The organism is Streptomyces sp. NPDC007157 (assembly GCF_040634235.1).
Lineage (GTDB): Bacteria > Actinomycetota > Actinomycetes > Streptomycetales > Streptomycetaceae > Streptomyces.
This window is the reverse complement of sequence record NZ_JBEYFE010000023.1, coordinates 115,195-165,897: the sequence shown is the minus strand read 5'-3', so window position 1 is coordinate 165,897 and position 50,703 is coordinate 115,195. Positions and strand designations below refer to the sequence as shown.

Annotated in this window: 44 protein-coding genes and 6 pseudogenes (1 of these 50 only partly in view); 27 read left to right on the top strand and 23 right to left on the bottom strand. The window is 68.1% G+C overall.

Annotation, left to right across the window (positions count from 1 at the left end):
- Positions 1-560: 560 nt before the first annotated feature.
- Entirely contained in the window at positions 561-812 is a 252-nt protein-coding gene (locus tag ABZ642_RS34250) for a hypothetical protein (protein WP_360491221.1), read from the top strand.
- Between the two features lie 133 nt (positions 813-945).
- Here ABZ642_RS34250 and ABZ642_RS34245 read toward each other — a convergent pair whose 3' ends face one another.
- The 4 genes from ABZ642_RS34245 to ABZ642_RS34230 form a co-directional block, all read right to left on the bottom strand.
- Positions 946-1,962, bottom strand: coding sequence for an Lrp/AsnC family transcriptional regulator (locus ABZ642_RS34245; protein ID WP_360491218.1), 1,017 nt, complete (start codon positions 1,960-1,962; stop codon positions 946-948).
- 23 nt (positions 1,963-1,985) lie between these two features.
- The gene (locus ABZ642_RS34240) at positions 1,986-2,870 is read right to left on the bottom strand and encodes a PHB depolymerase family esterase (RefSeq protein WP_360491215.1); all 885 of its coding nucleotides are present in this window, start codon (positions 2,868-2,870) and stop codon (positions 1,986-1,988) included.
- A gap of 5 nt (positions 2,871-2,875) precedes the next feature.
- Positions 2,876-4,267: a CoA transferase gene (locus ABZ642_RS34235; RefSeq protein ID WP_360491212.1), complete on the bottom strand. Its 1,392-nt coding sequence runs from the start codon at positions 4,265-4,267 to the stop codon at positions 2,876-2,878.
- A gap of 710 nt (positions 4,268-4,977) precedes the next feature.
- On the bottom strand, positions 4,978-5,880 hold the full coding sequence (locus tag ABZ642_RS34230) for a helix-turn-helix transcriptional regulator (protein WP_360491209.1): 903 nt from the start codon (positions 5,878-5,880) through the stop codon (positions 4,978-4,980).
- A 267-nt stretch (positions 5,881-6,147) separates the two neighbouring features.
- Between ABZ642_RS34230 and ABZ642_RS34225 the strand changes: the two genes are divergently transcribed.
- The 7 genes and pseudogenes from ABZ642_RS34225 to ABZ642_RS34195 all read left to right on the top strand — a co-directional run bounded on the left by ABZ642_RS34225 (position 6,148) and on the right by ABZ642_RS34195 (position 11,364).
- Positions 6,148-6,492 (top strand): carboxymuconolactone decarboxylase family protein, encoded by a 345-nt coding sequence (locus ABZ642_RS34225; protein WP_360491206.1) that lies wholly within the window; start codon positions 6,148-6,150, stop codon positions 6,490-6,492.
- 74 nt (positions 6,493-6,566) lie between these two features.
- Complete coding sequence (locus tag ABZ642_RS34220) at positions 6,567-6,974, top strand: cupin domain-containing protein (protein WP_360491203.1); 408 nt, start codon at positions 6,567-6,569, stop codon at positions 6,972-6,974.
- Positions 6,975-7,025: 51 nt separating this feature from the next.
- The gene (locus tag ABZ642_RS34215; RefSeq protein WP_360491200.1) at positions 7,026-8,042 is read left to right on the top strand and encodes a zinc-dependent alcohol dehydrogenase family protein; all 1,017 of its coding nucleotides are present in this window, start codon (positions 7,026-7,028) and stop codon (positions 8,040-8,042) included.
- Between the two features lie 38 nt (positions 8,043-8,080).
- Positions 8,081-8,639, top strand: a pseudogene (locus tag ABZ642_RS34210) (SDR family oxidoreductase).
- A gap of 99 nt (positions 8,640-8,738) precedes the next feature.
- Entirely contained in the window at positions 8,739-10,130 is a 1,392-nt protein-coding gene (locus tag ABZ642_RS34205) for an MFS transporter (RefSeq protein WP_360491197.1), read from the top strand.
- 54 nt (positions 10,131-10,184) lie between these two features.
- Complete coding sequence (locus ABZ642_RS34200) at positions 10,185-10,562, top strand: DUF2255 family protein (protein ID WP_360491194.1); 378 nt, start codon at positions 10,185-10,187, stop codon at positions 10,560-10,562.
- A 289-nt stretch (positions 10,563-10,851) separates the two neighbouring features.
- On the top strand, positions 10,852-11,364 hold the full coding sequence (locus ABZ642_RS34195; RefSeq protein WP_360491191.1) for a transposase: 513 nt from the start codon (positions 10,852-10,854) through the stop codon (positions 11,362-11,364).
- Between the two features lie 25 nt (positions 11,365-11,389).
- Here the strand turns inward: ABZ642_RS34195 and ABZ642_RS34190 are convergent, their stop codons facing one another.
- Positions 11,390-11,731, bottom strand: a complete 342-nt coding sequence (locus ABZ642_RS34190; protein ID WP_360491188.1) for a DUF5713 family protein — start codon at positions 11,729-11,731, stop codon at positions 11,390-11,392.
- Positions 11,732-11,803: 72 nt separating this feature from the next.
- Between ABZ642_RS34190 and ABZ642_RS34185 the strand changes: the two are divergent.
- From ABZ642_RS34185 to ABZ642_RS34175, 3 genes and pseudogenes are all read left to right on the top strand, one after another.
- Positions 11,804-12,682, top strand: a pseudogene (locus ABZ642_RS34185) (IS5 family transposase).
- A gap of 72 nt (positions 12,683-12,754) precedes the next feature.
- Positions 12,755-13,546 carry a hypothetical protein gene (locus ABZ642_RS34180; protein WP_360491185.1) on the top strand — a complete coding sequence of 264 codons (792 nt, stop codon included), beginning with the start codon at positions 12,755-12,757 and terminating at the stop codon, positions 13,544-13,546.
- Positions 13,547-13,629: 83 nt separating this feature from the next.
- Positions 13,630-14,346: pseudogene (locus ABZ642_RS34175) on the top strand (IS5 family transposase).
- A 15-nt stretch (positions 14,347-14,361) separates the two neighbouring features.
- Here ABZ642_RS34175 and ABZ642_RS34170 read toward each other — a convergent pair.
- A complete protein-coding gene (locus ABZ642_RS34170; RefSeq protein ID WP_360491182.1) occupies positions 14,362-14,739 on the bottom strand; it encodes a VOC family protein in 378 nt (125 codons plus the stop codon).
- 114 nt (positions 14,740-14,853) lie between these two features.
- Between ABZ642_RS34170 and ABZ642_RS34165 the strand changes: the two genes are divergently transcribed.
- The 4 genes from ABZ642_RS34165 to ABZ642_RS34150 all read left to right on the top strand — a co-directional run bounded on the left by ABZ642_RS34165 (position 14,854) and on the right by ABZ642_RS34150 (position 18,962).
- Positions 14,854-15,243: a hypothetical protein gene (locus tag ABZ642_RS34165; RefSeq protein WP_360491179.1), complete on the top strand. Its 390-nt coding sequence runs from the start codon at positions 14,854-14,856 to the stop codon at positions 15,241-15,243.
- A gap of 1,106 nt (positions 15,244-16,349) precedes the next feature.
- Positions 16,350-16,898, top strand: coding sequence for an N-acetyltransferase (locus ABZ642_RS34160; RefSeq protein ID WP_360491176.1), 549 nt, complete (start codon positions 16,350-16,352; stop codon positions 16,896-16,898).
- A gap of 634 nt (positions 16,899-17,532) precedes the next feature.
- On the top strand, positions 17,533-18,273 hold the full coding sequence (locus ABZ642_RS34155) for a hypothetical protein (protein WP_360491173.1): 741 nt from the start codon (positions 17,533-17,535) through the stop codon (positions 18,271-18,273).
- 98 nt (positions 18,274-18,371) lie between these two features.
- Positions 18,372-18,962 (top strand): transposase, encoded by a 591-nt coding sequence (locus ABZ642_RS34150; protein WP_360491170.1) that lies wholly within the window; start codon positions 18,372-18,374, stop codon positions 18,960-18,962.
- Positions 18,963-19,035: 73 nt separating this feature from the next.
- On the opposite strand, the gene ABZ642_RS34145 is transcribed toward ABZ642_RS34150, so the two are convergent.
- Positions 19,036-19,362 (bottom strand): hypothetical protein, encoded by a 327-nt coding sequence (locus ABZ642_RS34145; RefSeq protein WP_360491167.1) that lies wholly within the window; start codon positions 19,360-19,362, stop codon positions 19,036-19,038.
- Positions 19,363-19,552: 190 nt separating this feature from the next.
- Between ABZ642_RS34145 and ABZ642_RS34140 the strand changes: the two genes are divergently transcribed.
- Positions 19,553-20,491: a MerR family transcriptional regulator gene (locus ABZ642_RS34140; RefSeq protein ID WP_360491164.1), complete on the top strand. Its 939-nt coding sequence runs from the start codon at positions 19,553-19,555 to the stop codon at positions 20,489-20,491.
- 125 nt (positions 20,492-20,616) lie between these two features.
- A complete protein-coding gene (locus ABZ642_RS34135) occupies positions 20,617-21,111 on the top strand; it encodes a GNAT family N-acetyltransferase (RefSeq protein WP_360491161.1) in 495 nt (164 codons plus the stop codon).
- 136 nt (positions 21,112-21,247) lie between these two features.
- Here ABZ642_RS34135 and ABZ642_RS34130 read toward each other — a convergent pair.
- Positions 21,248-21,879, bottom strand: a pseudogene (locus tag ABZ642_RS34130) (transposase); the annotation flags it as partial.
- A 169-nt stretch (positions 21,880-22,048) separates the two neighbouring features.
- On the opposite strand from ABZ642_RS34130, the gene ABZ642_RS34125 reads away from it, so the two are divergent.
- The 3 genes from ABZ642_RS34125 (at position 22,049) to ABZ642_RS34115 (ending at position 23,268) form a co-directional block, all read left to right on the top strand.
- Positions 22,049-22,456, top strand: coding sequence for a hypothetical protein (locus tag ABZ642_RS34125; protein ID WP_360491158.1), 408 nt, complete (start codon positions 22,049-22,051; stop codon positions 22,454-22,456).
- Positions 22,457-22,480: 24 nt separating this feature from the next.
- Positions 22,481-22,699 (top strand): GNAT family N-acetyltransferase, encoded by a 219-nt coding sequence (locus ABZ642_RS34120; RefSeq protein WP_360491155.1) that lies wholly within the window; start codon positions 22,481-22,483, stop codon positions 22,697-22,699.
- 164 nt (positions 22,700-22,863) lie between these two features.
- Positions 22,864-23,268 carry a hypothetical protein gene (locus ABZ642_RS34115; protein WP_360491152.1) on the top strand — a complete coding sequence of 135 codons (405 nt, stop codon included), beginning with the start codon at positions 22,864-22,866 and terminating at the stop codon, positions 23,266-23,268.
- 167 nt (positions 23,269-23,435) lie between these two features.
- Here ABZ642_RS34115 and pepN read toward each other — a convergent pair whose 3' ends face one another.
- The 10 genes from pepN to ABZ642_RS34065 all read right to left on the bottom strand — a co-directional run bounded on the left by pepN (position 23,436) and on the right by ABZ642_RS34065 (position 37,557).
- Positions 23,436-25,868, bottom strand: coding sequence for an aminopeptidase N (gene pepN / locus ABZ642_RS34110; protein WP_360491149.1), 2,433 nt, complete (start codon positions 25,866-25,868; stop codon positions 23,436-23,438).
- 375 nt (positions 25,869-26,243) lie between these two features.
- Positions 26,244-26,606 carry a hypothetical protein gene (locus ABZ642_RS34105; RefSeq protein WP_360491146.1) on the bottom strand — a complete coding sequence of 121 codons (363 nt, stop codon included), beginning with the start codon at positions 26,604-26,606 and terminating at the stop codon, positions 26,244-26,246.
- A 181-nt stretch (positions 26,607-26,787) separates the two neighbouring features.
- Positions 26,788-27,543, bottom strand: coding sequence for an IclR family transcriptional regulator (locus tag ABZ642_RS34100; RefSeq protein WP_360491143.1), 756 nt, complete (start codon positions 27,541-27,543; stop codon positions 26,788-26,790).
- Between the two features lie 40 nt (positions 27,544-27,583).
- Entirely contained in the window at positions 27,584-28,333 is a 750-nt protein-coding gene (locus ABZ642_RS34095) for an SDR family oxidoreductase (RefSeq protein ID WP_360491140.1), read from the bottom strand.
- 46 nt (positions 28,334-28,379) lie between these two features.
- Positions 28,380-29,144 (bottom strand): SDR family oxidoreductase, encoded by a 765-nt coding sequence (locus tag ABZ642_RS34090; RefSeq protein ID WP_360491137.1) that lies wholly within the window; start codon positions 29,142-29,144, stop codon positions 28,380-28,382.
- Complete coding sequence (locus ABZ642_RS34085) at positions 29,141-30,007, bottom strand: alpha/beta hydrolase (RefSeq protein WP_360491134.1); 867 nt, start codon at positions 30,005-30,007, stop codon at positions 29,141-29,143. Before ABZ642_RS34085 ends, ABZ642_RS34090 begins: the two co-directional genes overlap by 4 nt.
- A 53-nt stretch (positions 30,008-30,060) precedes the next feature.
- The gene (locus ABZ642_RS34080; protein ID WP_360491131.1) at positions 30,061-31,398 is read right to left on the bottom strand and encodes an MFS transporter; all 1,338 of its coding nucleotides are present in this window, start codon (positions 31,396-31,398) and stop codon (positions 30,061-30,063) included.
- Between the two features lie 349 nt (positions 31,399-31,747).
- Positions 31,748-32,806, bottom strand: a complete 1,059-nt coding sequence (locus ABZ642_RS34075; RefSeq protein ID WP_360491128.1) for a zinc-dependent alcohol dehydrogenase family protein — start codon at positions 32,804-32,806, stop codon at positions 31,748-31,750.
- A gap of 1,305 nt (positions 32,807-34,111) precedes the next feature.
- Positions 34,112-34,981 carry an NmrA family NAD(P)-binding protein gene (locus ABZ642_RS34070; RefSeq protein WP_360491125.1) on the bottom strand — a complete coding sequence of 290 codons (870 nt, stop codon included), beginning with the start codon at positions 34,979-34,981 and terminating at the stop codon, positions 34,112-34,114.
- A gap of 161 nt (positions 34,982-35,142) precedes the next feature.
- Complete coding sequence (locus ABZ642_RS34065; RefSeq protein ID WP_360491122.1) at positions 35,143-37,557, bottom strand: SpoIIE family protein phosphatase; 2,415 nt, start codon at positions 37,555-37,557, stop codon at positions 35,143-35,145.
- 700 nt (positions 37,558-38,257) lie between these two features.
- Here ABZ642_RS34065 and ABZ642_RS34060 point away from each other — a divergent pair.
- On the top strand, positions 38,258-38,818 hold the full coding sequence (locus ABZ642_RS34060) for a hemerythrin domain-containing protein (protein WP_360491119.1): 561 nt from the start codon (positions 38,258-38,260) through the stop codon (positions 38,816-38,818).
- Between the two features lie 172 nt (positions 38,819-38,990).
- A complete protein-coding gene (locus ABZ642_RS34055) occupies positions 38,991-39,503 on the top strand; it encodes a hypothetical protein (RefSeq protein WP_360491116.1) in 513 nt (170 codons plus the stop codon).
- 427 nt (positions 39,504-39,930) lie between these two features.
- Here the strand turns inward: ABZ642_RS34055 and ABZ642_RS34050 are convergent, their stop codons facing one another.
- Positions 39,931-41,460 (bottom strand): FAD-dependent oxidoreductase, encoded by a 1,530-nt coding sequence (locus tag ABZ642_RS34050; protein ID WP_360491113.1) that lies wholly within the window; start codon positions 41,458-41,460, stop codon positions 39,931-39,933.
- Positions 41,461-41,888: 428 nt separating this feature from the next.
- Here ABZ642_RS34050 and ABZ642_RS34045 point away from each other — a divergent pair, with 428 nt between their 5' ends.
- Entirely contained in the window at positions 41,889-42,122 is a 234-nt protein-coding gene (locus ABZ642_RS34045; protein WP_360491239.1) for a hypothetical protein, read from the top strand.
- A gap of 1,287 nt (positions 42,123-43,409) precedes the next feature.
- Here ABZ642_RS34045 and ABZ642_RS34040 read toward each other — a convergent pair.
- Positions 43,410-45,902: a SpoIIE family protein phosphatase gene (locus ABZ642_RS34040; RefSeq protein ID WP_360491110.1), complete on the bottom strand. Its 2,493-nt coding sequence runs from the start codon at positions 45,900-45,902 to the stop codon at positions 43,410-43,412.
- A 342-nt stretch (positions 45,903-46,244) separates the two neighbouring features.
- On the bottom strand, positions 46,245-46,946 hold the full coding sequence (locus ABZ642_RS34035) for an SDR family oxidoreductase (protein ID WP_360491107.1): 702 nt from the start codon (positions 46,944-46,946) through the stop codon (positions 46,245-46,247).
- A gap of 555 nt (positions 46,947-47,501) precedes the next feature.
- Here ABZ642_RS34035 and ABZ642_RS34030 point away from each other — a divergent pair.
- On the top strand, positions 47,502-47,942 hold the full coding sequence (locus ABZ642_RS34030) for a helix-turn-helix domain-containing protein (RefSeq protein ID WP_360491104.1): 441 nt from the start codon (positions 47,502-47,504) through the stop codon (positions 47,940-47,942).
- A 21-nt stretch (positions 47,943-47,963) separates the two neighbouring features.
- A pseudogene (locus tag ABZ642_RS34025) lies at positions 47,964-48,227 on the top strand (TetR/AcrR family transcriptional regulator); the annotation flags it as partial.
- A 43-nt stretch (positions 48,228-48,270) separates the two neighbouring features.
- On the opposite strand, the gene ABZ642_RS34020 reads toward ABZ642_RS34025, so the two are convergent.
- Both ABZ642_RS34020 and ABZ642_RS34015 read right to left on the bottom strand, forming a co-directional pair.
- Positions 48,271-48,564, bottom strand: a complete 294-nt coding sequence (locus ABZ642_RS34020; protein WP_360491101.1) for a hypothetical protein — start codon at positions 48,562-48,564, stop codon at positions 48,271-48,273.
- A 71-nt stretch (positions 48,565-48,635) separates the two neighbouring features.
- A protein-coding gene (locus ABZ642_RS34015) for an IS5 family transposase (RefSeq protein WP_360491098.1) occupies positions 48,636-49,516 on the bottom strand; the annotation gives its coding sequence in 2 pieces (ribosomal slippage) (positions 48,636-49,156 and positions 49,156-49,516; 882 coding nt in all).
- A gap of 54 nt (positions 49,517-49,570) precedes the next feature.
- Between ABZ642_RS34015 and ABZ642_RS34010 the strand changes: the two are divergent.
- Positions 49,571-49,876, top strand: a pseudogene (locus tag ABZ642_RS34010) (DUF6251 family protein); the annotation flags it as partial.
- Between the two features lie 720 nt (positions 49,877-50,596).
- Positions 50,597-50,703 carry the 5' portion of a hypothetical protein gene (locus ABZ642_RS34005; RefSeq protein ID WP_360491095.1) on the top strand. 124 nt of this gene lie beyond the right edge of the window, so 107 of the gene's 231 nt are visible here — the first part of the coding sequence; the start codon lies at positions 50,597-50,599; its stop codon lies off the right edge, out of view.

Sequence of the window (50,703 nt, the reverse complement as noted above, 5' to 3'; positions counted from 1 at the left end):
ACGCCCCGGCCGCTGGCGAAATCCGGGCAACTTCCCGACGCCGACAGCACCGCCGCATCGTCACTCACCGTGCTCAGACCACGGAAGTTGAGCCAGAGCCCGTTCTCGCGTACATAGCCAATCCGCCAACCGCCCCGTCCTGCGGTAGGCCAGAGTGGATCGGAAGTAGTGAGAAGGGCTCAGGAGTGCAGCCAGGGGCGGATCGCGGTGCGGCGTTTCAAGCTGAGCGGTGCCAGGAGTCCGGGGAAGCGAACCAGGTCCGCGAGTTCGATCATCGAGCTCTTGTTCGATCGCGGCGGTCTCGGCGCTGCCGAGACCGCCGAACTGGTTGCTCGGCCTCTCGAATGTGAAAGGCGAGAGTTCCTTTGCCCACCCCTCCAAGAGGAAGTGCGGACATTGTGGTCGGGGCGGCGAGGTAGGGTGCCCAGCTGTTCCCGGCGAGCTGGGACCAGCTGGGCGGTCGCGTGGCTGATGCCGAAGAGGTCGGCGACGACGATGGGTGGCAGATCGGTGATGGCCTCCAACGGCGCGGTGTTGCGTGCAGCGCGTACGGGAAGCCCGTGGTGCCACATCGGGTCTGCCAGACCGGCGGGGTTGCGGGGACGGCCGGGCACGGCGCCCGGCAGGAGGAGGTGCCCGCGGCCCGCCGGGGGCAGAGGATCGTGGAGTTGAGGGATCTGCTCGTCGAGCAGGGAGGCCAGCGTCGGCGGGAGCAGCACCGGGTGGCGGTCGAGGGTGAGGTTGGCGGCCTCGGCGTCCCGCTGGACCTGGTCAGGGTGAGTTCGACGATCCGCGTCAGCGGAGGGGCGTAGAGGCGGACCAAGGCGCCGATGATGCGCATGGGCACGTCGGTGATCTACGAACGCGAAGCCGAGCACTTCCTGGCCTTCACCGGCATCGCCCGCACTCTCATCCGTTGTCGCAGACTCACCAGAGGAGATGAAGTCAAGTCCACGGGATGACGGGGACCACGTCGACGGCACGGCCGTCAGGGGCGAGGAGTCGTCCCCAGGATTTGATGGACCGCAGAACGGTCTGCCGGTCGTCGATCTCGATGCCGGGTCTCGTGGTGCGGATGCGCCGCAGCAGTGGCTCCAGTGCCTGCAGGTCGTGCAGTTGCGCGGTGACAAAAAGGTTCGCTGCCCCGGCCACGGCAGCGCATACCCGGGTTTCCGGCCATCGGCCGATGTCCCGGCCCATCTCGTAGAGCAGTTCGTCGGGCACCCGCAGGGAGAGAGCGACGTACAGGTGCCAGCCGCCGGCGAACCGGACGAAGTCGGTGCGGAAGGTGAGCATTCCGCAGCGGGTGAGATGGTCGAGCCGGCGCTTGACCGCGGACTCGGAGCGGCCCAGACGATTCGCGAGGTCACGCAGGCTCATCCGGCCGTCGACCTGCAGCGCCTGGTAGAGGGCTTTGTCGAAGGCGTCCGGTTCCCGGACGGCCTGCGGGCCGTGGTGTTCGGGATTGCCGACGGACAGTTCGTGCGCCGCGCTTGGGCCGATTGCGCCGAGCCGCCAGTGGGCGCCGCTGAACAGCTCCATGATCGGCCGTACACGGGTGCTGTGGACGCCCGGGGTGAGAGCGAGATCGTCGACGAGAAGCGCGGACATACTCGCGATGTCCTGGGCGACGATGAGCGCGAACAGGTCCCATGTGCCCGAGGTCAGGTGGACGCTGGCCACCCGCGGGTTTTCCGCCAGTGCCCGGGCTACCTCGGTGACCTGCCCGGCCGCGCACGTCACGTCGACCACGGCACCGGCGAGCGGCATGGCCGGTCCGGGGGCGGAGGAGATCCAGGCGGCTCCGCTGCGGGTCAGCTTGCGCCAACGGCGCCCGACGGTGACCGCGGACAGGTCCAGGGTGGCGCCGAGTTGTTCGAAGCTCGCGCGGGGGTTGACGTGCAGGGCATCGATGAGGGCGACGTCGTCCTCATCGATGCCCTGTCGTTCTGCGGCCGTCACGGGGACATTGTGGTGGATGGCCGTCACCTTGTCGCAGGCAGCAGGTGCCGGCCGATGAGGTCTGCGCAGACCAGGTCGGGGCAGGAACGGCCCCAGAACCAGGGCATCGGGGTGTGCGCGGGGTTGGGTATCTGATGGCCGCCGCCATGGACGGTGAACAGTGTCACCGGTGTGGTGCTGTCACCGCCGTAGGTGGTGGTCGTCACCGTGGTGACCTCACTGCCGTCAGCATGGTGAAGCGGTTCGGTGACCGGCGGAGCGGTGATGCCGTTGCGTGCCGCGTAATACGCGGCCGTCTCCTCAGCCGAGCGATGCAGGCCGCGAGGAAACAGCCCTCTGACGCTGACCACGCCGCCGTCATAGGGGGCCAGGGGGTCGGCAGTGCCGTGGAAGAGGAGCACAGGCACTGCCGTGTCGGCCGACGGCGGGGTCTGGGACCAGTACGCGGCGGGCAGGGTGCTGCTGATGATCGCCGCACCCGCCAGCCGTTTCGGGACCTCATGCAGCAGCCGCATCACCATCTGACCGCCGAGGGAGAACCCGATCACATACACACGCTCCTGCACGGTTGCGTGCGTGGTGGCCATCGCCTCGACCAGGTCGGTGAAGAACCCGACATCGTCGATGCCACGGCGCCGTGCTGGGGTGCCGATGTCGCGGGCACCATTCCAGTCCCTGCGATACCCGTCCGGATACACAACGACCGCGTCGGTACCGGCCGCGAAGGTGTCGAACGAGCGGCCGCTGAACCGACGCACGGACCGGCCGGTCTGACCGGTGCCGTGGAAGACGACCACCAGAGGCCGGCCCGAGCGCGCGGACCGGTCCCGCCGGTCGGCGCTGACCTGCACGTAGGTGCGAGTGAGCCCGCCGGCCTCCAGTGCGCCCGGCAGCGCGCGTACGATCACGGCCGTCACCGCCATTCAGGGCGGCATGCCCCGCGGGGGACCAGAGCGGGCTCCGGCCACGCGGGCGGGGTGAGGCCGAACTCGACCTGCGGCCCGGGGAAGTGCAGGGCCCCCAGCGGCGTCTGGGCATCGAACGCTTCCGGCTCGCGCAGGCTGTGCTGTTCGTCGCTGCCGGCCAGCGCCGGGTCGACCAGACCGAGCGTGAGGTACCACATCGCGTTGCGGGTCAGGTTGACCGTCACATGCCAGCTACCGCCGACCCTGGCTCGCTTGACCAGCGCCGCCGTCGCGCCGGCGGCCCCCATGTAGCCGGTGATGAAGTCGTTGATCATCCCGGTGACGGGCAGTTTCGGCTCCATCGGTGAGCCGATGGCGGCCATCAGACCAGAGGCTGCGGAACCGTTCATGTCGAAACCGCCGCGGTCGGCCCACGGTCCCTGTGATCCGTAACAGGTCACCGAGACCTGGACCAGACCGGGATACCGCTCGGCCAGCTGATCCGGAGCCAGCCCCAGTTTCTCCAGCTTGTCGCCGCGATGGTTGTTGACCACGATGTCGGCATCGGTCACCAGCTCGTCCAGTAGCCTCTGCCCCCGGTCGGTGTTCAGATCCAGCAGTGTGCTGCGCGATCCGATGTTGGCCTGGGAGTAGATGAACGCGTGTTCGTAGTCGTTGGCCCGGGTCGCGCACAACACATCCGCACCTTGCTCGGCCAACGTCCGCCCCACCGTCGGACCGGCGATCGCATGCGTGAAGGACAACACCTTCACCCCCTCCAGCGGGCGTGAGGCGGACCCGAAGTTCTTGACCGGCGCCTCACCGATCTGCTGCAGCCCGATCACCGGCTGCGCGGCCAGCAGACGACCCTGGGGGTGCGCCGCCCACTCCTCGGCCGTCCGGGCCACGCACAGCGGCAGCCCGACACCATTGGCCGCCTCCTCCAGTTCGAACGCATCCCACCGTGCGAAGGCGGCAGTGACCTTGTCCTTGTCCGGAGGGACGTCCAGAAACCGGCACCACTTGGCCGCCAGATGCGGATACACCCCGGAAGCCATGACCGTGCGGCCGTCCCGGGTCCGGTAGCTGTCCAGCAGGAAAGGATTGTCGAAGACCAACGCATGCTCCGGGAGCTCACCGTTGAGCGTCGGATGCCAGAACGCGTGCGGAGTGATGTGGTGCACCGCCTGGCGGAGATCCAGGTGCAGGTCCTGCCCTGCACCGGTCCGAATCCGATGCAAAGTCGCCGCACCCACAGCGCCGGCCATCATCGGAATTCCGACCGCCGCTGCCAGACGGATCCGGTCCGCCACGATCGGATCCTCACCGGCGAATGACACCTGGCCCCCCGCATCGGCTATCGACAGCCCTGCCGGCGCCAGCAACTCCTCCAGCGCCACCCGCGGGTCGAACCCTCCCGACGCCGAAGTTCCCTCGTGTACTGCCTCGCCACCCTGATCCACCATGGTGAATTGCCTCCAATGCTCACCCGCCAGACTCGTCCAACAGGCCCGGAAGAGCTGTGATCGACGGAAAACACACACAGCCAGGCCGTAACGACGGGAATCACCGATCCATGGGCAATTCGAGCAGCAAACCATCCATTCTCAGGTGAGCGATGGGCAGCAGAGGTACGACCGCCGCGGAGCTTCGACAGCGGACTACAGCCCACCCCCTCTGGTCATCGGTCCCCACGCGCACAGGGCGCATCACCACGACGACCTGCCAGGTGCCCGGCGTCTCGGAGGCCGGCTGGCTGAGGACCGCGCCCTGCGCATAGAAGCCGCCTCCAGGGGATGGGAAGCCGGGGCCATCAGCTTTCGCGCGTGCCCGCGCGAGTCGTGTCCTGGAACACGCGCAACGCCAAGGAGACGGCACCGTTGCCGTGACGCAGGCGGCTCGCCTGCGACTTACGTGCACCCCGTCCGCCGGCGGTGCGCGTCCGTGCAGAATGAGGTACGAGGTCGATCTGATCCGGAGGGCTCCGGCTTTCGGCCGGCAGGCGCGGACGAACGGCCGTCGGCTGATCTTCGAGGTCTCTACGGCACGAGTGGTATGCGCGTAGGGTCGCGCGTGACCTGGTGGATCGCTTCTGGGTGGGGGAGCACCGTCAGAAACGGGAAGGCTCGTCGCTGGTGGTCGCGGACTCCGGCCGGTAGTCGTCCTGGTCAAGAGAGGCGGCCCAGCTGGCGAGGAGCTTGAGGCTGTCGTGGGACGGGGTGCCTGGTTCCGCGCAGAGGGCGGTGAGGGTGAGGCCGGGGTCGGTGGGGATGGGCATCGCCTCGAAGGCGAGGGAGAGTTCGCCGACCGCGGGATGGCAGAAGCGTTTGGTGCCCGTCTGGTGCAGGCGTACGTCGTGCGCTGCCCAGAGGGTGCGGAACTCCTCGCTGCGGGTGGAGAGTTCGCCGATCAGGTCGGTCAGCTCCCGGTTGTAGGGATCGCGTCCTGCCTCGGTGCGCAGGAGGGCCACTGACTTGGCGATCTGGTCGTCCAGTTCGGGCATGAAGTCGGCCGCGGTGGGATTCAGGAACTGGTATCGGGCGAGGTTCGCGGGCCGGGCGGGGTCGGCGAACACGGGGTCGTACAGGGCATGGCCGAGGCGGTTGGTGGCGAGGATGTCGAGGCGGCCGTTGCGGATGAAGGCCGGTGCCTCGGTCATCGCGTCCAGCAGGTGTTGGAGAGCGGGGCGAATCGGCCGCGGGGTCCGTCGGCGGGGTGGGCGTCGGGTGGTGTTGGCGGTGCGGGCCAGATCGTCCAGGTGAGCGCGTTCGGCCTCGTCGAGCTGGAGAGCACGGGAGAGGGAGTCGAGGACGGTCTCGGAGACGCCGGAGAGGCTGCCGCGCTCAAGGCGGGCGTAGTACTCGACACTGACGCCGGCCAGCAGCGCGACCTCCTCCCTGCGCAGCCCCTTCACGCGCCGGTTGCCGCTGTACGCGGGCAGTCCTGCCTGCTGAGGCGTGATCTTGGCACGGCGGCTGGTCAGGAACTCGCGTACCTCGCTCCGGTTGTCCATGACTTCGAGGCTACGTCGGCTTCCGGGAGCGTGGGGTGTACTGCCAGTACACGTATCAACGAGTCCTTCCACGCGCGTGTGACCTGGCCTTTCATCGATGAGGACGGGGTGCTGCACAGGCGGTGCCCGTATGCGCCGACTCGCGCGCCACGCCTCCGAACGGCGTAGGCCGCGATGGTCGGGCCGAATGAAGGCATTGCCCCGGTTCGCGCCCGGGTGCCCCGTCTGCGGCCGGCCCTGACAACACAGAGCGGAAGGACGAACCGGATGACGAACGGGAAAGCCGAGAAGGACGAGAGCAGGCCCGCCGGGCCACGACAGCAGTTCGGGGACATCGCTCCCGCGCTGGCGGGATACAGCGAGGACGTGCTGTTCGGACAGGTCTGGGAGAACCCGGACCTCGCCCCGCGCGACCGGAGCCTGGTGACCGTTGCCAGCCTCATTACCAGCGCCGGCACGGAACAACTCGCCTTCCACCTGCGGCGCGCCCGCGACAACGGCGTGAGCGAGAAGGAACTGATCGAGACGATCACCCACCTGGCCTTCTACGCCGGATGGCCCAAGGCCATGTCCGCGCTGACCGTGGCGCGGGACGCCTTCACGGCCTCCTGACCGTCGCGTCCTTCCGCCTTTTCCAGCCGACGGCCGCCGCACACACACGGCGACGGCCTGCAAGGAGCCCCAGCATGGAGATTCTCAAGCAACAGCCGACCATGAAACTGCCGGCCGGGATGTTCACCGGTGACGCCTGGGCGGACGTGATCTACCGGGGTGAGGAGCCCTCCCGGGCCCGCACCAACATGGTCCGCTTCTCGCCCGGTGCCCGTACCGCCTGGCACAGCCACGGCCTGGGCCAGACCCTCTACATCGTCGAGGGCATCGCCCTGATCCAGTCCCGCGGTGGAGAGATCGTCGAGGCTCATCCCGGCGACGTGATCTTCACCCCGGCCGGCGAGGAGCACTGGCACGGTGCGGCCCCCGACCGCTTCATGGCCCACATCGCCCTGTGGGAGGGCGACGAGGTCCACTGGCTGGAGCACGTCACCGACGCCGAGTACGGCGGCCCGCGCACCAGCACATGCGGCGCCCACTGACAGGCTCTCCCACACACCCGACACGAACCGCGCGACGACGAACGGGAAAATATGCGCGCCACCATGCTCTACGCCCCCGGTGACATCCGGGTCGAAGACCTGCCCGAGCCCAAGATCCTCCAGCCGACCGATGCGGTGGTCCGTACCGTGGCCGCCTGTGTGTGCGGCTCCGACCTGTGGGACTACCGCGGTATCAACGAGGTCTCCCAGCCCACGCCGATCGGCCACGAGTACGTCGGCATCGTCGAGGCCGTCGGCGGGGACGTCCGTACGATCGTGCCCGGGCAGTTTGTCGTAGGCTCGTTCTTCGCCAGCGACAACACCTGTCCCCACTGCGCGAACGGCTACCAGACCAGCTGCCTGCACCGTGAGTTCGTCGGGGGTTGCCAGGCCGAGTACGTCCGCGTCCCGCTCGCCGACGGCACCCTCGTGGCCACCGACGGCCTTCCCGCCGACGAGCACGTGGCCGGCCTGCTGGCCTGCTCGGACGTCATGGGGACCGGTTGGTACGCGGCCGTGGCCGCCGAGGTACGGCCTGGTCAGACCGTTGCCGTCGTCGGCGACGGCGCGGTGGGCCTGTGCGCGGTCATCGCGGCCAAGGAACTGGGGGCCGAGCGGATCATCGCGATGAGCCGGCACGAGTCCCGCCAGAAGCTGGCCCGCGAGTTCGGCGCCACGGACATCGTCGCCGAGCGCGGCGAAGAAGGTGTGACCCGCATCAAAGAACTCACCGGCGGTATCGGAGCCGATGCCGTACTCGAATGCGTAGGCACCGCCGAGTCCATGCGCCAGGCGCTGCCCTCGACCCGCCCCGGCGGCAACATCGGCTTCGTCGGTGTTCCGCACGACGTGGCCATCGACGGGCAGGAGCTGTTCTTCTCCCACGTCGCCCTGCGTGGCGGTCCTGCCCCGGTGCGCCGTTTCCTGCCCGACCTCGTCGAGCGGGTCCAGACGGGCCGGATCGACCCGGGCAAGGTCTTCGACCTCGCTCTGGCGCTGGACGAGGTGGCGGAGGGCTATCGGGCCATGGACGAACGACGGGCGATCAAGGCCCTGTTGCGTCCGTGACCCGCGCCCCCGACATCTGACGATGGGATACACACACCATGAACCCGATCTATGACTTCACCGGCCAGGTTGCCCTGGTCACCGGTGCGGCCTCCGGCATGGGCCTCGCCACCGCCCGCGCCTTCGCTGAGGCAGGCGCCGCCGTCGTCCTGGCCGACATCGGCGAGAAGGCCGTACAGCACGCGGCCGAGGAACTGACGGTGGCCGGTCACCGGGCGATCGGCGTCGCGTGCGACGTCACGGACGAGGAGCAGGCGGCGGCGATGGTCGACCGCGCGGTCGCGGAGTATGGCCGCCTGGACATGGCGTTCAACAACGCCGGTGTGCAGGCGCCGCCCAGTGACGCGGCCGATGAGACGGCCGCGAACTTCGACTTCGTCAACGCCGTTAATCTGCGCGGTGTTTGGGCCGCTCAGAAGCACGAACTGCGTCGCATGCGAGAGCAGGACGGCGGCGGCGCGATCGTCAACTGCTCGTCGCTGGGCGGGCTGGTGTGCCGACGAGATCGCCTCCGCGGTCCTGTGGCTGTGCAGCCCGGCCGCGAGCTTCGTCGTCGGAGTTGCCCTGCCCGTCGACGGCGGATACACCACGCACTGACCAACCGCCGTTCCGTACGTCCGGCCGGGTGGGACGGCATGGTCCCGCCCGGCCATGCCGTGCGCTTTCCCCGCCCCCTATTCGAGGAGGTCACCGTCCATGTCCGCCCCGCTCACCAGGGAGCCGTGCGCCGCCGGTGACGTCGCCGGACCGAGTGGCTCCTCCACCGCCGCGTTGGCGGCGGCCGTGCTGGGCTTCTTCGTCATCACCCTCGACGCCCTGATCGTCAATGTGACCCTGCCGGCCATTCGTGACGATCTCGGCGGCGGAACGACCGGGCTGCAGTGGGTGCTGGACGCCTACACCCTCATGTTCGCCGCGCTGCTTCTGTCCGCCGGTGCTGTCAGCGACCGCGCCGGTGCCCGCCGCACCTTCGGTGCCGGCATGGCCGTCTTCGTGGTCGCGTCGGCGGCCGGCGGTCTGGCACCGACCCTGGCCCTGCTGGTCGCCGCCCGCCTCGTCCAGGGCGTTGGCGCCTCGATGATGCTGCCCTCCTCGCTCACCCTGATCCGGGAGGCGCATCCCGATCCCGTCCGGCGCGGGCGGGCGATCGCCGTGTGGACTGTCGCAGGCTCGGTGGCAGCTGCGGCCGGTCCGGTCGCGGGCGGCACTCTCAGCGCGGTCAGCTGGCGGATGATCTTCTTCATCAACCTGCCGATCGGCGTAGCGGCACTCCTGCTCCTGACTCGTGCTCCGCGCTCGCCGCGCCGGCCGGCTCCGCTGGACCGCACCGGGCAGGTGTCCGCCGTACTCGCCATGGGCGGGTTCACGTTCGCCGTGATCGAGGCCGGCGCCGACGGCTTCGGCGCCCCTCGGGTCCTCGCGGCCTTCGCCGTCGCCGTACCGGCCCTGGCTGTTTTCCTCGTGGCGCAGTTCAGAGGCAGGCACCCGATGGTGCCGCCGGATCTGTTCCGCTCCCGCGCCGTACTGATCGCCTCCGGCAACGGCTTCGCCTTCATGGCCGGCCTCAGCGGCACGGTCTTCCTCTACAGCCTCTACCTTCAGCAGGAACGCGGTCTGTCGGCCCTTGCCGCCGGTCTGGTCTTCCTGCCCATGACCGTCCTGTCCGCGTTCCTGGGCGTCCCCACGGCCCGTGTCACCGAACGACTCGGACCGAAGGTGCCCATTATCGGCGGCCTGTCCCTGATGAGCGTCGGTCTGGTCGTCCTGGCCGCGCTACCGGCATCCACCCCCGCCTGGTTGATGGCCCTGGCCATGATCCCGGTTGGAATCTGCGGACCGCTCGCCATGCAGCCGACCACCGGCCTCCTCCTCGAAAGCGTCCCCGCGCACCGCTCCGGGGTGGTCGGCGGCGTGTTCAACTCCAGCCGCCAGATCGGCGGCGCTCTGGCCGTGGCCGTCTTCGGCGCTCTGTTGGCGAGCCCGGCGAACCCGCTGGACGGCCTGCGCACAGGCCTGCTGACAGCCGCCGCGCTCACCCTTACCGCCGCGGTCGCCAACCTGTGGCTCCCACACCCCTCCCGATCTTGACCGAGTTCGTCCGGCTCGCCACCCCAACGCCCTTTACAGTAAGGAGAGTTCACCATGACCAATTGGACCAGCAGCGAACTCGACGCGATCGGGACGGCCGACGAACTGGAGATCGCGCCCCTGCGCCATGACGGTACGCCCCGGCCGGCGGTGCCCGTCTGGGTCGTTCGTGACGGCGATGGCCTTTATGTCCGCTCCTTTCGGGGAACGGACGGCTCCTGGTATCGCAGTGCCCGTGCCCAGGGCTCCGGTCACATCCACGCAGGCGGCATCGGCAAGGACGTAGCCCTCGTGCCGGAGGACGACTCGGCCGTCAACCACCGTGTCGACGAGGCGTATCGCAGGAAGTACGGCCGATACGGCGACCGGTATGTGGGCCCCCTTGTCGGCGCCCAGGCTCACCGGACGACGCTCAAGCTCGTCCCGCGCTGACCGGGCGCGTACGGGAGTCCGGTCCCGGCCGCGCCCTCGGCTTCTGAGCGCCCGCTGGGAGGCCGCCCCAACGGGCCAGGCTTTCAGCTCGTGTTGTCCGACGCGGTGAAGTCCCCGTGGATGCCGAGGTCCCCTTCCTTGTTCCCAGTCGAGGTGTACCGAGGTCAACCAACCCGACATAGCCGGCCGACGCCGGCATGGGAAGTCCGACTCCATCGATGCGGCGGCCGCCGCCCGAGCAGTCCTCTCCGGCCGGGCCACAGCCACCGCCAGGACGACCGACGGACCAGTGGAGACGATCCGGCTGTTCAAGATGGCCAAGACCTCCGCGGTCAAGTCCGGTTCCATGGCCATCAACCAGCTCAAGGCCGTGCTCGTGGTGGCGGAGCCGGCTCTGCGTGAGTCCCTGGCCGGGCTGAGCAACCCCAGACTCCTCCGCCGGTGGTCGCAGTTGCGGCCCGCGCCCGGGACGGGGCCGCAGGCGGCATCCTGCCGTACGCTCCGGCTCCTGGCCAAGCGAATCCTGCATCTCACCGAGAAGATCAACGATCTCACGGCACGGATCAGCACAGCGATCGATGCCTGCGCACCCAAGCTCTTGGAGCTCTACAGCGTCGGTCCGGACACGGCAGCAGCCTTGCTGACGGCAGCCGGCGACAACCCCGACCGCCAGGCCATCGAGGCCTCATTCGCCGCCCTCTGCGGTGCCAGCCCCGTGGAAGCATCGTCTGGAAAGACCATCAAGCTCGCCGTCCGCTATGAAGCGACTGTGCTGATGGCAGCTCTCGACGAATGGCTTTGACCGAAGGCAGCCTTCCCGCCGTCGTTCACCAGTCCCGACCTGAGGTCAGCTCCTCCGCATCCGCGTCCATAAACCCGTATGCCGACGCGACGAAGAAAAATTCGTAACAGATCCACTCACGCGCAACCGTCTCGATCCCGCTCCCGGCCGCCATGAACTCCCTGTCCAGCAGGTTGAACTCCTCCGTCGCAGCCTGGGCGAGCGCATACAAGGTCTCCAGATCCGACGGCTGCTCGACCTCAACGCGTTCGCACAGCCGCAGCAGGATCGCTTTCCCCTGATCGACGAGACGATCAGGGAAGTACGAGTCGTCGTACATCTGCCGCAGGAACGAGTGTCCCGCTACCTGCTGGTTTGTGATCGGCATGATGTTTCCCTACCTCCGCGAAGAGCTGATGCGCCGATCATGCACAGCACCACTGACAACGATGCCCCATCGATACCAGACCTCAAGCGACCAGGACTTCCACAACAGGCCGTAGGAGGCTGTCTGATGGGTCGATGACCCGGCGGACGGTGGAAGGACCACCGGATCGTCGTCAACGGAATCCTTTCAGGCTCCGGACCGGTGTCCCGTGGCGTGACCTGCCCGCGCGCTTCGAGAGCTGGAAGACGGTCTACGACAGGCATAGGCGCGGGTCGGCGGACGGCACGTGGGACGTGGTCTTGCGTGCCGAGCAAGCCGACGCCGATACCGAGGGGCGCATTGATTGGTCCATGGTGAGCGTGGACTCCACCGTGTGCCGGGCTCACCAGCACGGCGGCCGGCGCCCGCAACCGACCGCCCTGGATGAGCGGCAGGCGGTCCCGGCCTGCCCAGCATCGGGAGGATGAGGCCCTGGGCCACTCCCGCGGTGGCCTGACAACCAAGATCCACCTGATTGGGGAGGGAAGATGCCGCCCGCTGGCACTGCTGATCACAACAGGCTAGTGAGGCGACGCGCCCCAGATGATCCCGGTCCTCGACCGCGTCCGCGTCCCCCGCCGCAGCGGCGGCCACCCGCGCACCCGGCCAGACCATCTTGGTGGGGACAGGGCGTACTCATCCCGCAGGAACCGGCGTTACCTGCGCAGGCGCCAGATCAAGCAAACCATTCCCGAACCGACGACCCAACAAGCCAACCGCCGACGCCGCGGAAGTGCTGGCGGCCGACCTCCCAGCTTCGACCGCGGACGATATGCCCGTCGAGATGAAGTGGAGCGAACCATCCTGGCACTCAAGGGATTCCGGGCCGTAGCGACCAGGTACGAAAAGCCGGCGTACGTCTTTCACGGCACTGTCACCGTTGCCGCGATCCGACTGCGGCTCCGCTCGTGATCCGTGGGTGGGAGCGGCTGTCACAGCCGGCCGATACGCTGCGAGCGATCTACGACCGGCTGACCGGAAGGCATGATGACCCGCACCGCCAGACCGACGCTCGAAGCGATACTCACCGCGCTTCCCGAACTTGCTCCCCACGCGCGCGACGCAGTCATACTCCATCCCGAGCGGGCAGAACCGGACTGCCGGAACAGTTCGATCGGCGGGCCACTGCTGTGGCCGAGTGACGAACCGTGGCCCGAGTGCTCCTTGCCCGACGAGACCAACTCTGTCGGCGTGCCTGCCACGGCCATGGTGCCGGTCGCGCAGATCTTCCGGCGCGACGCGCCGGGACCCTGGTGGCCCGCTGGCATCGACCTCTTGCAGATCCTCTGGTGTCCCAATGAACACTGGGATCCTCCGGTCCAGCAGGCCGACGTCAGCCCTGTGCTCGAGGTGCGATGGCGTCGGGCCGCTGACGTGACCGGCCCATTGACGACTCCGCCGTCGCCCTCGCGGTATGACGAGGACGGCTACCTGCCCCGGGCGTGCGCCCTTACCGCCGAGCCCGTGACCGACTTCCCTTTCCGTGAGGAGCTACCTGCAGAACTCCGTCCGCGGCTTGAGGAACTGGTCCGCGAAACCGGCGACGGCGGAGACCTCGTCACGCGCCTCGCCGGCTGGAAACTCGGCGGCTGGCCGAGCTGGCACCTGACGCACCCCACAGTCCTTCCCTGCGGTGACTGTGGCACGGCCATGACGCTCCTGTTCACCGTGGCCAGCGACGACGAGACAGGGGTCATCGTCGGCCGCTATGGAGACCTGCGCATCTTCACCTGCCCCACCGACCACCGTCACGCGTTCCAGGTGGACCTGCACTGACCTGGGGTTGATCACCCGCACCACGACCCATCAGACAGTCTCTAGGCAGTGTCTCTTCGATCACCTGGCTCGTCGTTCTGGCCATGCTCAGCAGGGGGGATCTCACTGACGGCGAGTGGGCGGCGCTGGAACCGTTGCTGCCGACGAGCAGCAACCGTTGTGGCCGGTGGCGCGATCACAGGTAAGTGATCAGCGGAATCGTCCATCGGCTCAGTACTGGCTGCCAGTGGCGCAAGCTGCCCGAACGCTTCGACCCGTGGCAAACCATCCACAAACGGCGTCAACTATGGTCGGCCGACGGCGCATGGGAGAGGCTGTTCCAGCATGTGCAGGCCCGCGGTGGGCTGACCACGAAGCTCCACCTGAGTGCGGACGGGAAGTGCCGCCCGCTGTCGTTGGTCATCACGCCAGGACAGCGGGCGGATTGCCCCCAGTTCGAGTCGGTCGTGGACAAGATCTGTGTCCCACGGCTGGGGCCAGGACGCCCGAGACGGCAGCCGGACAGCGTCGCGGCCAAGGCATACAGCAAAAGCAAGATCCGGACGTATCTGCGGCGGCGCGGGATCCAGCAGGTGATCCCGGAGAAGAGCGACCACCGGACCGTCCGGCGCAAGCGCGGTGGCCGCCCCGCCGGCTTCGACCAGGCCCGCTACCGGGCTCGGAACTCGGTGGAACGGGCGATCAACGAGCTGAAGCAGTTCAGAGCCGTGGCTACCCGCTATGACAAGCGCGGCTACGTCTACCTGGGCACTGTCACCGCTGCTGCCCTGCTCAGCCGGCTCCGGACCTGGCAGGCATAACCAGGCAGCAGGACATCAACCGTTCGCCCGCTCCGCCGCGCTGCGTTCCACACAAAATTCGTTGCCCTCGGGGTCATACAGCGTCACCCACCCGGTTCCGTCGGGCCTTCGATGGTCTCCCTGAAGCGTGGCACCAAGCGAGAGCAGGCGCTCGACCTCCTCGTCCCGGGTGCGGTCCTGGGGTTGGAGATCCAGATGCACGCGGTTCTTCACCGCCTTGCGGTCTTGGACCCTGACGAACAGCAAGGTGGCAGTAGCAGTCGTGACCACGGCCTCCGGATCCCCAGGAAAGTCGTCATCAGCCAGCGAGCCGTCCAGGGCCTGGGCCCAAAAGCCCGCAAGAACGAACGGGTCGGCAGCGTCGATGGTGACATGGCGTATCAAAGAACTCATGCCCCAAGCCGATCACGAATGCCTCCCACCGTCCATAGGCGGCCAGCCTCGACGCCGACCGCCTCACCAGGCTCTAGGCGTGATCGAAGAGACACGCTCTAGTGGGGATGATCCATGCGCCTATCCGAGCGTCTTCCGGGCGTGCCACGAAGGGGAGACACCGCTGAGGGGTATGCCGTTTCGAGCAAGGTGGCCTTGGGATACGCGAGGAGATCAGCTATGTACGCAGTGGTTCGGCGGTACGAAGGGGTGACGGATCCTGCCGAGGCGGGACACAGGGTGGACGAGGGATTCGTCCCCCTCCTCCGCCAAGTCCCCGGCTTCGTTGCCTACTACTGGATTGACGCAGGGGATGGAGTGATGGTCTCTACCAGCATCTACGAAGACCAGGCCGGGGCCGACGAGTCAGTCAAGAGGGCGGCGGACTTCGTACGGGACAACCTCGCGCCGCTGCTTCCCAACCCTCCTCAGGTCACGGCTGGACAGGTCGTGGCCACTGGGTAGCGAGCTCCGCAGAGGGGCTGGATCCCCAGTATCCTCAGCGCTGCTGACCTGGCCTTTCATAAAACTCCGGACAGAGATCTGGAATCGATCTGGGTGCACCCAACGCCCGCACAGACCACCGCCGTCGAGGCGGACCACTCCTTGTAATGGCAGGCTCACCAGTGAGCGCTAATTTGCCCCACTTCCGCTAGCACCCGGACCTCATCGCGAGCGGGTCCTTCCGCGAGAGCGCCGAGACCTGCACCCTGCTGCGTCGCGGGTGACGAAGAAGTAGCTCTGGTAGCGCTGGAGGGCGACCATGAGGCGGTCGAGGAGGCCGGCGATGCGGTCGGAGGGCAGCCGGGTCGGCACGGATCGGCATGGATCGGCTGCTGGTGAGGGAAATGTTGCGGGGGCCGGATCGCGGAAGACGAGACGTTCGCGCTTGAGGGCCCTGGAGAAGGACGAAGGAGTGAGCCACTGAATCTCGCCGACCGGATCACCGAAGCCGAACGCGAAGGATGGCTCGGTGAAGTTGAGGGACTCTCTGTCACCCACGCCGCAGCCCAGGAGAAGCTCGCCCAGCTGGACGCCCAACCGGCACGTAGGAATTCCCCGATCGTTCTGGGAATCCCCACGCTCGATCAAGTCGTCGCCCGCAGCGAAGGTTTACAGAGTTCGTGCCTCGTGGCTTCGGCCGGCGAGCTTCGGCGACTGAGGTGCCCGGTGTTCACCGAGGTGGCGTTACCAGGTCCGTACTCGCCGGGTGCCAGGCGAGAGCGTGACGGCTCCGCACCGCGCTCAGGCTTCCGGCCTGGGCGTGCCACGCGGTGCTGGTTGAGGGGTCTGCGAGTCGGACGCCGTACGGGGGCCGGGCGCCATGGGTGCCGCGGCGGCGAGGGCCAAGTGTGAGTTCACGTCCAGCTCGAACCGGCCGTAGGGGTTCACGTGGGTCCTGAACAGCGGGGACAGGGCTCGCCTCCGTCTTCAAAGAACCTTTGCTCTGAGGTCATGTGACGCGCCGTTCGGACGCTGTATGTGGTGTGCAACTCGGTGTCACTCACCGCGCATACTCCGGGCATCAAAACCGTGTGCGAGCGACGGGGCCGGGTCCTTACCCTCCGGTCATGGAACTTCGCGAAGAACTTCCGAGCGACAGAGAGTCTGTGCGGGACATCCACCTGCGGGCGTTCGGTGACCACGGCCTTGTCGTGGCCGACCTGGTCGATACCCTGCGGGGCACGATCACCCCCGCGGACGGTCTCTCACTGGTCGCTGAGCTCGACAGGCAGATCGTCGGGCACATCATGTTCACCCGCAGTTTGCTCGATGCCCCTCGGCGACTGGTTGAGGTGCATGTGCTCAGCCCGTTGGCCGTCATGCCCGAGCATCACAAGCGCGGTATCGGCTCGGCCCTGGTCCGACACGGGCTGAAGACCCTCGCTGAGCGGGCCGTCCCCCTGGTCTTCCTGGAGGGCGATCCGGGCTACTACTCCCGCTTCGGCTTCGCGCCCGGTGACGACCAGGGCTTCCGAAAACCATCCCTGCGCATTCCAGATGGCGCCTTCCAGGCCCTCAGACTCCCGGAGTACGAGCCATGGATGACAGGGACACTGGTCTACGCAGAGCCGTTCTGGCGGCACGACGCGGTCGGCCTCCGCGACCCCAGCGCATAGTGCCGCGAGAACCTCTACCCCTGTCGTGACGTGACGCGCCGTGCGGATGCTGGTCCGGACGGCGCGATGTCGCCAGGCTGTCCGGTGGCGCGGCGTCTTCTGCTTGCTGCCGTGCCGACTGCTCCGCCGACTCTCTCTGCCCGGGCTGACCGGCTTCGCCGCGGCCTCGGCGCCGTCACCGCTGGACTCATCCTCCGCTGGAGTCCGGGCGGAGTGGTCGTTGATGTGGGCGGTGCCTCTATGGGTGGTTGGTGGTGGGGCGGCAGGCGGGGCAGGCTCTGGGGCTTCGGGGCCGTAGCGGTGGATGGGGGTGGCGCACAGCATGCAGGGTCCGATTTCCCAGGGTGGGCATTGCAGGTCTGCTGCGACGACGAGGCGTTCGCGCGGGGACAGGCGCAAGGCGATGAGTCTCGTGGGCTGGAGGAGGGTGTCGTCGGGGGAGTGGTTCTGCATCGCGCGGGCCGCGTCCGCGCTGATGAACGCGTCCCTCGCGTCGGTGCAAAAGAGGACACGAGCGTAAGGGCGCGGGCACAGCTGCGGACGCAGATCCATCTGCCAGTGAGGATTGGTCGCCGCCCACACACGTTCCCGATGGGCGACGCCCAGACGATGTCCCTGATCTACGATCCCGCGCATGACCAAGTTCTTCGTCACCGTGTGCCTTCCGCCGACCAAGCCGCGAAAGCTTTCGGGAGCCATAGCGGCCGCCATGGCGCCGTACGACCACAACCTCACCGACGACTGGAACCCGGTCGGCCAATGGGACTGGTGGATCATCCACTGCGATACGGAGAGTCCTTACCTCGTCCTACCCGCGCACGATGGCGACCGCAGGCTCGTCACGGCGTCCACCGTCCCCCGCCGGAAGGCCGAGCTTGATGCCCTCGGGCCTCTGGAGTGCTACGGCGGGCCTCGGAGCCTGCTTGATTTCGACGCCATGCGGCGCCGGGCGGAGGAAAGGCATGACGCTCTGTTCGCCGTCTGGCAGGATCTGACCGCACTACATCCGCCGGCCCGCCCACTGGCCGACTTCGTCGCCCGCCACGCGTCCGATCCCGTTGGCTACTCCCTGGCGGACGCCAAGGAAGAACATCTGCTCCAACCTCTTGTGCAGGACGTGGCGCAGCGTGCCGCCTCGGGCGACCCGCACTTCGACATGTCGTTTCTGCTCAACGACCCGGTCGCGTACTTCGCACAGGAGCACGAGGAGGCCCGCCAGTCGTCGGTCTGGCGCGCCGTGCCCGGCTTCGCCCTGATCACCCTCGACGGCACGTGGACGGACGCGGCCACGGACGGCTATTGGGAGCAGGCCAACAGCTATCTCGACAACCTCCATGGCGAAGCCGTCGTCATCGACCTGCTCTGCCACAACTGATCATGGGCAGTCGTGACACGCGGCCACTTACTGATCGTTTCAAAATGACTTGATCTACAGCCCTGCGCTCAACGATCTTGGTCGGCGGGGTGTCCGGGGTGCGTGCTGATCTTGTTCCAGGTGACCTGTGGGAGCGGGTCGCTCCGCTGCTGCCGCCCACTCCCGAACGCCGCCACCACCCGGGTCGACTGCGTGTTCCGGACCGTGCGGCCCTCGCGGGCGTCATGTACGTGTCGCGGACCGGTGCCGCCTGGCGCGATGTTCCGGCCGAGACCGTGGGCTGCTCCGGGGTGACGGCCTGGCGCCGACTGCGGGACTGGACCGAGGCCGGCGTCTGGCCGCGTCCGCATGCCGCCCTGCTGACCGGACTGCGCCGCGCTGACCTTCTGGGCCTGCAAGGACGCCCCCGCCGCAAGTCCCGGCGCCTGTATGCCGACCGGGGCTACGACTTCAACAAGTACCGCCGCTTGCTGTGGAAGCGCGGCATCAAACCGATGATCGCCCGACGCGGCGTCGCACACGGCTTTGGGCTGGGCAAGGTCCGCTGGGTCGTCGAGCGCGCCTTCGCCTGGCTCCACCGGTTCAAGCGGCTCCGCATCCGCTATGAACGACGCGCCGATCTACACCAAGGCCTGCTTGAACTGGCCTGCAGCCTCATATGCCTTCGCCGCCTCCGAAGTTCATTCTGAAAGATCAGTACGGGGCGACAGCCGAAGCCCGTCGCAGAGCAGCGAAGTCGGGTTCCTGCCCGGGGGACTGAACTCAGGTGAGGTCGAAGGTGACGCTCACGGAGCCGTTCCAGTCCGGTGCCTCCATGAGCGTGAGGGCTCCATCCTTTGCCTCGAGGACTCGCACCGTGATCCCACCGCGATCCTCACCGGGAAACGCAACGGAGAAGTGGGGGTCCATCTCCATGAGGAAGTCCCAGCCCTCGCGCTGCGTCGTGTCGAGTGCATTGGCATGCCGACCGGTTGCGCGCCACTTGCCGGCCGCGTCGACAGTGACGGTGACGTGGATGTCGTACATCTCAAGGCACGTCGAGTGATTGGCCCACCATTCGAGGCGGGCCTGACCCACGAATCGATCCATCAGGACACTATGCACGGCGCATTGGCCAGACGGGCCAGTCTGTGCGGCTGCTGGCCGTCGTGGGTCAGGCCGCGAGACAGAGCTGCGTGGGACAGACCGGAGAGGCATTGTCAAAGCTTGTGGAGCAATCAGCCGTCGGCAGGTGGACGGGCTTGAGTCTCCCGTAGGGGGAGACGTCAAGGTGGGGGGCATGGACGGCGACACGCTCTACTCGATCGGCGAACTGGCCCGGCGGACGGGCCTGACGGTCAAGACCATTCGGTTCTACTCCGATCGCGGGATCGTGGCGCCGACGGACCGCAGCCCGGCTGGCTACCGCCTCTACGACATCGACGCCGTCACCCGCCTGGACCTTGTGCGGACCCTGCGGGACCTGGGGGTGGACCTGCCCACAATCCGCAGGGTCGTGGACCGGGAACTCTCGCTTCCCGAGGTCGCCGCAACGCACGCCGAAGCCCTGGCCGTGCAGATCCGCGTCCTGCGCCTGCGGCATGCGGTGCTGACGGCGGTGGCCGAGCGCGGGCTCACTGCTGAAGAGACGGATCTCATGCACAAGCTGGCCCAGCTCTCCGAGGACGAACGCCGACGTCTGATCGGGGACTTCCTCGATGCCGCCTTCGGCAGTCTCGACACCGACTCCGCGTTGGCGGGGATCAGGCGCTCGATGACTCCCGAGATACCCGACAGCCCCGAGGCGGAGCAGGTCCGGGCATGGGTGGAGTGGGCCGAACTGGCCGCAGACCCGGATTTCCGCGCCAGCGTGCGGCGAATGGCCGAGGTCCACGCGGCCGAACAGGCACAAGGCGACACCACGGGCCCGCGCCGCGACCTCGGTGCAGTCGTCCGTGACCGGGTCGGCCCCGCCCTGGCGGCGGGCATCGCCCCGGCTTCGCACCAAGCCGATCCGATCGTTGCGGCGCTTGCGGCTCACTATGCACACGTCCTTGGCCGCCCCGACGACGCCGAGCTTCGCCGCCTGCTGCTGTCCCGGCTGGAGAGTGTGAACGACCCGCGCCGAAATCGGTACCTCCAACTGCTCGCGGTGATCAACGGCTGGCCCGCTCCGGAGAGCCTGGTGCCGGCGTTCAACTGGTCCATCGAGGCCGTGCGCGTCCGAATGGAGCGGTAGTGGGCCGGGGATCGTCGGCGTGGGGGCGGAACACCGCCGCCTACGATCGGCAGGTGAACGACATGGTCATCCTGCGTGCGAGCGCGTCGCCATCCGCTCCCGCCCTCGTCCTTCGTCCCTGATGCATGGAGGACGTTGTTGCCCTCGTCGACGTGTTTCGGGATCCCGCACTGCGCCGTTGGACCAGCTCGGCCGTTGAGAACGAGGGCGATGCGATGCGGTGGGTGCGGGGCCAGGAGCGAGGCTGGGCAGCGCAGAACCGGTTCGGGTTCGCGGTTCTTGAAGCGCAACCCGATGCGCCCCACGGGCAGTTGGTGGGCCATGCGGTCCTCAAGGAGGTAGCCTCCGGCAAACCGTCGGCCGAGGTGGGCTACTGGACTGCGGCGCATGCCCGCGGGCGGGGTGTGGCGCCGCGCGCTTTGGAGGCGCTCACCGGCTGGGCCTTCGACGTCTTGGGGGCCGACGCGCTGGAGCATCTGGAACTCCTGCACCAGGTGGACAACCCGGCCTCGTGCCGCGTGGCGCACAAGAGTCGGTACGGCCTCGACACGGTCCTGCCCGCGGCGCCGCCCTCCTTTCCCCGCGAGGGGCATCTGCACATACGGCGCAGGGATGCATGAGATCTGCTCGGTAAGGCAGCTCAAGCCGCGGGGGCCTCGGGGCGTTCGACACGGTGGCCGTTCTCGAAGTGGGGCCCGGCGCGGACCAGGGCGACGAGGTGGGGTGCGGTGATCGCGCACCAGCGGGCCTGGGCACCCAGCAGCGCTGATGGCGTGCAGTGGGGAACATCTCGGCAAGTGCCTTCCACAGGCCCGTCGCACCGTCTCCGATGACCAGCTCCGGGCCACGCATGCCGCGCCGTCGGCAGTCACGCAGCAGGTCGGCTCAGGACTCGGCGGACTCCCGCAGGCCCTCGGCCAGTGCGATCAGCTCCTTGGTGCCGTCCTGGCGCACCCGCACCCCCATCAGCACCAGGACGCAGGAGTGCGCCTGGCCCAGGCGGACCTTGGGGTGCACGCCGTCCGCCCACACGTAGACGTAGTCGTGCTCGGAGAGATCGCGCTGCTGGAACGCGGCATGGTCGTCCTGCCACTGCTTCGTGAGCTGGTTCACGGTGGCTGGTGACAGCCCGGCGGACGTGCCGAGGAACTGCTCCAGCGCGGGTACGAAGTCCCCGGTCACAGGCCGTGCAGGTACAGCAGCGGCAGCACCTCTGATACTTCCGGCGACTTGCGGCACCACGGTGGCAGGATCTTTGAGGAGAACCGCGTCCTCTCCCCGGTCTTGTCGTCGACGCGTTTGTCGTTCACTCGAGGAGCGCGGACCTCGACCGGGCCGGCCGCAGTGGTGACGGTACGCGGCCGGTGGTGGCCGTTGCGGACCACCAGGGGTCCCTGCGGGACAATGTGGGTTCCCGGCTAATGCGCACGGGGTGTGCCCCCGTTGGCCCAGGTCCCGAGAGTGCCCAAGGGGTCGGTTCGGCCGGGCCTGGCGATTCCCTCAGCTCACTGATGTAATAGATCTATGATGGGTTCATCGCTTACATATGCGTCCGTCGTGGAGGACTGGGTCTCCGGCTGGGTGGTCTCGCGGGGTGCGTCCGATCCCGTGGCGCGGCCGTGGGGCTGGACCATTGACGTCGGACAGCCGGCCCAGGTGGCGCGGCACGTAGTGGTCGACGCGGACGAGGCGCGCGTGTGCGAGGCCGCCGCGCAGGCGCGGGGGGAGGGGTGGTGGCTCAAGGTTTTCCTGCCTGAGCCGTGCGAGACGCCGGAGGCGCAGGTCTACCCATGGCTCGGACCGGGATGGGCGTCCGACGCGGCGGCATTCCTGATGTCCGTCGAGCTGGCGCCGGTCACGCCCGGAACGCTCCCACCCGGCTACGTGCTGCGCACCTGGACCCGGGGCGACGTCGTCCGCGTGCTGATCGCGGCTCCCGATGGATCGCTTGCCGCGCGCGGATAGATGGGCGTGGCGAAGGAGGTGGCCGTGGCGGACCAGATCCTCACCACCCCGGCCCACCAGCGTCGCGGCCTCGGCTCCGTCGTCATGCGCACGCTCCAGCAGCAGGCTCGGGCCTCGGGTGCCACCCGCGCCGTCCTCGGTGCGACGCCCCAGGGCCGCGCCCTGTACGAGTCGCTCGGCTGGCGTACCCACACGGCCTTCCTCAGCCTTTATCGCACCACAGGGCCGACGGAGTCCTGCTAGGGCGTGTATCGGAAGTGGGTCTTGGTGCGGCTCGGTATCTGAGCAGACAAGCCTGCTCGCAGGATCGGCAGCGGTCGTTGGGCAGGTACTGGTATTAGTCGGCCGTGACAGGAGACGTGTGGACCCCAGTGATTTCGATGGTCGGTGTGGCTGTAGGTGGTGCGTTGACGTATCTGACGCAGCGCACGACGCAGCGGACAGCTGACCGGGCTGAAGAACAAAGGCGGGCTGCGGTACGGGCGGAGGAGCGGCGTGCCGAGCAGATCACTACCGTGCTGGAGTTCATTCGGTGCGCGCTGGAGGCCGAGGGTGTGGCGCATGCGCGGCCGCATCAATGGGCGGTCGGTGATGACTGGTATGTGACGGCGAGGCCGGCGATGGACGGTCTTCGAATAGCCGAGAAGAGCATCGAGTTGCTGTGTGCCCCTGGCCTTCACTCACCCACGACCGCCTACGCCCGCGCCCTTAATCAAGCGGTCTGGCAGGAGCGCGACGAGGGGAGCCTGGCCGAGCGCCTGGAGCCGTTCAAGGCGGAGTTTCTCGCCGTGGCACGCCGCAGCCTGACCTGACATCGCAGGTCACAGCCACTCGTTGATGGCTCCACCTGCCGTGCGCGAGCGGTGCTACCCGAGTGACACCACCGACGTCGAATGAGTCGTCGTCGAACCATTGCTGCCAATCCGGCGCGCGAGTTACCTGCGGTGGGCGCCCGGAGAAGCATCCGCGCCGCAAGCCTTCAGCCGCGGGAGCGCAATATGCGGCGCATCCGGTCGGCCCGGTCCAGGAGGTTCGCGCGGACGACCGGGACAGCCTGCCCCGCCAGGTCTTCCGCTCGCTTCAGGTAGGTCAGGTCGATACCGAAGAGCGGGAAGAGAGTCTTGGTGTAAGTCGTCGCCGGCATGGTTCCGCTGCGGTGGATGGTTGGCACGAGATCGAGGTAGGCCTCCGCGTGGGGCCTCAGCAAGTCGTCCTGACCGGCGCTCCAGAACAGCGCCGCAACTGAGTGGACCGAAGCGAGAGGCACCGCGCGGTCCGTCACCAGCGTCTGCCACACCGCGTTCTTCTCTGCCGCGTCCGGGGTCGCAGCGCGGACCTGGAGCCTGCTGATCCATGCGTCGGGGTCCGGGTCGCGGTCGAGCAGCGCCTGTGCCTCGGTGGCGGTCGGGCTTCCGAGCTGAGCCTTGCGAACCAGTGCTCGCCACTGGAGATCGATGTCCTCCCCGGCCTCGGTCTGGAGCCAGGCCACCTCCTCCGGTTCGGCCGCGGTGCGAGCGAAGCCGCGCAACGCCGCTTTGCGGTAGGCGCCGACGCCGGAGAGACTGCGGCACGCCGCGGCCACTGCTCGCAGCAATTCGTCCCGCTCCGGCTTTGGGCTCCACAGATCTGCGGCATCGACAGCCAGGTTGAGATACGGCTCGATCACCGACGCGGAGGTCTCGACAGCCAGCACTCCGGTCAGGCACTGCACGGCTTCGGCGGCTGTCGCTTCGCCGTTGACCAGCATGTCCCAGGCCGTGGTGACGGCGACACCCCGCGCGGTCGCAGTGGGCAGGCGGGCGGCGTTGCCGAAGAACGCGTCTCTGGTCGTGGCGTCAGGTCTCGTCGAGGCGAAGGTCAGGTCTTCATCGTTGACCAGATACAGGTCGGCTCCTTCTGGTAGGTCGAGCCGGGTCCGTTCGCCCGCCACCTCGACTTCGACGAGTGCCATCCGCTCAAGGTGGTCCCCTGAACGTTCGTAGGCGCCGACGGCGAGCACTTGCGGGCGCGGCCGGCCACCCGAACCCTCAGCGACCAGGGCAAACCCATCTCTGTCGTGGTCGAGAGTGAGCCGGTCGGTGCCCGCTGTTTCCAGCCATCCCGCGCGCCACTGGTCCAGGTCACGTCCGCTGGCGTCGGCGACCGCGTCGATCAGGTCCTTCAGGGTGGTGTTGCCCCAGGCGTGCGCGGCGAAGTAGCTGGTGAGACCCGCGGAGAAGTTTGCCTCGCCGACGTACGTCATCAGTTGGTGCAGTACGGAAGCGCCCTTGGAGTAGGTGATGGCGTCGAAAGTCGCTTCGGCCTCGGAGACGTTGCGGACCTGCTGGCGGATCGGGTGCGTCGTCGGTCCCTGGTCCATGAAATAGGCTTTGAGTTTCTCGCCGGCCAGATGTGCCGTCCAGGCATCGGTGTACGACGTCGCGCTCACCGCGGCCCAGTTGCTCGCGAACTCCGCGAACGCCTCGTTCAGCCAGAGGTCATCCCACCAGCGCATCGTGACGATGTTGCCGAACCACATGTGCGCGAGCTCGTGCAACAGGTACCGCGAGAAGATGTCCCACTCGGCTCTGGTCGGCGTGCTCCTGCGCAGGAACCAGTCCATCCAGGTGACGCAGCCGAAGTTCTCCATCGCGCCGGGGAACTCGGGCGTGAAGACCTGGTCGTACTTGTGCTGCGGAAACGGCATGCCGAACTTGTCGGCGAAGAACTCGAGCCCCTGGGTGGTCAGGGTGAACAGCTCGTCGGCGTCTCGGTCCAAGATGGAGGCCAGCGACTGTCGGGCGAAGAGGCCGAGATCATGACCAGCTCCGCGACGACGCAATTCGTAGTACGGGCCCGCGTTGATCACAGTGTTGTACGTCGCCAGCGGTGGCGTCGGCGGGAAGGTCCAGCGTCGCAGGGAGCCGAGGTATTCGATCTGCGGGTCACCGCTGTTGCTCAACACCCGCCAGCCGGCAGGAGCGGTCACGGTGAACGCCCACGGCGCCTTGAGGTCCGGCTGATCGAAGCAGGCCAACACGTACCGGGCGTAGTCGGGAGCGAAGTCGGTGTAGACATACGTCTCGCCGTCGGCGGGATCGACCGCCTTGTGCACGCCCCGGCCATCGGCCGAGCACTCCGTCACCGAGACAACCGTGAGGACGTTGCGCTCGGCAAGATCGGTCAGCGCGATCCGGCCCTCAACAGCCGACCGCAGCACGACCCCGTTGAGCGTGGCGCTCTCAACGGCCGCCGCACAATCGACAAAGGTCTCGGCCCCGGGCCGGTGACACGTAAAGGTGATCGTCGATTCGCACCGGACCCGCGAGCCGGTCATCAGATCCGTAAGGTCGACGGCAACATCACACCGCTCGATCGTCAGCAGCCTCGCGCGCGCCTCTGCCTCGGTTTGGGTCAGACTCCTGCCGCTCATCGCTTTCCCCCTCGGAGATTCGTCCATTCGCTGCGAACCACCCGCTCAGCAGCAAGAGGCCTACGTGAATCGGGTTTGTCCATCGCGTCGCCGATCGGCTGATCGGCGGCTTCCTCCCAGACCTTGGAGGACAGAGCACCCAGAAATGATAAATGATCACATCTCTGTTGCATGGAGTAGCTCCTACTCATCCCTGTCGTGGAACCTGGCGATCACCCGATTGAGAAATGGGGTGTCCGGTCGCCTGCCATACGCTCGTCTGGCATGGCGCGCCGGTTTACTGAACTTGAAAGGGTGATGTCGGAGGGAGGGATGGCCGCCGTGGGCAGGAGAGGCGGGCCTCTCGTCAGACAGTCCAGCGATGCCGGCTGGTACTCACCACTCGAAGGTCTTCCACTCCTGTTGGGGGATGCGGCCCTCCATGGTGTCCCAGCAACGGTCGGCCCATGCTTCGGCCACCATCACTGGGCGGCTCAATACGAGGTCGCCAGCCCGCTGGGCCCGGAGCACCAAGCCAAGCTGGGCCGAGCACGGATCGGCGCACTGCGAGTTCTGCAGGTCCTTGTTGTGCGTCTCGAGGTAGTCGGTGAACTGATCCTCCAGGCGTGATGGCGCCTGACCCACGAGGCCCATCCCGTCCAGGGTCACCTGGGGGCCCCGCAGAGCGTTGACCGCGATGCCTGCCAGGCCGATCGCCCGGTCGTAGTAGACGGTTACCGCCGGCCCGGAGAACCACACCGGCGCAGGGTCCGCACGGGCCGCCGACGGCACGGGGACGCAAGTGAGGCCGGGCGGCGGTCACCGGACCCGGGCGGCTGGTGCCGGCGGTCTCGGCCGCGCAGCTTCCGGGATCGCCGGGGCACGCGGGACAGGCCCTGCGCCACGGCACCGACACGCTCACCACGCTCAACGCCGGCTGCTACATCTGCCCGTCCTCGCGCAGCCGCCGCGAGATGGTGGCGGCCGCCGCCCTCACGCTCTCCGACAGCTGGACACGGTTCTCCCGGAAGCGCCGGGACGGGGCACTGATGCTCAGCGAGGCGATCGTCTGGCCGTGCCGGCCGATGAGCCGGGCGGCGACGCAGCCCACGTCGAGGATGGCGCCGCCGTCGTCGTAGCTGAGCTGGTCGTTTCGGATTCTGACGAGCTGGTCGCGGAAGACCTGCGGCCGGACGACCGCGTTGCTGCTGCGAGTGCGCTGCGAGCTCGTGTCGATGTAGTCCTGGATCTCGGCCGTCGGGAGATGAGCCATCAGCAGTCGGCCCGACGCGAAGCTGTGCGGCTCGTACCGCATTCCGATGCGCGGGCCGACGACGGAGAGCGAGTCGTCGCCGACGACCTTGTCGATGAAGATGAGGGCCTGCCGGTCGTAGACCGCCATGCACACCGACTCCGAGTGCCGCCGCGAGAGCTCCTGCATCACGGGGTGGGCGGTCTCGATCAGTCCACCGGAGGTCACCCGGTGGATCTGACCGAGTTCGAACGCACGCCATCCGAGCTCGTAGCGGCCGCGCCGGGACTGGTGGAGCAGCCCGGCCTCGGTCAGCCCGGCAAGCAGCGAGTGGGCGGTCGACCGCGGCATCTGCAAGGCCGTCGCGACCTCGCTGACCCCCCACACCGGACTTCCCGGCGTGTAGAGGTCGAGGACACGGCCCGCCTTGGCGATGGTGCTCACACGCAGCTCCCGTTGATGTTCAGAGAGTTCGCAGCCCGCCCTACTGCAAGGGTGCCGCGGAGATCGGCACCATCCCGAACGGATATCCCGCACCGCTCAGCTGCGGATAAAGATCCTGCACCGGCCCGGCGAGGGCCGCCTTCACCTCCACGCTCCACTGGTCGGCGAGCACCTCCAGACTGCCGTCCTGGATGCCATCGAGTCCGGCGCGGACGATGTCCGCGGGGTCGTTCTTCACCACGTTCAGCGCCTCCGTCATCGGTGTCGCCGTGTAGCCCATGTGGAGGGCGACGAGGGCGACCCCGTGCGGGGCGAGCTCCAGCCGGAAGGCGTTGGTCACCGACCACAGAGCTGCCTTCGCCGCGCTGTAGGCGGCCGGGAGCGACAGCCAGCTGAGCAGCGAAATGACGTTGAGGATCGCCCCGCCGCCGTTCGCGACGATGACGGGTGCGAGCCGCCGCGTGACGGTGACGGTGCCGAAGAAGTTCACGTCGAAGACGTGCCGCAGCTTGGCTTCATCGACGGTCATGATCGGATCACGCAGCGCGATGCCCGCGTTGTTGATCAGGATCGTCGCGTCACTCGCCGCTGCCACGGCGCCGTCGATCGTCTCCTCACGGGTGACGTCGAGAACCAGCGGCGAGACGCGGGCGTCGTCCCACGTGCCGAGCGTGACGTCCGTGGCGTACACCTTCGCCGCGCCGCGTTCCAGCGCCTGCGCGACCCACTGACGCCCGAGACCGCCGTTGGCCCCGGTCACGACCACGGCCTGACCTGCGATGTCTGTCATGTGCCTCGTTCTCCTTTCCATTCACAGGATCGATTCAGGGGACCGTTCAGAGGATGGAGCGGCCGGCGTCGACAAGCAGGGTCTGGCCGGAGATGTAGGAGCCCGCTTCGGAGGCGAACAGCAGCACCGCCCCGACGATGTCCTCCGGTTCCGCAATCCGCCCGAGCGCGGTGTTCGCGCCGGCGGCCCGCTCGCGCTCCGGGTCCGACCACAGGGCCTGGGAGAAGCGGGTTCGCACCGTGCCTGGGGCGACGGCGTTGGCCCGCACCCCGCGGTCGCCCCACTCGGCGGCGATGTTGCGCACGAACGAATTGAGCGCTGCCTTCGCCGCGCCGTACGCTGCGAGTCTGGTGCTGGCTCGCACCGACGCGATGCTCGACGTGACGACCACGCTGCCACCGCCCTGCGCCGCCATCAGCGGGAGGAACCCCTCGATCAGGACGAGGTTGTGGAACACCGAGGTCCGGAAGGTCCGCTCGACGTCCTCCTCGGAGGTGTCGATGAGCGGGCCGACGTGCGTGTGGCCGCCGGCGTGTGCGATCAGCGCGTCGATCCGGCCGAACCGAGCGTGCGCCCGCTCGGCGAGGGTGCGCACGCTGTCGGGGTCGTTGAGGTCGCAGACGATCCCTTCGACCTCGATCCCGTCCGCGGCGAGCGAATCGATGGCGTCCTTGATGTCGGCCTCGTCGTTGCTCGACAGGACGACGCGTGCCCCGAGGCCTTGCAGCCCCCTGACGACAGCGAGTCCGATCCCCGCTGTGGAGCCGGTGACGAGCGCTGTCCGCCCGCGCATGTCGAAGGGGTGGGTCATGCCGTCGCCCGGCTTCCGGTGCGCGCGAGGAAGCCGTTGACCAGCTGCGAGAAGGCCTCGGGGTACTGGAAGAGGAACCCGTGGCCGGAGTCCGGGTACACGTGCAGTTCGGCGTTGGGCAGCTTCTGCGACATGATGAACGAGTTGACGGTCGGGATCATCACGTCGTGCTCACCGTTGGCGACGAGCACCGGGTGCTCGATCTTCTCCAGTTCCGGGAAGGCCTGGTCGCCGCCCTCGACGCCGCCGGACCAGTTCCGGATCGCGGCGACCTGCTGAAAGACGGCGTCCATCGGCACCTCGGGTTCGCGGTCGGCACGGAGGTGGATCCGGCGCCACATGTCGTCGCCGGCGCGGATGCCCGCTTCGGAGTCGGTGAAGAACAGCACGCGGAACGCGTCGAGCGCGAGTTCGGGGACAGTGCGCAGCGGGGCGACCACCGGCTCGGACGGCAGGATGCCCTCACCGGCGCCCGGACCGGTTCCGGCCAGCACGACGCGGCGCACCAGGTCCGGGCGGGCCAGCACGAAGCGCTGCGCGACGTAGCCGCCCAGGGAGAAGCCGAGCAGGTCGACCGGACCGTCGGCGATCGCCTCGACGAACGCGATGGCGGAGGTCGCCATCTCGGTGACCGTCCCGGGGTTGCGGCCGCTGGTGCGGCCGACGCCGAGGTTGTCGAACAGGATGACCGGGCGTTCGGCGGCGATCGGGTCGATCAGGGCGTGGTCCCAGTCGTCCATCGTGCCGCGCAGCCGGCTCAGGAACACCAGCGGCGTCCCCTCCGAGGCGCCGAAGGACCGGTAGGCGTAGGTCTCGTCCCTGACGGTGACGAACTGGTCGGGGGCGGTGAGTGCCTGTGACATGGATGTCTCCTTGTGGTGGAGGTCGATGAACGGAATCGGAGGCAGCGGGACGGTCAGACCTTCTCCAGGTCGACGCCCTTGGTCTCCTTGAGGGTGAAGCCGACGATCGCGCAGATCAGGCACAGCACGATGACGAAGACCTGGAAGGCCCAGGGCGCGCCGATGGAGCCGGTGTACGCGCTGAGGTACGGCGCGGTGCCGCCGAAAAGCGCCGCGGCGATCGAGCTGACGGCGCCGACGACCGGGGCGCGGTGCCGGGTTGTGATGTTCTCGGCCTGCACGGCGGGCGACTGGGAGCCGGACATGCCCCACAGGGCGAAGATGACGGTCGCGGGAACGGCGAGCGTCCACCATGTGGACCCGATGATCGTGAACGCCGGGTAGGCGAGCGCAGCGAACACGAGGCCGTAGGCGATGGCCAGCGGACGGCGCCCGACGCGGTCGGAGGCCCATCCCCAGAACGGCATGAACGCGAGTCCGACGACCTGCGCGACCAGCAGCGACCAGTAGGCGGCGCTCGGGCTCATGTGCTTCTGCGTGATGGCGTAGGTGCCCGCGTAGGCGGTCCAGGTGTACTGCACTACGGAGCCGCCGGCGACGTAGAGCACCAACTGCGTGCTGCGGCGCACGATCCGGCCCGCTGACCAGGCGGGGAGGCTGGTGATGGAGCGTGCGTCGCCGGCGCCGGACGTGATCGCCCGCTCGTAAACGTCGCTCTCCATCATCGAACGGCGCAGGAACAGCGCGTAGATGCCCAGCGCCGCTCCGATGACGAACGGGATGCGCCATCCGCCGTCCGCCATGAAGCTCTCGGAGGTGGCCGCAGTGAGGGTGCCGGCAACGGCGTTGGCGAGGATTGTTCCCGCGATGACGCAGCCGAGCACGCCGCTTGACCACAGTCCGCGTCTTTCACGCGGTGCGACCTCGGTGACGTAGGAGTAGGAGATCGCCGTCTCGCCGCCGTGCGCGAATCCCTGCAGGAGCCGTGCGACGACGAGGAGAAACGACGACCATCCGCCGATAGCGGCGTACGTCGGGATGACGGCGATCGACAGCGTGCCGGCCGCCATGCCGATCATCGTCACCAGCAGGACGAACTTGCGGCCGCGGCGGTTGGCGAGGAAGCCGAAGACGACGCCGCCGATCGGCCGCATGACGAATCCGACGGCGAACACCGCGAGCGTCGCGAGCAGCCCTGACACCTTGTTGGCCGGGTTGAACAACGCCGTCGCGATGAACGGTGACATGGCGGCGTAGACCGCCCAGTCGAACCATTCGAGCAGGTTGCCGACCGTGCTGGCGAAATACGAACGAGCGCGGGACGCGACCGAAACCGGCGCAACCGCGCGCAGGCTCGACGCCGACTGGTCCTCGGAGGTGGAAGTCACCATTGCAAGCCCCTTCGCTTGGAATGGAATCAACGGGCTGGGCTGCGATTGTGTGGACGCCTCGCACCGGTGAACAACGCGAATCCGGTGATTCGGGATGGGGAGGCGGCGACGAGGCTCTGTGTCCGGAGATGCCGGAATCGCGCGGCCAACGGCGCCGTGCCGGCTGTGCGTCCGGCCGTCGGGCTCAGGTCCTCATCGCGGGCGGCGGACGGAGGGAAAGGCGCCGCGCCGGCCGTGTGCGCACATACCCTTACCGGCCACGGCTGGCTCTCCTTTGGGGTGCGGGGCCGTCCGGACAGCAGGCCCCGCGTCTGCGGGAGGATCCGAACGACCGGCCACGGGCCGTGTCCTAGCTGTCGCCCTCGGCCCGGCCGTCCTCGAAGACAAGGAGCGGTTTGGCGCCGTGGGCGGGTTCCTCAGCAAACGCGATGGCCTCGGTGAAGCGTTCGACCGGGAAAGGCCGGCCTTGGGGGATGGTCATCACTCCGTCGGTGACCAGACCACGAACCTCGGACAGTGTGCGCAGCGCCTGCGCAGGTGCAGCGGTGCCGAACCAGCGGTTGAGCCAGAAGCCACGGACCGCCTTGGTCTCGTAGATGACCGAGCGTGCCTGCAGCGGGATCGTCAGCGCAGCCGGGTCGGTCTGCCGGTGGGTGGAGAGCGCGCCGTAGACCACGACCTCTCCTCCCGGAGCCAGTGCCTGGGACACCTGGGCGCCCACGGGGCCCGCGACGCAGTCGGTGGCCTTGCGTACGCCGGCCGGTCCCGCGATCTCGGCCACCCGCGCGACCAGGTCCTCGTCCTCGGTGCAGATGACCTCGTCACCGCCGAGCGCTTTGATCTCCTCGACGGCAGCGCGCCGCCGCACCACGTTGATCGTGGGAATGCCCAGATGCCTGGCGAGCTGGATGACGAGCCGGCCGACGGTGGAGCCCGCGGCCGTCTGCAACAGCCATTCACCCGGCTGTACGTCGAGTTCGCGGGTGACCAGGAGCAGGGCGGTCAACGGGTTGACGGCGAGCTGACAGGCGCTGGAGTCGCTCAGGCTGTCGGGGACCGGCAGGAGCCTGTGCTGGTCGGCGACAAGGTATTCCTGCCAGGTGCCGGCCACTGGCGGGCCGGGCACCGCCGGGACGGCGACGGCCACCACGCGCTCGCCGACCTTCAGTCCCTCGGTATCCGGACCGAGGGCCTCGATACGGCCCACGCATTCCATGTGCCCCCCGACAGTGGGAAAAGCGGGGGAGAAGCCGTAGCGGCCACGCAGCACGTGCAGGTCGCTGGCGTGAATCGGAGTCGCCGTCACGCGGATCAGCGCCTGACCGGCCTCCGGTGTGGGAACGGGCCGGGATTCCAGCCGCAGGACATCGGCCGGTTCGCCGACCGTTCCGGCTACGAGCGCGCGCATGGTGTGTGTCATGGGTGACCTCGGTCTCACTGTCGATCCGGATCTCCGCCGGCAGAGGGTTGGGAACGGAGATCCGAGGGTGGGGTGGGCGTGGCGGTGGCCGTCGATGAAGAGAGGCTTTCGGTGGCGGTTCCAACCGCACGCCCAGCTCTGGGCCTGCTCGCGGGACCGCGGGCTCTGCAGGGTCCGCAGGGCGGACGGGTCGTGTGGGTAACCGTTGTCGGCGTACAAGGCCATGCGCAGCGACTGCGATTGCGGCAGCGGTAGGTGGCTCGCGCGCAGAGCCTGATCAGGCAGCCGCGGCACCGGCGGATGCCCGTGCAGGAGGACTGTCGGCGTCGGCTGAACCAGCGTTCGGCCGTCGTCGAGAACGCCCAAGTTCTGCGGCACTTGGCGGCCGGGTTCAGGAGCCGACGAGGAAGAGAAGCCTGGCGACGTCAGGCTTGCGCGGAGCCAAGTAGGAGAACAAGACGAATTCGAAGGAGCCTATGGCGACCAGTGCAGAATGTAAATTCCTTTCATCACTCGGCTGGACCTCGCGCTGGGGCACAATTGTGGCCCACGTGGATTGACACGAAACGTCCTTAGTTCCTTCGGATGGATACGCGACGCACGACCACTCGCAGGAGTTGCTAATCGTGGGCTAGTGAGTCTGTGGATAACTGGTCGTCCTGGTACGAAAAGGCGGAACTTTGAATAGTTCGTCCGATGAACAGAGTCGCCGAACCTGGCTGACACTGTCCAATAAGAGTATGAGATTGGGGTCATCTACCTGAGAGATGACTCGAGGCTCGCGGGGGTCCGTTTTCAAAAGATCGTCGGGTGGTGGATCCTGGCGAGGCGATAGGGCGCCATGAATTCAGCGATCAGGAGGGCGAGTTCATAATCCGCTGATACCGAGGGCTGTCACAGGCTGGCCGCGTGTGCAGGCCCAGCAGGTCATCGACGGGATGGTCTACAAGATCCACACCGGGATCTCCTGGTGTGACCCTGTCCGAGCACTACGGGCCCTGGAAAGCGGTGTACACCCGCTTCCGCCTTTACGCCCTGGACAGCGTGTTCACACGGGCACTCAAACAGATCCAGACCCACGCCGACGCGACCGGCGATGTCGGCTGGCTCGTCCAGATCGAATCCACCATCGTCCGAACCCTTCAGCACGCCGCCGCGACCGGCCGAAGGAGGGATCTACCGGCCGGACGAACCGAGCGATCGCGCCCTCGACCGATCACGCGGAGGGTCTTGCAGGTTTTCGTGCAGGCGGAGCCTGATTTGACCTCGGCGCGGAGCTTGCGGTGGGAGGTGTCAGCGGAAGTTGTCGATGTAGTCGTGGAGGAATGTCTCCACTGTGCGCGGGCGGCGGCCCAGCAGTTTCCTAATGGTCTCGGTGGTGCGCTCGTTCTCGCCGTGGAGGATGGCCCATTCCCGGGTGATGAGCAGTTCGGCCTTGCTCGGGGGAATTCCGGCATCGATCATGCGGTGGACGAGGGTCTGGTCCGGGACGACGCGGAACTCCACTGTTTCACCCATTTCGGCGGAGAGCAGAGCCGTCACATCGGGCCAGCTGACCAGGCGGGGACCGGTGAGGTCGTAGTGGGTGCCCCAGGTCGTGGAATCACGAAGAATGCGGACTGCGACCTCGGCGACGTCGCGGTGGTCGCTGAGGGCGACTCTCCCGGTGTCGGCCAAGCCGGTCCAGGTGTGCTCGGAACGGATTTCGGCTGCCCCTGCGAGAACCGAGGCGGAGAAGACCGAGGGGCGGATGGTCGTGTAAGGCAGGTCGAGAGCCTCGGCGGCGAAGTCGATGCTCCAGTGACCCTGCTGGTTGAGCCCCAGTGACGACGGGCCGGCGTTGAGGACCGAAAGGCGCACCAGCTGCTCCAGGCTGTTCGACCGGGCGGCGGCGTCGAGGAGCAGGCGTTGCAGGTTGCCCTCCAGTCCCACCGAACCCATCGCGATGAACCCGACGCGGATCCCATTCAGGGCTGCACTGAGCGCGCCGTGGTCGCCGAGCGGGACTGCGCGGACATCGAGGTCACCGCCTACCGGGTCGAACAGCCGGTGGGCTTTGTCAGGATCACGCACGAGAACCCGAACTGCCTCGCGACCGTTCAGCAGTTGCTCCACCACGAGGCTGCCGACGCGCCCCGTTGCTCCGATCACGGCAATGGTCATGACACCCTCCTTCTCCTCGCTCCTGGGCTGACTCGCTTGGTGCGGGTTCGGTCCCGTCGCCGGTCCCCGGCCCACGGTGCAGAGTGACGTTCCACGATCTTCGGGCTCGTTGCCCCATGAGATTCCCCCGCCGCGCGCGGTAGTGCAGGGGGGAGCGGGCTTCACAGATGCTGCAGGGTCATTTCTGCCCAGATGGTCTTTCCGATGGGCCGGTGTCTTGTGCCCCAGTGCTTGGCGAGCTGGGCCACGATGAACAGCCCGCGCCCGCCTTCGTCAAAGGTGCGGGCCCTGCGCAGATGGGGAGAGGTGTCGCCGCCGTCCGCAACTTCGCAGATGAGCGTGTCCTGCCGGATCAAACGCAACCGAATGGGACCTCCGCCGTAGCGGATGGCATTGGTCACCAGCTCGCTGACGACGAGTTCGGTGACGAACACCGACTCCTGCAGGCCCCAGACTCCCAGCTGGCGCGTGGCGACGTCGCGGGCGCGAGCGACTTCGGCGAGGTCCTCGGACAGATCCCAGGTGGCCACATGCTTGTTGCCGAGTTGTCGGGTGCGGGCGATCACGAGGGCGACATCGTCACTGGGGTGATCATTGACCAGAGTGCTTAGGACGTGGTCGCACATGCCCTCCAGGGACGGCATCGGCGCGGACAGCGCTGTGCGAAGGCGCTCGAGTCCTTCGTCCAGGCCCATGCGGGCGAATTGGATCAGGCCGTCGGTGTAGAGGGCGAGGAGGCTGCCCTCGGGCAGTTGCAGTTCGACGGTTTCGAAGGGGAGTCCGCCCACTCCCAGCGGAGGACCAGTGGGGATGTCGAGGTACTCGGCGTCTGATCCTGGACGCACCACAGCGGGTGGTGGATGGCCGGCAGACGCGGCTGTGCAATGACATGAGATCGGGTCGTAGATCATGTACAGGCAGGTGGCACCGAGTTGCCCTGCGTCGACTGCCGCACCGTCGCCTCTGTCCTCCTCCGCGTGGCCCGTCTCCGTCTGAAGCCGGATGACGATGTCGTCGAGGTGGGTCAGCAGTTCGTCAGGCGGCAGGTCGATGTCGGCCAGGGTCCGCACCGCCGCACGCAGGCGCCCCATCGTGGCCGTGGCATGTAGGCCGTGCCCGACCACGTCCCCGACCACAAGGGCGACACGTGCCCCGGAGAGCGGGATCACGTCGTACCAGTCACCGCCGATCCCGGCCACGGAGCCTGCCGGCAGATACCGGGTTGCCGTCTGCAGGGCCGATTGCTTGGGCGTCCCCCGAGGCAGGAGGTCTCGCTGGAGCGTCAGGGAGGTACTGCGTTCGCGGGTGAAGCGGCGGGCGTTGTCGATGTAAATCGCGGCCCGGTCGGCGATCTCTTCGGCGAGGAGCAGGTCGTCCTTGCCGAAGGGTTCGGGCCGCTGGTGGCGGGCGAAGATAGCGACTCCGAGCGTGCCGCCCCGGGCGCGCAGCGGTACAGCGATCGCGGAGTGAACACCGAACACGCGGATCGTCGCAAGCCAGCGTTCGTCCCTCACAGACGGGTCAGGGGCCCCTGGGCCGTACTCGGCACGCAGCACGCCCCGGCCGACTGCCAGGCACTCTGACCACGGGCCGTCGTGGCTGTCCAGTTCCCCAAGGGCGACCACTGCCTCCGGGATTCCGGGGAGAACCGACTGGTGGGCGGTCCGGCGCAGCCGGAACTGCTGTGCGGCGGATCCCCGGGTGTCCGCAACCACTGTGTCGGTAGCGGAATTGTCGCGATCGCAGAGCAGATCGACGGCTGCGAAGTCCGCGAACTGCGGGACGGCTACGTCCGTGAGTTCCTGGGTTGTGCGCGTCACATCCAGAGTGGTGCCGATGCGGGCGCCGGCTTCGTTGATCAACTGCAGCCGCTTGTGAGCCCAGTACTGCTCGGTCAGGTCCTGCCCCGACACGCAGACACCCTGTATGGCGCTGTCCGCGTCCCACAGCGGGTAGAGGAAGTACGACCAGGCGTGCTCGCGGCTCTCACCAGGGGCCCGCACGGAGGTCCTCAGGTGTTCCGGCTCGCCGGTCTCCAACACCCTGGCCATGCGCTGTTCCATAGCACCGGCGTCCGGGTGGGAGACGAACTCCGAGAAGCGCAGCCCGCGCATGTCGGACTCGCTGAGGGCCGCGTGATCTTGCGAATTGTTGTTCGCTCGACGCAGGCGCAGATGTGTGTCGTACACCGTCATCCCGCAAAAGGACGCCTGCTCGAAGCTCCACGCCACGAGCAACTCGTCGTCCGGCGCAGCGGCCGTGCCGCTCAGAGCGCAGACCACGAACCAGTCGGGGGCACAACCCCCGTCCAGTCGATGGTGGGCGAGCACGCCGGCCTCCACCTGATGCCCGTCCCGATGCCGCATCCGCACCCGGCCACTCCACCTCGGAAGGGCGCGGATCCCGCCGAGCACCTCGGCGCTGACCGCCTCGACGAGCAGGCATCCCGCGGGCTTGCCGATGATTTCCGCGGCCGGGTAACCCAGCAGCAGCCGGGCGCCTTCGCTCCACGCAGTCACGATGCCGTGCTCGTCGACGGTCGCCCTGGCGGTTCGGGCCTCGTCGAACACATCCACGGGCCGGTCCGGCTCCTCGGTACCGCGGCCATGCCGCTGTTCCATCGCCGTCTCGCCTTCGTCGAGTCCCCGGGACCTCTGCCCATCGGTTCCGCTGGAGGTCCGCCACGGGATTCGCTACCTCCATGTTGCAATGCGGCGGACGCAATCTCACCCGCTGGACGCAGGGACCATGGGGGCCGCGGCGCGACCGCACCGTTCTACCGGTCGGCAGCCGGCGGGACCGACTGTTTGACGGCCCAGTGCAGCCCCGTGGCCGGCGGACTGGAACCCGAACGATGTCGCCCCTCGACCGCGCCGTCCTTTGCGGCCTGTCTGCCGGTGAGGCCGTGAGCCTCGCCCTGACCGGTACCTCGCGCGACGGCCTCACCGCGGAGGTGGGCAACGCCCTCCCTGCCACCCAGCCTCCCATTTCGCCGCCTGGGCACGGCACAGAAGAACGACACCAGCGCGGCTATCCCGGCGGCTCCTTCAACGGGGGAAGGCAGCGTCAGGTGACCCGCCCACCTGCCCTTCCGCATCCCCGGGCATACGCACGGTGGTGGGCCGACTGGTTCGTTAGTCCCGGAACGACACAGGCACCCGACCGGGTGGACCTCGCGCGAGGTAGCGCCGCGCCCATCCCGGCGGGGAACCACTGACAGCTGTGCGGGATCGACCCGGCCCAGGCACCACCAGCGAGACGAGAGGCGGATGGACGATGGGACATGGCGGAGACGCGCTTGCGGAACTGATGACCGACCACCGGGAGGTCGAGGAGATGTTCGCCCGGATCCAGGGGATGCCGGGCGGCGGGCAGGAACTTCGTGATCTCGTGGACGACGTCACCATCGAACTGGTACGGCACTCGGTCGCCGAGGAGGAGTACCTGTATCCGGCGGTGCGTAAGCACATCGACGGCGGCGACCGGATCGCGGACAAGGAGATCGCGGACCACACCCGGGTCGAGAAGCTCCTGAAGGAGCTGGAGAGGACGGACACCGAGGACCCCCGGATGAGCCCGCTGCTGCAGCAGCTCATGGACGAGGTCTCCGCCCACGTCCAGGACGAGGAGGAGAACCTGTTCCCGATGCTGCGGCAGGCTTGCTCTCCGGAGGCGCTCAACGACCTCGGGGACAAGATCCGCCGTGCCAAGTCCCTGGCCCCGACCCGCCCGCACCCCTCCGCGCCGAACACCCCGCCCGCGAACAAGCTCCTCGCTCCGGGCGCCGGCCTGGTGGACCGGGCCCGCGACCTCATCACCGGCCGCGGCAGGTCCTGACCCACCCCCGCAGGAGCCCGGACGTGTGCCGCCTGTGACGGGGCTCATTCCCTCCTCGGGTTCGGCTGCCTACGCTGTTGGGTCACGAAGCGGGGCAGCGTGGCTCCGCGAAACAGCTCGCGGAACCGATCTGCCGGACACAGGCGAGCACGTTCCCGAGGGGTCCACCGCCGTGACCGACGATCTGACACCTGTCATAGCCGCCTCCACCCGCTGGCTCGTGGCCGCCTACCCCACCCCCGGCGGCGCGCTCAGCCAGGCGCTGGCCGAGGCCCAGGCCCGGCAGGCCGTCAGCCTAGCCGCCACCCTGCGTTACCCCACCGACCTCGACGTGCAGCTTCTTCACCTACTCGCACCCAGCGGCTCCCACCGCCTGGATGGCCTCACCGGATGCGATCCACGGCCCGACGACACCGCGTGGCGCACCTGGATCGACGAAACCGTGGTCAGCTGGGCCGCCTGCCTCCTGGCTGACCCCGCCCTGGCCACCCGCGCCGCCTGCCAAGCCCTCGCCGCGAGCGAGCACCACGCCGTCGGCGGCCTGCGACGGCTGACGGACCCTGGGAATCGGGATACCGAGGCTGCGCCCTTGCTGCGCCATCCCGACCTGCTCGAAAACATCGCCGGCCTGCACCGACCACAGCTCCTGGAACTCCTCAGCGCCGACCGCGTGGAACTTCCCTGACCTCCGCGTCCGAGAGCCTGTCGCTCTGCCTGAGTATCGACGAGCCGCCTACGGTCGGCTGAGAGCGCCCTGGCCCAACTCCTCCGGCTACGGCACACTCCGGAGCTTGCTCGACCGTGTCCAGGTCTACGTGCAGGCCACGAGCCTGTCCGACGTGGAGTACGAGGCGCTCGTATCCCGGGCGTTTTGACCCACCCTTACCTTGGCCGTGGCGGGTGGTCGCGTGCGGTGACCAGGGTGTGTCGCTGGCGCGTGGGCTGTCCACGGAGACGAGGGCGTGGCAGTACTTGTTCGAGTCGATGACGACGGCCGCTTGGTCGTCCACCCGGCCAGGCGGGTGCCTCCGTCGCGTGAGAGCACGGGCACGTCGAATCGGGCGTAGACCCGCACTGTGTGCGCTCCGGCACGCAGGGCCGCGATGTGCCCCTCATAGGTCGCGCTTCTCCAGCGGTTTTACGGCGGGCCCCTGGAGGATCCGGCCGTCCGGGGCGAAGCGGGACCCGTGGCATGGGCATTCCCACGCCTGTTCGGCGCGGTTGAAGGCGACGAGGCAGCCGAGATGGGTGCAGGTGGCGGACACGGCCTGGAGCCGGCCGCTCTCGTCGCGGTGGACTGCGCAGTGATGTCCGCCGTGCCGCACCACGGCGCCGTCGCCCGGTGCGAGGTCCTCGGGCCGGGGCCCGGTCGGAGCCGGCAGGCGGTCGCCGATGAAATGCCGGGCGACCTGAGCCTGGTGCTTCAGGAAGGACATCCCCTCACGCGCTACGGATCCCAGGCGGCGCGGGTCGTACAGACCCGACCACTCGACTTCGCGTCCGCCGACGAGGTCGCTGATCAGGCGGCCCGCCATGATGCCGCCGCTCAGACCCCACCCGCCGAAACCGGTGGCCACGTAGGAGTGGCGGCTGCCGTGGTGAAGCGGCCCGACCAGGGGCACGGAGTCGGTGGAGTCGTTGTCCTGGGTGGCCCAGCGGTGAGTGATCGTGAGCCCGGGGAAGTGTTCGTCGGCCCAGGCGGAGAGCCGGGCGAACCGCTTGTCGACATCTGCGGCGCCGGGTGTGAAGTGTTCGCCAGTGACGAGCAGCAGCCGTTTGCCGTCCCCGTAGGGTGCGCTGCGAACGGACCGGGTGCCCTGCTCCGGTGTGATGTGCATATGGCGCGGGGCCAGGGCCTCGTCGATGGTCCCGGCCACGACCAACTCGCGGCGCGGGGAGAGCCGGGTGAACAGCAGGGCCCGGTCGAAGACGGGGTGGTGAGTGGCGACCACGACCTTCTCGGCATGCACCGACACCCCCGCGTCCGTCTTCAGAACACAGGGCTCGCCCTCGGTGAGGCCCACGACCCGCGTCCTCTCGTACACGGCACCGCCACGCCGGCGCAGGTCGTCCGCCAGCGCCAGCAGGTACTTGCGGGGATGGAACTGGGCCTGCCCGCTCACCCGGACCGCCCCGGCCACCGAGAAGGGCAGCTCAGTCTCCGTGACGAACTCGGCGGGGAGCCCGGCTTCCCGCGCCGCCCGTGCTTCCGCACGCAGTTCCGCCACCCGCCCGGGATTCTGCGCGTAGGTGTAAGCCGCCGCTTCCTCCCACTCGCAGTTGATGCCCAGCTCCGCCACGATCCCGGCAGCATGCCGGATCGCCTCGCTCTGCGACAGCGCGTAGAGCCGCGCGCCCTCGGGGCCGCGGGTCCTGCGCAGGTGGTCGTAGATCAGGGTGTGCAGGGCGGTCAACTTGGCCGTGGTGTGCCCGGTCACCCCGGCGGCCAGCCGGTCCGCCTCCAGCACCGCCACCTCATGCCCCTGCCGGACCAGCTCCCAGGCCGTGCTCAGCCCGGCGATGCCGCCGCCGACCACGGCGACCTCTACAGAGAAGTCACCCGACGGCGGCGGGGCGGGTTCGACGGGCGGCGCCGTCTCAAGCCAGTACGACCCCCGGATTCCTGCCTCGGCGTCCTTCATGGCCATACCCCTGTCTCAGCGCTCATGGCTGCCGGGTTCCCGCCACGCTGAGGTGACACGCGGAACTGGGTCAGAAGCCGCAGAACAGCTTCTTTGACCGGCCCACGCCGGCCGGCTCGCCGAATCGGACGTCCGCGCCCACGCGATCCAGGACGGGTGCGAGGGTCCGCCTTTCCTTGAAGAGCTCGATGCTGGGAGCCTCCCGGAGAAGGGCGAAAGAGGCGGCGGGACCGGGAAGGGCGGCCGTGCCGGGAAATTCGCCGCCGCACAGCTGGCGGTGCCGGGCAAACGCGGGACTGTCGGGTGGGTGCGATCGCCATGGTGACCGGCTCCGTGGTGCGTCGTGTTCCTCCGGGGTACTCGGCCAGTCCGGCCGACGAGGCCGGCGGGTTGACACCCGGTTCGGCACCACGGACGGAGTGAGGATGATGGCCAGCGCCACGGAGACCGGAAACGTCACTGGAACTGCCGACAAGGACTACAACCTTCTCTGGTACGTCGAGAGCTGCATGGAGAACGCCTTGCGGCTGGAGACGTTCATCAAGGACGCCGAGCGGGAGAAGGACGCACAACTGGTCGAGTTGTTCATCAAGGCACAGGCTGACAGCCGCAAGGGCGCGGACCTGGGCAAGGCAATGCTGCGCAGCCGCTTGAGCGGCTGATTCCCGGCAGCGGCGGGGATATCCCTCCGGGCCCATCTCGGCAATACCCGCCGGCGGTCCGACGGCACAGACCCCCGAAGCCGAGGTCCCGGGGGAAGCCCGGGGCTGGCGACGCCCCCACCTGCACGGCGCCCGGATCACCTTCACCCTCGCAGGCGAGCCCCCCAAAGCTGCGGTACGAACACGCCGTGCGGGTCGACGGTCGCTGTACGCAGGCCTGCGTGGCATGAGGGGCCGGTCGCGACGAAGCGTTCGCCGATCGTGCGCTACCTGCGCCGGGGGAGCGGGTGACGTCGTGCGTGGCCGGAGTCGGCCGGGACGCCTGGCGGTACCGGGAGCGGCGGCGGGAGTCTGTGGCGGATCGTGCCGGGAGGGCAGGTGCCGGCTGCCCCGGCCGCGACCCGCCCCTACAGGTCAACCGGCGGAATGCACCTGCTGAAATGCGGTCGCCGCCGAACGACTGTCCCGCGTAGAGACATGCAGATCCCAGTGAACGTCCGTACGCAGATACGCCACGTCATCAGCAGAGCTTCGCTCCCGAAGGGTGCTCGTGGAGTGGGGAGACGCAACGGGGTGAATCTGCGGTCTGCACGGACGATGTCGCTCGCGTGGGAGGCGTGCCAGGCCCAAGGGTGGCGATGACGGGTCCCCGTCCCGCTAACCAGCGGAATGCCGCACGCCCCTGCTTCCTCCGATCGGCGCCGAGATCCCGTGCAGCGCGCTTGCCATCAACACCCCCTTGAAGATCCGGCCCCCCCGGCCGCCGTGGACTTCCGCGGGGGCTGGAAGCACCACGCCGACGTCAACCCGAACGACCCGAACAACGGCGCACGGCTGCGGCTGCACGGCTTCAAGATGACCGCAGAACTCCCCGCACTGGACGACGGGGAAGCAGAAGACAGCACCATCACCATCGAGCAGAGCGACACCGACGTCGATCCGGCCAGCCTGCTGAGGGTGACGCAGCACTGCCCGCCCAAGTACGAGTGCACCCTGGTCGCACCGACGTCGAGCAGATCACCAGCGTCTCTCGTTCCACGGTCAACCAGCTGCTGCCCAGTGACTGACCCGGCGTGCCTGGCAGTTCGCCGCACGCCCGCTGTGAATGTCAGCACCGCCACCCTCAAGGTGGAGGCCGTGGACTCGGTGTTGCGCAACCTCTCGGAACAGCCCGGGAAGGCGGCGAGCACGCGCCCGCCCACCGCCACCAGGTCCTTTTGCCTCGTGTTGTCCACGCACGGTGATCGCCCACCATACGAGTCGGGGGCCGGGTGTTCGGCGGTCGGCTCATCTGCGGGGCGTGAGGTGTTGTTCGGTCCAGATGAGTTTGCCGTCAGGTGTGTGGCGGGTGCCCCATCTGTGGCTCAGCTGGTCGACGAGGAAGAGGCCGCGGCCGTTCTCGTCGGTGATGCCGGGGTGGCGCAGGCGCGGGTGGCTGTTGTTGGTGTCGGAGACTTCGCAGGTGAGCGCGTCGTGCCGGGTGAGGCGCAGGCTTATGGGGCTGGTGGTGTGGCGGACGGCGTTGGTGACGAGTTCGCTGACAATCAGTTCCGTGGAGTCCGCCAGGTGTTCCAGTCCCCACTGGGTCAGCTGACGGGTTGCCAGGGAGCGGGCGTGGCTGACGACTGCCGGGTCGGCCGGAAGCTGCCATGAAGCGGTCTGGCCAGGTCCGAGTGCCTGGGTCCGGGCCAGGAGCAGAGTGACATCGTCACTGTGCTTCTTGGCAGGTAGCGTGTCCACCACGGTCGAGCAGAGGTCTTCCAGTGGGAGGCCGGCGCGGGCCAGTGCGGTGCTCAAGCGGTCCATGCCGACGTCGATGTCGTGATCGCGATCCTCGACCAGGCCGTCGGTGTAGAGGGCGAGCACGCTGTGCTCGGGGAGTTCCAGGGTTACGGACTCGAAGGGGACCAGTCCCAGGCCGAGCGGGGCTCCGGTGGGCAGGTCGAGGAAGGTGACTGCGCCGTGCGGGTCGATGACCGCGGGCGAGGGGTGGCCGGCCCGCGCGAGCGTGCACTGACGGGTGATCGGGTCGTACACGGCGTACACGCAGGTGGCCCCCACGATGGCGGGTTCCGGGTCCTGTGGGTCGGCGTCTTCCTCGGCGAGGCGGATAACCTGCTCGTCGAGACGGGCCAGTAGTTGGTCTGGGGGCAGGTCCATGTCGGCGAGGGTGCGTACGGCGGTGCGGAGTTGGCCCATGGTGGCGGCGGCGTTGATGCCGTGTCCGACCACGTCGCCGACGACCAGGGCGATGCGGGCGCCGGACAGTGGGATCACGTCGAACCAGTCGCCGCCGACGCCGTGGTGGCTGTCGGCTGGCAGGTAGCTCCAGGCGATGTCGGCGGCCGAGCCGCCGGTGGCGCGATGGGGGAGCAGGTGACGCTGGAGGGCGAGGGCCGCGGAGCGTTCACGAGCGTATTGGCGTGCATTGTCCAGGGACAGCGCGGCCCGGCTGACGAGTTCCTCGGCCAGCAGCAGGTCGTCTTCCTCGAACGGCACGGAGTCCGCCATCCGCACGAATGTCGCGACCCCCAGTGCAGCCCCCCGTGCGTGGATCGGGACGACCATCAAGGAGTGCATCGTGTGGGCGCGCATGTGAGCGCGGACCTCGTGTTCCCAGGCTGCGTCGTCGTGGGGATCCGGCCGAGTGCTGTCGGGGACATTGTCCAGTAGCGGCTCGAAGTGGGACTGTCCGGAGCACAGAACGCCGGCGGACGGCGAAGTCGGCGGGATGAAGACCGGCTCGCCCCGCGCGGACAGCGCTTCCGGCGCCCCGTGATTGATCGAGGCCACGCCCGCACGGAGGAATCGGGGGATGGGCTCGCTGGGCGGACCGGCGCAGGTTGGGGGTTCCTTGCCGCGTGTGACCGATTCCGTCAGATCGACGGTGGCGTAGTCAGCCAGGAGAGGTACCGCGAGGTCTGCCAGCTCCTGCCCGGTGCGCATGACATCCAGGCTGGTTCCGATCCTCTGGCTGGCTTCGCCGATGACCGCGAGCCGCTCACGCGCCCGCTGGCTGTCGGATACGTCTACGCTCACGGTGCACACGCCCAGCGCGTGGCCTTGGCCGTCGTCGAGACGGAAGATGGAAGCCGTCAACGTACCGGCCCTGCGCATGTGAGTGGGCATGAACGCGCGGTATTCCACGTTGACCGCCGGGACTCCGCTCTCGAGCACTTGACGCATCAGAGCCTCGAGGGCTTCGGTCTCAGAGCCGGGGGCTGCCTCGGTCAGTCTGCGTCCCAGTCGCTGCTTGAGGGGGATGCCGTCTTTGGAGCCCTGAGTGTCGTTTGCCCAGGCGCAGCGCAGTCGGGTGTCCCGGATCGTCACACCGACCGGCAGGCGGGCGGGAAGGTGCAGCGCCGTCGGCAGCGACGTGGGCGAAGCTTCGTTTCCCATCGGTGAGAGCGCGACCCTCTTGGTGGCCGACACCACCACCCCGGCCCGCCCGTCGTGCCCGCACATCGACTGCACACACAGCTGCACTTCGATCGTGTGGCCGTCGCGGTGATGCACCTTCGCGATGCCGGACCAGCGGTCTGGAGGAGTGCCCTGTTTGAAGAACGCTGATACCTTCGCCCGCTCCGTGCCGTCCGCCAGCAGCGTGGCAGCGGAGCGGCCTACCATGTCCGCGGGCGCGTAACCGACAAGCCGCTCGGCGGCCTGCGTCCACCCGACCACCCTCCCATCCGTATCCAGCAGGGCTATGCCGGCGCCGGCGCCGGAGGCCCTGACAGCCGTCTGGGCGGCGGTGAATGCCGCTCCCGTGGCAGTGTGCATCGATCATCCTTTCTGTCTGCCCCCTGTCCGTGTCTCCCGTGGTGGGTGGCTCGGATGGTGAGGTGTGCGCTCGTGCGCCGGTCACCTGCCGTTGTGAGGCTGCCGTCCCCGGAGGGCCCTGACTCACGCTCTCGGACCTGGCGGCGGCACGATGCGACGCGTCGCGGCACGAGCGCCCGCTGGGCGGCAGATTCGGGGCGGACGTGCGTGGGGAGCGAGAACGCCATGCGTAAGGACCTCATGCGCCGGCCGTGTCCGGCCGTGGTCGCTTCGACCGGCGGTGCTGCGCCCCTGCCTCGGTGATCAGGTCGTGCACCACGTGGCGCCGGTCGGCGCGAGGGATCAGATGCCGAATGGTGCCCTGACCGGCTGCGAGAGTGCGGCCTTGGCGCGCCGCGTCTCCTCGTCGGCAAGGACTTCGCACTGGTCGCCGGTCAGAGCCTCCATGGTCAGCTCGGCCACGGTGACGGGACTGATCTTCGATGCGTTGGTCCAGGTGCTGAGATCTGTTTCCACGAAACCGGCATGCACCCCGACCACGAGGGTTCCCTGAGCGTGCAGAGCCTGGCGCAGGGAGTCCGTCAGTGACCACTGCGCGGCCTTGGAAGCCGCGTATCCGGGGAACTGCGGCTGACCCGCCCAGGACGCCAGCGAAAGCATGTTGACCAGTGCTCCGCCGCCGTTGCGGGCAAGAACCCGGGCGAAGGCCCGGGCCATCGCCCAGGTGCCGAAGAAGTTGACCTCCATCGCCTGGCGCGCGCCGTCGAAGGTGCCTTCCAGAAGTTGAGTGCTCCCACTCCCGACTCCCGCGTTGTTGATCACGATGGAGACATCGTTCGCGATGGCGGCGGACGCGGCGATGTCCGCCTGGTCGGTGACGTCCAGGCGCAGCGGTAGGAGGTCGTGATCTGTCACGCTGGCCGGGTCGCGGACCCCGGCATAGACCTTGGCTGCGCCGTGCTCGATCAGTGAGCGGGCGAATGCGCGGCCGATGCCGCGATTGGCGCCTGTCACCAGGGCGACTGATCCTTTGATCTCCATCATGCTTCCTTTGCGACAGGCCCGGCTTGTTCGGGCGGGCTCTCGGCAAGTGGGTTCTTCCTTGGGCGAGCAGGAACGGGGAACTCATCCTGCTGAAACCGGCTCGATGGACGCAGCCGCACATCCCGTGCGGGCGGAAGTGTGTGCGCATCCGGTCCGGCATTCCCGGGCGGCTCGCATCTATCACGCCGCCTACGGTTTCCACCCTAGCGTCTGGATTTAAAAATACAAGTCAGTCTATGTCTGCTTTTGGATCCGACTTGCAGTGCCCCCTGAAGCCGCAGGCGGGCCGGACTGCGGTGGTACCGGCGAGGAGATTCGCCGGCCTGCCCTCGAGGGCCGAGGAGGCGGCGGCGCTGGCTCCGAGAGGGGCAGCGAGAGGCGTGGCCATAGTCAGGTGCCTGCCGTCGGTGCTGCCGGCAGACCCACAGCTGGGTGCCTGGGTTGCAAGGTGCAAGCCAGGGAGTAGGCTTTTCCCCAAGACGAGCCAGGTACATGAGGGACCCGGTTCCATGCAGGAGGTGGACGGTGTCAGCGGAACGGCAGTGGTCAGGCTCCATGAACGACGAGCCGGCCTGCTCCATCGAACGCAGCCTGCAGATTCTCGGCGAGCGCTGGACCCTTCTGGTGCTCCGCGAGATCTTCGCCGGCAAAGACAAGTTTGCTGAGATCCAGTCATCCCTGGGCATCGCAACAAACCTGCTCAGCACCCGGCTCAAGCTTCTCGTCGAGACCGGCGTGCTCTGCACGCAGACCTACCAGGTGCCGGGCAGCAGACCGCGGCAGAGCTACCACCTGACGGAGGCGGGGCGCGACCTGCGAATCGTGCTGCTCGCGCTCCAGCAGTGGGGCGACCAGCACCGCCCGCGCCCCTCCGGCCCTTCCGCGCTGCGACAGACGCGCTCCACCGGTCGACCCGTCCGCGTGGCGCTCGTCGACGAAGACGGTCACGAAGTGCCCCTAACCGACGTGGTCGCCCGCACGGCCGTAGCCCGCTAGGCAGTTTCGTTTGGGCACTACGCCCTGGCCCGGCTGTTTCTGGGGATGTGGCCCGTCGGAGACAGGTACCGGATGCTCTTGGCACTGGCTCGCAGGCACCTGGGACCCGAACGTGTAACGGGAATCCTGGCTCCGATCCGACAAGCGGCGACGGACATTTTGGAGATGGGACAGCGGGAGGAAGTTTTCCATTCCCACCTGCCACCCGTGGTGCTCAGCGCCCGACTGGAAGCGCTGACGATCGCCTTGCTGGAGAGCGTCAATGACGGGGTGTTGGATGATGATGTCGTCCCACTCGTCATCGCCACCCTGGGCACTGTCCGGCGGATCACGCTTCGGAGGCGAGCGGCCGTAGGTCGTAGAGGTAGGAGCGATCGTTTTTGAAGCTGCGCCAGACGGTGACCGGGGGTTCGGGCTCGTCAGCATGGCTGTTGAGGGGATGGGCGGTCACGAGGCCGTCAGCGATCTCGCAGTGCCAGCCGTCGGTCGGCGACCAGACACACCACACCTTCCCGTCCGTTCGGCGGTACGCGGGGCGGCCGTGGTGCTCGCCGTCGCGTTCGAAGTGGTAGCGGAGCCCATCGATGTGGCGCACGAAGGTGAAGGATACGAGTGCCGTCATACCTTCGGAACTGTATGGGACGACGCTGCTACGGCTGAGGAGTTCTGTGCGTAACAGGTGCAGGGCACATCTCACGGGTGGAGCCAGAGCCGGATTGTGGCGACGGTGACGGTGCCGTGGAAGACGTAGGCCCTCTTGTCGTAGCGGGTGGCAACGGCCCGTGAGTTCTTGAGGCGGTTGATGGTCCGCTCGACCTCGTTGCGGCGTTTGTAGGTCTCGCTGTCGAAACCGGCGGGGCGGCCGCCCTTGCTTCCGCGTCTTGTGCGGTGGGCCCGCTGGTCCTTCGGTTCGGGGATGGTGTGCTTGATCTGGCGTCTTCGCAGGTAGCGGCGGTTGCGGCGTGAGCTGTATGCCTTGTCGCCGCCGAGTTGGTCCGGCCTGGTGCGCGGTCGTCCGCCCTGCGGTCGGGGAACGGCGATGCGCTCGAGGACCTCAATCATCTGCGGCGCGTCGCCCCACTGGCCGGGCGTGATCAGGAAGGCCATGGGCCGGCATCCTCCCTCGCCGGCGAGGTGGATCTTGCAGGTCAGACCGCCCCGGGACCGTCCGAGTCCTTCGTCGGGACGGTGGTGCCGGGGCGTTCTCCTTTTTTCGGGATGCGTGGCTTTTTCTTGCGAGCCCCGGCCGCGTGCTGATGAGCGCGGCAGGACGTCGAATCGACGCTGACCATGCTCCAGTCGATCCGGCCAGTGCGCTCGGCGTCCGCCTGGACGGCACGCAGAATCCGGTCCCACGTGCCGTCCGCCGACCAACGCCGGTGCCGCTCGTAGACGGTTTTCCACCTGCCGAAACGCTCCGGAAGGTCCCGCCACAGTATGCCCGTTCGTACCCGGAACAAGATCCCGTTGATCACCCTGCGGTGATCGCTCCACCGGCCTCCACGCTGCCCCGACGCCGGCGAGTGCGGCTCCAACCGGCCCCACTCGGCGTTCGTCAGATCGCCCCGCCCCATGCCGGGAACAACGAGTCAGCAGTCCGACAGTCGCTTGATCCGCCGGACACTGCCTACGCCGATCCCGCCGTCCTGCTGGTCCAGCAGATGACTGGTCCGCAGGTCGTCCACATCCACCAGGCGCCCCCGGACCGCACCGTCCAGCGCCTGGCGCTCGGCTCCGGAGTCGGTGCCGGGGCGGTCGCGGCCGGCGTCTACTTCGGCCCGCTCCTGGTCGGTGTCCTGACCGAGATCGCCGCGAACCTCGCGATCCTCGCCTTCCTCGCGGCTGTTCTGGTCTGGGGTGTGGTCACCGCCGTCCGCTCGATCGGCGGAAGCGACGGCAAGGCCGCCGCCAAGCGCCTGCGCCGTGGACGCTGACAGACCGCATGCTCAGGGGCGTCGCTTCGGCTTCCTGATCCACAACCCGACACAACCCGGCAGCAGGAAGCACAGCGCCACGAGCGCCAACCACAACGGCCGACCGGTGAAGTCGCCCACGATGATCAGAGTCCATCCCACCAGAAACGCGGCGGGCACCCAGCAGCCGGACACGGTTGGACGCCGCTGAGCCATGTAACTCCCCTGCGTATCGAGCTGCTCCCCGCAGCGAGCACAGGATCCGCTGTCCCCAACAATCCGGTCAAGCCTTCCTCGCAGCGGCCAGCAATGACACCGACCACCCCATCCTGCTACCGGCTACGGCCCGGAACCTCCCAAGGAACAGACGGAAGTCGCAGGCGGTCCGCAGGGCGTTCGACCCCCCTCGCGTGTGCGCGTCCCACCCCCAGGGCCGTGAACGGCCGTTCAGGGCCCCGCGAGGGGGTTGCGCGGCCCCGTTTTCGACCGCTCTACGCGCGCGTGCGCGTAGGGCCCCGCCCCTCCCCACCGCTATAAGGCGATCTACCCGGCCGAGACCATCGAGGCCCACCACGCCTTCATCGCCCGCCGCAGGGCCACCCGACCCAGCGATGAGTATCGGACCCTCACCGAGGAGGAATGGGACGCTTTCCTGGCGCACTTCGAGAAGCGCAAGGTCTCCATCGGCACCTGCGCTCGTGCCTTTTCAAGCCCCTGTGTTCATGAACACGCTTGCGTTCGTTGCTCGCTCCTCCGACCGGACTCGGCCAGCGCGGCCGGTCGGAGGAGATCCGCGACAACCTCATCGCCCGGATCGCCGAGGCCGAGCGCGAGGGCTGGCTCGGCGA

Bases quoted from the DNA above. Each gene is read 5' to 3' on its own strand.
- ABZ642_RS34230 (WP_360491209.1), bottom strand. From the start codon at position 5,880: ATGGACAACCGGAGCGAGGTACGCGAGTTCCTGACCAGCCGCCGTGCC.
- ABZ642_RS34225 (WP_360491206.1), top strand. From the start codon at position 6,148: ATGACGAACGGGAAAGCCGAGAAGGACGAGAGCAGGCCCGCCGGGCCA.
- ABZ642_RS34220 (WP_360491203.1), top strand. From the start codon at position 6,567: ATGGAGATTCTCAAGCAACAGCCGACCATGAAACTGCCGGCCGGGATG.
- ABZ642_RS34215 (WP_360491200.1), top strand. From the start codon at position 7,026: ATGCGCGCCACCATGCTCTACGCCCCCGGTGACATCCGGGTCGAAGAC.
- ABZ642_RS34205 (WP_360491197.1), top strand. From the start codon at position 8,739: ATGTCCGCCCCGCTCACCAGGGAGCCGTGCGCCGCCGGTGACGTCGCC.
- ABZ642_RS34200 (WP_360491194.1), top strand. From the start codon at position 10,185: ATGACCAATTGGACCAGCAGCGAACTCGACGCGATCGGGACGGCCGAC.
- ABZ642_RS34190 (WP_360491188.1), bottom strand. From the start codon at position 11,731: ATGCCGATCACAAACCAGCAGGTAGCGGGACACTCGTTCCTGCGGCAG.
- ABZ642_RS34180 (WP_360491185.1), top strand. From the start codon at position 12,755: ATGATGACCCGCACCGCCAGACCGACGCTCGAAGCGATACTCACCGCG.
- ABZ642_RS34170 (WP_360491182.1), bottom strand. From the start codon at position 14,739: ATGAGTTCTTTGATACGCCATGTCACCATCGACGCTGCCGACCCGTTC.
- ABZ642_RS34165 (WP_360491179.1), top strand. From the start codon at position 14,854: ATGCGCCTATCCGAGCGTCTTCCGGGCGTGCCACGAAGGGGAGACACC.
- ABZ642_RS34160 (WP_360491176.1), top strand. From the start codon at position 16,350: ATGGAACTTCGCGAAGAACTTCCGAGCGACAGAGAGTCTGTGCGGGAC.
- ABZ642_RS34155 (WP_360491173.1), top strand. From the start codon at position 17,533: ATGACCAAGTTCTTCGTCACCGTGTGCCTTCCGCCGACCAAGCCGCGA.
- ABZ642_RS34145 (WP_360491167.1), bottom strand. From the start codon at position 19,362: ATGGATCGATTCGTGGGTCAGGCCCGCCTCGAATGGTGGGCCAATCAC.
- ABZ642_RS34140 (WP_360491164.1), top strand. From the start codon at position 19,553: ATGGACGGCGACACGCTCTACTCGATCGGCGAACTGGCCCGGCGGACG.
- ABZ642_RS34135 (WP_360491161.1), top strand. From the start codon at position 20,617: ATGGAGGACGTTGTTGCCCTCGTCGACGTGTTTCGGGATCCCGCACTG.
- pepN (WP_360491149.1), bottom strand. From the start codon at position 25,868: ATGAGCGGCAGGAGTCTGACCCAAACCGAGGCAGAGGCGCGCGCGAGG.
- ABZ642_RS34095 (WP_360491140.1), bottom strand. From the start codon at position 28,333: ATGACAGACATCGCAGGTCAGGCCGTGGTCGTGACCGGGGCCAACGGC.
- ABZ642_RS34090 (WP_360491137.1), bottom strand. From the start codon at position 29,144: ATGACCCACCCCTTCGACATGCGCGGGCGGACAGCGCTCGTCACCGGC.
- ABZ642_RS34085 (WP_360491134.1), bottom strand. From the start codon at position 30,007: ATGTCACAGGCACTCACCGCCCCCGACCAGTTCGTCACCGTCAGGGAC.
- ABZ642_RS34080 (WP_360491131.1), bottom strand. From the start codon at position 31,398: ATGGTGACTTCCACCTCCGAGGACCAGTCGGCGTCGAGCCTGCGCGCG.
- ABZ642_RS34075 (WP_360491128.1), bottom strand. From the start codon at position 32,806: ATGCGCGCGCTCGTAGCCGGAACGGTCGGCGAACCGGCCGATGTCCTG.
- ABZ642_RS34070 (WP_360491125.1), bottom strand. From the start codon at position 34,981: ATGACCATTGCCGTGATCGGAGCAACGGGGCGCGTCGGCAGCCTCGTG.
- ABZ642_RS34060 (WP_360491119.1), top strand. From the start codon at position 38,258: ATGGGACATGGCGGAGACGCGCTTGCGGAACTGATGACCGACCACCGG.
- ABZ642_RS34050 (WP_360491113.1), bottom strand. From the start codon at position 41,460: ATGAAGGACGCCGAGGCAGGAATCCGGGGGTCGTACTGGCTTGAGACG.
- ABZ642_RS34045 (WP_360491239.1), top strand. From the start codon at position 41,889: ATGGCCAGCGCCACGGAGACCGGAAACGTCACTGGAACTGCCGACAAG.
- ABZ642_RS34040 (WP_360491110.1), bottom strand. From the start codon at position 45,902: ATGCACACTGCCACGGGAGCGGCATTCACCGCCGCCCAGACGGCTGTC.
- ABZ642_RS34035 (WP_360491107.1), bottom strand. From the start codon at position 46,946: ATGATGGAGATCAAAGGATCAGTCGCCCTGGTGACAGGCGCCAATCGC.
- ABZ642_RS34030 (WP_360491104.1), top strand. From the start codon at position 47,502: ATGAACGACGAGCCGGCCTGCTCCATCGAACGCAGCCTGCAGATTCTC.
- ABZ642_RS34020 (WP_360491101.1), bottom strand. From the start codon at position 48,564: ATGACGGCACTCGTATCCTTCACCTTCGTGCGCCACATCGATGGGCTC.